Raw genomic sequence first — 56,575 nt, forward strand, 5'->3', positions numbered from 1 at the left:
GCATTTGGCATTGGCCCCTCGGTCATGACCGAGGCCATGGACGTGCTCAATCAGCATTTTGCCAATGCTGCCTGATCCCCAGACGGGGTGACGCTGCCCGGCCGTCACCAATGTTTGCAACAGAGCCCAACAAAGCTATGTAGGTGCCGCAAGTCCCTAAGAACGCCTTCTACCTTAATTTCATCCATAACTGGCAGAATGACCTTTGCGACACCGCTCCTACATATCCGCCAGCCCTACGCTAGCGCGGTCGGATTGTCATGTAGCAGCGCACTCATCCCGCTATAGGTCGGGTATCGTATATGACCAGGACAATTGGCCGGCCATGATCGCTTGGCAGTCGATGTAAATCCGCAAATTGGAGCATGCGTTCAACGGCCTTTAGCGCAGCTTTGATCGAAGATCCGGCAAATCGAGCATGACGGCAACTGACGTAGGCGAGCTCGTCCGAATTTGCCAACGGCCAAAAAGCAATGGCGGACAGGAGCAAGTCAGACGTTGCCGTTAATACGCTCTCGTTGGCATTGCCGCAGCGACTTAATCGCTATACCGAAGCCGCATGTTTCCGTTATGTCAGAATGGCTCACGGGACCAACATCTGAGAGAGAGAGGGACGAGCTGGCATATGAGGGAAATGGATACTCCAGACGTTGAAAAGAAGCCTGATCGTGTTACCGAAGCCCGTCTCCGAGGACTACAGGCAGCCCTCCAACTATCTGGTTCAAAGATAGAAACCCACAAAGCCCTGATTCTAGTCGACCTGCAAGGGATTTATTTTTCCCTTCATAAATGGCTTTCAGCTCACGACTTCGCCTTAGATGACGCTTTTATTATTAGTCGTTTCGCATATTTTCAGTTGCGAAGAACTTTTGATGAAATTTCGAGGCGGGTTTGCTCTCTCAAATCAGGTCCATGCGGCTATTTGAAAGATTTGTACGGAACAATTTCGGTTGAAGAACGGCAAGGTAAATACTTCCTATCGAAAGAAACAAATATTCTCAAAAATGGAACTTACCTTGATATTCATCCGAGCTTCGAAATTTTCTTCGCGCCTGCTCCGCTGCGAGAAATCAAGTGGTTACTACGCGGAAAGCGGCAGCGTGAATACGCAGCGTCTCATCGACATCTTACCAACGTTGAAGCAGGAATTATCGAAAGAGATGGCATCTTTCGGCGGGACTATTCTAAATATGATGCTTTTGTGGAAGAACTTCAGAGGATATCGGATCACAAAGAGACCCATGAAGGTTTTTTCAACTTCCGTGTCGACAAAGGCCAGATCAGATATTTCGATGAAAAGGAAGTAGACACAAGGATTGTGATGAGGGCGATGGACGCAATCCATAATTCGGAAGTTGATTCACTGTGCATCGTGTCTTCAGATCAAGATTTTCTCCCTCTCTGCGATCGCGCATTTAATGATGGCATATATTTTTTCCAAGCTGATTTAGCAAAATTCCTGAAAGACGATCATATCGGCCGAAAGCTTCAAGAACTGGGCGATCAGTTTATTCGAGGTGGTATCGAACCATCATGGCCGCTCGAAATCATTACAGAGGCTATGTCCTGTCAAGCGGTTGACCATAAGGCAAATTATGGCCTGGAGGACCATGAAATCAAGTCGCTTGTTAACTTGCACAACGAAATGAATGAAGTTCAGATAGAGATTGTCACCGAGGCAAGTGGCCGAGCCTCAATTAAAATGCACCGCCCGCTCTAACTGGCGATATCGATTTCGATTTGATGGGCAGAAACAGGTTCCGGCGGAATCTGGCATGCAACGCTTGCCAGATGAACGGCAAATTTTGGTCGGCAGCCGACTTCGTTTGAGCGTCAGCTATCCCTGCCATCCAGCTCCGAACCCGACCCGAGGCGGTCATTCCGCCCCGGGCGGAAAAGTTGGAGGTCCGTTTTGGACGAACGATCCTTTGCCGTTGCGAAAAGCGCCGACCACATCGCCAGCGTCCCAATGGCCTGACAGGATGCCCTTCCGGTTGATCCCGCCCACAGGTCGCCGCCGCGCCGCCAGCAATCTGGCTCGGCGCGTGTCACGGTCGATTAGCTTACCATGCAGGTCAATAGCTGACCGAAGTGGATACATGTTTAATATTCCTTCAGCTGTTTTAGATGCTATCTACCAATTCAAATACAAATATTGATCGGTAATTCGAAGTGGTTCGCTAATTCCTGAGCAAACGATTTTGCTTCGTACAACGTGTTTCGATCTGCAATACACATGGCACCGGCTAGGCCAGTTGGATCGCCGGGCCATTCTGGCGTGTAATGAAAATAAACGCTGTAAAATTGAGCATCTTTATTATCGACCCGCTCAACACAATCATCGAACTGAACGCACCCTGCGACTTCAATCGCATCCGCGAGTTTACCAAGATACGTTAATTCGGCGTCTGTTTCCGTCCAGTTTCTCATGATGAGAGATCCTTTTTCGCTAAGAGTTAAATGGAGCCGAAGGCGATGCATGGGCATCGGCTTCTGCCCGCTGGTCGAAGCCGGGGGATGGGAATGCGCAAATCAGAGCCGATCATGGGGGAGGGGAATCACCCGGCCTGCACAAGTGAGCCTGCGAACGCGGAAGGCCGGGGAAGCCCCCATGATCGCCAAGCGAGGCCGCAGGCCGAGACGGTCCAGCTCTTGCGCAGGGAAGGGGAGGCCGCCACTTCCCAAAAACGAGACAGAGACGTGCCGCCTCGGCGGCTCTATCGGAGTGTGGGTCTGCCTCGCACTCGGCGCGCCTGGTCGAAGCGCAGCGCATATAACGCGCGCTCGATCATGCCGCGCATCGCGCGCCTGATCGTTCAGACAAGGGAGCCGGAACTATCCGCTGTGCGGATCCTCCGTCCTTATTGCGATAGCCCCGGTTGTAACCGGATGAGATTGGACGATAGCCTGTTGCTTAATTTAAGCCATTCTCGATCAAGCTGGCCAAGCGCGTAACAGGCAAAGACTTGTACGCCATGTTTGGATCTGGGCGAGCATAGAACCTCCAAATTCATCGTTATTTTCGCGGGAGACCCCTTTCTTCAGGGATGGTGGGGCGGCTCGATACCGCCCAGTGCCAGCTCAGGCTGTCAGCCGTTCGCCCTCGGCTTCGCTGGCCTTCAGGATCAATTCGCTTGCGGCCTGCGCAGCGGTGGCCGCCTTGAAAATGGCTCGCTTGTCGTTTCGTAGAACTGTTAACCAGCTCGAAATATAGGCGGCATGATCTTCGCGTTCAGTAGGTTCCATGCCCAGTGCAGTGCAAACGAAAGCAGCTCCGATCTCGGCAATCAATTCTTCCTTCGCACGGGTGGCTTTGCTCTTGTGATAATCACGCAAAGTCTCGCGGTTTAAGCGCTTGCGATGGCCGGTTGAATGGATTGCTTCATGAGCAAGCGTTGCATAAAATGCGTTGGCGCTTGTGAAACTCGCAAAGCGAGGCATGGTAATGGAATCGTCCGTATCGCTGTAAAATGCTAGTCCGTCCCGCTCTCGAATAGGCACACCATAAGCTGTAAACACTGCGTCAAGGTGCGGCTCACGGTCTTCACGGTGAACAATAATTGGTTCCGGCATGGGGAATTTTCCATCGGGCAACCCTTCAATCTGCTCGACGTTAAACACCGTATAGCGCTTCAAGAACACACGGCGTCTTTCGTCTTCCTCAACGGGCTCGCCAGCTTCATTCTTCTTGGCAATTGATCCAGCATAGACAACCCGCGTTCCTTTCTCGCCCTTCATCACATTTCCACCAAGCTCCAACGCTTGTTTGAAGGTCATCCAGTATGGATTTGTATAACCTTTCATCATAGCGGTCGCCCACAGCAACAAGACATTGATTCCCTGATAGTTTTTACCACATGAACGACGGGGTAAACTGCCCGCACCGTGCGCCCACGACGGCGACCACGGCTTTGTGCCAGCCTCAAGCAAGCCAATGATGTGATTTGTCACATCCTCGTAAATATCCACGCGTCCAGCATTTGCTTTACGAGAGCGATTGGCGGTCTTGGTCATGTTAATCCCTTTCCTAAAAATGGAGCCGAAGGCGATGCATGGGCATCGGCTTCTGACCCCCGGGCGAAGGCGGGATGGGGATGGGGGAGTAAAATCGATGGGAGTGGTGCGGGCAGAGAGGCTAGGGCGGCCCCGTCGCGCGTGAGCGCGAAGGTTTGGCTGCCCTTGACGAACAACCCGGTCCTGTCGATTTTGCTTCAGGAAACGAAAGGGCAGAGCTCTTGGTGTTTCCCTGGTGCGGGCAAGCCCGCACAGACCAGACGCGCGGCCCTGGGCCGCTCTTTAAGATGGCGAGGGACAAGATCGATGTGCAACCGCTACGAATCTGTCGCACTCGACGATGTCGCGAACTGGTTTTGCGCGGAACCGGCAGGCCGGTTCAACGGTGGTGGTCGCACCATTCATCCGAAAGACCCTGGCCTTGTCGTTTTCGATCGCGACGGCAAAAGGGTAATTCGTCAAATGACGTGGGGCTTCCCTCTTGTGCTAAAAGGCAAGAAAGGTCAGCCATTGAGGCCACACCCGGTAAATAATGCGCGGTTCGACAAGCTTGACGGATATTGGAAACGATGGACCGCGCCAGCAAACCGGTGTTTGATTCCGGTCGCTCGTTATGCCGAAGCGCAAGGGCCGCGTAGCGCAAAAACCGAAACCTGGCTATCGATACCGGATATGCCGATCATGGCATGGGCTGGCCTCTGGTAGAGGGAATGGAAAGATTGACTCATCCGTCCAATTTAGACTGACTCACCGTTCTATCGAAGTGGCCGCAATAGCATTTGGTGATAAAAAAGCTGCCGTTCCGGATACGCCGACATTGCGGACGCCACACATGCCGAACTGCAACGTCCGCTTCGCGCCCTAATTGCTGTCACACACGGTTGGGACACTCCATGCTTAAAGCGGATGTTCACTCTCGACATAGACGAAGTGAATGGCATTATGCGAATTTGGTACGCCTATGTGGTTTTAGGAGAGGTTTTTGGCTGGACGCCGCCAGCATTATCTGCCCCTTCTGCTCCAGCGCGGCTTTCTCGACAAGGAATCGGGCGAAGCCGAACGGAGTTGGTTGCATCGGAAGGGTGGCCCACCGCGCCTTGTCGGGATCCGCGACGTCGGGGTTGGCGAATATTTCTATTCGCGGCCGGTGCCGGGTGAAGTCACCCTAGACGACATGATCACCGATCTCGAAGGCGATCTAAGCAAGGTCATCGATGGCTATCGCGCTATCGCCTTCGGCAAGTGTGTTGATGCGTGGGACGCGGCGCGAACTGTCCATCACCTGATCACTCGTACCGCGCATATCCGCTCGCTCCTTGACCAGGCGAGCACGCGCTTCTTCGAAGAGATCGAAGCCTTGCTCGACGCGCCCGATAAACTCGCGGCAATTATGGGGCTGGGCAGCACCGAGTTGTCGCCGCTGGTCATCGACAAGATCCGCGAGTCCGCTGGCATGCTCCTCCCGTTCGGCGTGCCCGAGGCGCTGAGCGAGCGTCTATTTACCTTCTATCTGCGTGAAAAGGCGCCCGGACATCTTGCTGAGGCCTCGGTTCCTATGCGTAAGGAACTCCAGAGCATTCAGCCCGAGATCGCTGGCATGGTGCGCGAGACCCACGATAAGATTCTTTCTCTGGACCCCGCGGAGCATCGCTGGATCGAACGGCTCGCTGCGTTCGAATGGCATGTGGCTGAAGCCGAGCAGCTGATCCTGCCCGATTGCGTCGGCCTCGCGAGCGATGGCGCGGGGCCGCTTGTACCCTTGCTACTCTGCGACGGCGAAAGCGCCGCCTCTGTCGCGCTGCCGGTCGCGTCGAACCGCATGCTCGTCGGCGTGGCTCCCGGCGCGGTGATGATTGACCTTGTCGACTTCAACGCTCGGGCAGCGGCGTGTTGCGATAATTTTTTCATCGCCGCGGCTCCCGTCGTTGATCTGGACCTCGTCCGGTCGATCGGGACGGAGGGGGCGCCTGCCATTGATGCGGCGATCTCCGCCGCGCTAATCGGCGCTGGCGCGATCGACACTTCGCTGCCGCGGGCTATTGCCGAGCTCGGCGCGACCGATACCGAGTTCGCCTACACTTTCCGGCTCGAGGGGGTCGGCGATCAGGCACTTGCCGAGCAGCTCAACGACGTTGTGCATCAAGTCATCGCGGTCCTTGCCCGTCACCTTCCGCTCGGATCGCTCGACGGCTTTACCGTCGCTGCCGACTATGTTGGTGCGCTGGCTTCGGTCGATCGTGGGACCGATCTGCCCCCGGTTGAAACCACTGCGCTGGCCTATGGCGCGGGAGTTGCGAACACCGTGCCGGTCGTTCGCGACGGCACCGCCAAGACCCATGTTGTCATCGCCGCCGGAGTGGCCATGTCCTGGCTCAACGACGATCCCGCGATCCGCGCTTGGGCACTCAACATTCTTGTCAAGATGCTCGCTTATATTGGCCACGACGCTGGCTATGGCGAGCAGCTTGCCACCGAGGCGTTCGAACCCGATTTGATCACCTCGATGTTACACCCCGCTGTCCGCGCAGCGCCGCGCGGTTGGTACAGCGCGCGAGAAGGCGCATTCGTCGCACCTGATATCGGCAAGTCTTATGCCGATCTGGTCCTTGAAGGGCTCGCTTTCGGCCGTGCCGCGATGGCGGATGCCCGCATCGTGTTCGAGGCGACCCAGGACATCGAGCCGCTGGTGGTGACCGCACTCGAATGCGCGTCGGCGATCCTCGCTCATGCCGCTGACTGGCTCGGTCATCGCGCGGGACTAGCCGAGGGTGCCGACTTTGCTGGCGCTGACTTGCCGTCGCTGCTCACCGCTTGGGACCTTGCCGACTGGATCGAGCTCTATGGGCGCGACCTTGCGGCGATCTACGAAACTGCCGACGGACGCATCGACGCCTCGCGCGCTATGAGCATTAGCCCGCATGTCGAGCGGCTGCTCTGGACAATCGGGCTGCTCGCCTGGCCCGAAGAGGACAGCGTGCGCTGGCTGCCCTTCGATCCCGGTCCGGCGCCGGTCATCAAAGGCATGGGCGCGGGGAACGAAGAGAGCGTGGATATAGGCGGTGCCGGTTAGGGAGAGGGGAGTTCAAGCAAAGGTGCGCCTTGAAAATCGTACACATGGCGTCCACTGTAACCAACGCTTCAGGAGTCGTCTGAACGGACGTAACTTCACTGACTTGCAAACCTGGACCTGACCGTCCGCAAGCGGCCCAATAGCAGACGTTTCGTTGCGTCATTTGCAACGTCCGTTCCCCCGACATTGCGGTCATCCCGCCATTACGATGAGTCACCTGCAACCGGACGGATGAATCAATCTGGCTGGAATCTGCACCTCTGGCGAAGCAGCGAGGAATGGAACGATTGCTATAGCGGTGTGATGACCGACGCGGCACCAGAACTCATGCATATCCATGATCGCGCGCCGATCTTTATTGGTCCGGAAGACTGGGAGGCATGGTTAAAAGCACCGATCGAGGAACTGCATCGGTTCAATCGGCCTTGGCCCGCGGCGTCGGTTAAAGTCGAAGTGACCGAGAGACGATGGTGGCGGCCTAAATAAATCCTCGCGTTCCTCCCCTCCCTGAAGAAAGGGGTCTCTCGCGAAAATAGCGATGAACAATAAAGTCTTGTACTCTTATCCTGACCAAATTATCTAATTTGAGCGATATCCGGACCAGACTCTTTTTCGGAGTTTGGTATGTTAAATAAAATCACATTTCTCAGCAGTCTGATCTTTTCGCTGGCTGGCGCAAGTTCTGTCGCTGAAGCAAGCAATGTACTTGTTTTTGATCGATCTCGGTCGGGCGAATTCCAGCTTCTTGTGCCAGGCGGGTCTCAGGCGCAGCAGGTCCAATCCGATCCCGAATTGCAGCAGGATTTTGAGGCTTTAGCTGCCCCGACCGACGCGGCATACCATACAATTGAAGTGCCTGTTTGGCTGAAGTCCAGATCTTCGCCCTTCACCCGATATGCAATAGGAAATGGTGCCGGTTGTGACCGGCCGCGTTATTATTTGCCCCACCCTTCGCTCTCTAGCGATGTCGAAAAACGAAGACAGTCTTTATACTGGTCGATGGTGGACGCTGCTTGTGAAGCTGGCGTGCCGGTTGAATTGTTCGATGCGCTTGTTGCGGCCGAAAGCGAATATAATGTTTCGGCAAAAAGCAGTGCCGGTGCCATCGGCCTTACGCAATTAATGCCGGGCACAGCACGTGAGCTGGGGGTTGTCGATCCCTATGACGCCGAACAGAATTTACGCGGTGGTGCCGAATATCTTGCAGAGCAGCTTGAAAGCTTTGGCGAATGGGATCTGGCACTCGGTGCCTATAATGCTGGTCCTGGACGTATCCGTGAATATGGCAAAGTTCCACCTTTCGCTGAAACTCAGAAATATGTGAATTCGATCTTGAAGCGGATCGTAGCCGCCAGAAAAGCCAGCTTCTCCGCTCGCAGGATTACGATTGCCAGCAGCGGCGCTGAACTAAGACGGCCATAATTTATCAAAGCCGATATCTGCCGCAAAATAGACTGCGATTGCGATAATCACGGGTGCGCCTTTGAAATAATTGATTTGCCAGCGTAACCAAAGGCGTGGAATAAGCAGGGCGAGGCCTGTCCATGATGATATGTCCGGTGCGAAATTACCGACATGCAAATCATAAATCGTGATTGTGAGAGCCAAAACGCTGCACAGCAAGGCTAACAGTCCTACTGCGATGTAGAGGGCTGTCCATGCCATGATGGTTTCTTGTGGCATTATCGACCTCTTTCAAAATTAACTGCTTTGCAGCGTGCATATAGGCTGTGCCCAAGATTGCACTCTCCCTGGGCCGAGCGCCTGACAAGGCTTTGCATATATTTATCCGGTGAAGAGTGAATAGTTCCTTGAGAGAGACGTTCTCCTGTAAGAAGGGCGCAAATGATAGCCGCCTCTGGACCAAGCAGCTTTGCAGCAAATATCGCTGTTTCTGTTGAAACTGCGCTCATTTTGCAAATGTCGTGGAGTAATCTGGCATTTGGGCCAGCGTGAGAATGAATGAAACCTCTTATGAATGGGAACACCTTTTCAATATCAGTCCATTTGAAGCCTGATCGTATGAGGCCGTAGCTATCCTCCTGGTTGTTGGCTGAAGTTTTGTCCCGGCCTCCCCTTTCTGAACCCTCTGATGAGCCATTGAACTTGTGTTCTTTATGAGTGGTAGTGTGGTACTGCACATTTTGGTTCACCCTACTGCACATTTCTGTCGCTGCCGGATTGTCTGTGAAAGCTTCGCCTGAGTTTTCGCTCAGTTGTTTTTCGGCTGCTTGGTGTAATGCAAGGGACTGCCTGTGCAGTATCTCAAGCTCCGAGATTGCTTTGGGTGTTATTCTGACCGCCAGGTTTCGTCGACGGGCGCATATGGTTTGCTGCGCTGACATCGTGTTTTCGGCCCATGCCAACTCATTTGCGATAGGCCGCATAAGCGACCTGATCGAGCTGGTGATGTTGGTGATTTCTGAACAAAGCAGCCTATGTTTCTCGATCAGATTGCGCTCTGTTTCGCGCAACTCGTCGAGACTGTCGAGCATTAAGACAATCGGAGCGAGCGACCAACCGGAGGTTTTGTTGTGACTCGCAGAGACCTTGTAACGCCGGTGGCCATTACCTCTGGCATTATGGGGGACAATGAGTCCCCAGGCTCTGAGCAACGCAAATTCACGTGATGGGCGTTGTACTCCAAAGGTGACGCGCATTGTGTCGTCGCTGGCGCCGATGACTGGACCGGTCTTGCTGGTCCAGTCGGCCGGATTGGCACACATGCGCACCAGCTGATAACACCGACGCCAGACGCGTTTCGGAATTTCCAGCGTCACCGGCGGGTAGTCAGTGAATTGTGCGAAGGCTTTGATAGCGCGCGAACGTAGTTTTTCACCATCAGCCTTACGTGTCGCCTCAGGATTGTTTCGCAGGCGCATGGCCTTAGCTACGGATGCTTCCCATTGGGCAACCCGTAGCGCATCACCGCGTAAAGCGAGACAATCATCAATAGAAAAACAGTCGTGCTTTATCAGCGACATGGACTCGATGAGGCCACCTATTGAACGGCTGTCATGGCGACGTGATGCGATCTGTTGATCCATTTACTCACTCCCTAGCAGGAGCAGCATTTCAGACAGCAGGCATCGCCGCGAAAATCGCGATGAGACTTGCAAATTATCGAAACTGGACTAGAAAGGATTTGGATTTTTTGGACTTTGTTTGCCTTTTGGCTTTCCTTTCGGTTTTCCTTTCGGTTTCCTTCAGGCTTTCCTTTCTAGTCCGGCTTCTCATAGGGCCCAGGCATTGCCTGGGTCTTTTTTTGTCTGAAGTGCTGATCTCCCTAAATCATAGTGCAGGCCGAAGCTCTGCGTTGCATGAACGCGCAAGCGGACACACGGCAACGCCGCGCAAAACGCTTGCGCGCGAAAAAAAGACTTGTTATAGGGAAGCGGAAATTGAAGTTTGTCTTGCGCGTCCTATGCAAGTACCGCTTCCCAAATTGAGAGAAAGGTCCGGCGGCAACCGGGCCTTTTTCGTTTTTTAACTCATTGATACCGCTCCTGCTTCCGGGCGTTGCTGCGAAAGCTGTTTGAGTTTCGAAGCGAGCAAGCGAGAAATCACGGCATCGCGCGATTCTTCCCCAAGTTTCAGGTCGTCGATTTGCTTGATAATGTCCTTTTCCAGCCAGACTTCGAGCGGCCGAAAGCCCGCATCTCTGCGCTTTTGGCGGAGTGTAGCGACATATTGCTGGCGTTGTGACATGATCGGTTTGACCTCTTGCGGGGACGGAATCGAGCTTACTAGGAAGCATAGTTTCAAACATATTGCATTAGAAATTTATGCGAAGCCTGGCAGATCATCGTTTTGGCGGCGCATATGGTGGTCAAGCAGGAGCTTTTTATTCTTGCCGGCCAGCGCTTTAGCCTGCCGGGTAGGCAAAGGCTCGATTCTGCCTTGCGTTGCTGAATGTAGATCGATGAGCATGGCCGCGAATTCAGCCGTAAGATTCGAAAGCGTTTCGCATGTAGCGTTGAAATAGCTTTGCGGGCAATCGAGAGTGCTTACTGCAAGAAATGCTCGGATTTTATCTATTCCCAAATAACTTTGAATTGCCTCCAATTCAGCAAGAGACAATGCTCCGGATGTTATTTTCTTTTCGAAAGATCTGAACACTCGTTCGGATATCACCCCATCGCGCCATAACTGCCTGCGCGAAACCTTCTTTTCCGTCATGACTTTGTCGATGATGTAAAAAAGCCCGCTTTCGACAGGAGAATTACTTCCTTGAATCGAATCATATTTGCGCGCTGCCATGGCGTATGCGCCTCCACCCTGCTAATACAAGCTAGGACATAATTTCTTATAGTGATAAAAGTCAATGGGCTTTTAATTATGCTCGCGGATGGTGAGCAACGCGGAATAAACTGCCAGCTCGCGCCATGAGCGGCTGTGAATGTGTGATTCCAATATCGCTCGGTTGGGTTCAATCGATGCCACGAGATCAGATGGAACTTTGATGAGCACGTAATTATCGCCATCGACGGGCATCATTGTTTTGAGCATGTCGATGCAATTAAGGTCTATCGGCAGGCCTCTTTGTAAAACATCCATGAGAACAGTATGAAACTTCTGAATGCGTTTGGTTTGGATGCTCGCTATTCGCGTAGCATCGAGAATGTGTAAGAAGGCTTCATCATTGAGATATATTCGATGGATGACGTGTCCGGATTTGGTCATTATTTTCGCATTCGTCCGATAACGATGAATTGACTGAGGGTCGCTATAGAGAAAGTTGTTGGGTGCAGCTTGCAACTGCGGTGGCCCAGAATCCCTTCCTAACCGGCTCGCATCTTATCCGGATTACCTCGTGAACGCCATGTATGTACGAAACGTACACACGGTATGGACAAATCGCACACACCGTATGTACGAAACGTCCACACAGTATGGACAAATCGTACACACGGTATGGACAAAACGTCCACACATTACTGTAAACAATCCGAAATAGATTATTTATTGACGGTATAGTGCGCGAAATGGCCGTATCGGTATTGTGATTTCGGCCAATACTTCATCTCATTATATGCGGCGGGCCAATAGGGGTGCGTCGTTGATTATTCAATGAGGTGAATATGCAACTTGCAAAAAAAATGCCCAGTGCATTGGCGTCTTTCGGCGCGAACAACGGGGCAATGAAGAACGCCGGAAAGAGTCTGGCGCTCGGCGCAGCGGTGGGTGCGGTAGCGCTTGCCATGGGTGTCGATGCCGCGATGGCGGGGGCAGACACGACCTTCGACACTGCTTTGACGCAGTTCACCAGCTTCCTGGAAGGTTCGGGCGGCAAAGTCATTACCGTGCTGTCGTTTGCCACTGGTGTGGTGGCTCTCGCCTCGGGTAAATTCTCGCTGAGCCAGGTGGCGGTTCCGGTCGGTGTTGGCGTCGCTGCCGGCACGGGTGTTCCGATCGTGACCTCCACGGTCACGGCGACGATTTGATCGCCGCAATCTAGCAGGCAGGGTGCGACTGATCCCCCTGGTCGCACCCTCACTTTCTGAGGCGGCTTATGAACGAATACACAATCCTAAAGCATTTGGATGATCCTGAACTAATCGGTCTTTGGACATTTGATGAATTCCTCGTCATGTCGGTTCCGTTTTTCGTGGGTATTATTTCGGGTCACGTCGTAATCGGTATTGGCATTTCAATGTTGTCTTGGTTCGGATATCGCAAAATCAGAGCCGGTCGTGAAATAAGATGGATCATACATTATGGCTACTGGAATCTTCCGGGTGGTTTCTTCGGATTGAAAATCGTTCCTCCCTCTCATTTTCGCGTGATGGCAGGATAGTATGGAATCGTCTTCTGCATATGAGCAAAGCCAAAGGTTTCTGCGTCAACGCAACCTGATGGTTATTGTTACCTTAGCCCTCGCGATAGTGTCGGTGATCCTGCTCGTTGTCGCGTTCAATCGTGACCGGGAGGTTATTCTTCAGCCGATAGCGCCACGAGAAATGTCGCTATCAAGCAAAGGTGTATCCCGCGATTACCTTGAAGCTGTAACGCGCGACACAGCCCAGCTAGCGCTTAATCGTTCACCGGAAACACTGAAATACTGGATGGAGAGCCTGCTCGCCATAACAGCGCCGTCAGCGCGCGGTGACTTGCAAACGAAGCTTTTGAAGATCTTCGAAGAGCAAAACGGCTCGCAGATCACCCAGTTTCTTACAATCGACTGGATCGACGTCGATCCGGAAACACTGACGAGCCAGGTCGGTGGTGTTCTGCACACAGTTGTCGCTGACAAGGAAGTGAGCCGAGATCACCGCGTTTTCGAATTTTCTTGGAAATACTCAGGCATGACTTTGAAACTCACCAGTTTTGGCGTGCTTGTCGATGATGAAGGCGACAAATCATGAACGTCCCTTTCAGGCTGACTATCGGGCTAATCGCCATGGTCGTTTCTTCTGCGTCTTATGCAGACCAGACCATAGATGCGGTTGATAATGGCGAGGTAAAATGCGTTGCATCAAAGGATGATTTAACGCGCTTTTCTCTTGAGGGAGATCAGTTTGCGGCTGTTTCCAAGGTGTCGGCCAATAATCCATCGCAGGATTTTGACGTCGTAAACGAACCGACGCGCGGTGATATCTATGTGTCGGTTCCGGCCAGCTATACGCGCCCGGCGATCAGTTTCTTCGGCACGACATCAAAGGGATACGTCTATAAGTTTGTTTGCGCGGTATCTGCTACAGGCGCAGAGCAGGTTTTCATCAAAAACAAGATGGAGGTCGCGCGGCCGAAAGAACATCTGGCCATTGCCCCGCAACTGCCGCTTAAAGATCAGGCAGCGGATTTGATTAAAGCGATGTTCGCGCAGCGTGTTGTTGATGGTTATGACATCGTCGATGAGCTGCGAGCCCCGGTTAATGTGGGGAATCTGAAAGTTCAGCTCGTATCGGAATATCGCGGCCTTGTGCTCGACGGCAAGGTTTTACGCGTCACCAATACAGGTGAAGACCCCGTCACGCTCGAAGACAGGCTTCTTGTGCCTGAAGGCGCAGTGGCCGTCGCAATCTCAAATAATCAACTGGCGAAGGGCCAAACCACGGGAGCCTATGTCGTAGTACCAGGCGGAGAATTCCAATGATGCTCTTCAAAAAGGGTAAAGGGAAAGAAGATAGAGCCCCGGCTCCTGAAGTTGACGGGGTTGGGCTGGACGGTTCGATCAAGAGAAATGTCGCTGAAGACAGGAAACAGCGGCTGCTGCTCTATGGTGGTGGCGGTGCTTTGCTTGTTGTGGCGATGCTCTGGGCTTTCAGCGGTAGCGATGAAGATGAGGGCATAGAGGAAGCTGAAGGCAAGGCGCAGGTATCAACAGATGCGATCATGAATCGCCAGGTGATGAACCAGAATTGGATGAGCCGCTATGACTCAGTCATTGGCGATCATGACAACCGTATCAAGAGTGTCGAGCATACCACTGGTGAAATCGATGAACTTCAAAACGAAATCGATGCACTTCGCCAGGAAAAGCAGGACATGGTTTCCGACGGCACGCGCGTTTTTGAAGCCTATGAGCGCGAAAACGCGAAGCTAAAGCAAGAGCTCGAAGCCGCAAAAACTTCCCCTCAGGGCGGCGCGCCCGGACCGGCGCAAGCTGCAGCCGCAGCAGGCATTGCACCGGGCGCCGTTGGTCAGCAGGCAGCGCCGATCCGAAAAGAGGTAAAGCTCGTAAAATTCAGTGGTTCGACCGGCACTGCAAACCGGATCGATGCAAAAGACGGCAGTACGAGTTTCACTGACAGCCCGAACTATTTGCCGCCGAATTCTATTGCGGCGGCCAAGGTTATCGTGGGTGTTGACGCTGCGACGAATGTCCGCAGTCAAACTGATCCATTGCCCGTTGTCCTGCGTATTACAGGCCCGGCGCGATCGGTATATGATGAAGGCAAGCTTCTTCGCACGCGCATTGATGGCTGCATGGTAAATGGGGCAGCGCAGGGCGATCTGTCATCGGAAAAAGTCTATGTCCGTTTGCAACGGATGACCTGCCGCCAAGCTGGCGGTCGGATTGCTGTCTCCGAGGTTAAAGGCTTTATTGCGTTTGGCGGTAAGGTTGGCGTTCGTGGCAAAGTTGTCAGCCGGGAAGGTGGCTTGATCGGGCAGGCATTTCTTGCCGGGCTCGCAGGCGGTTTTGGTCGAGGCTTCTCGGCGAACACAAACTCGGTTTTTAGCGGCACTAATGTCTCGGTCGATGGCAAGCGTGACAAGCTATCGACCAGTGACATTCTGGAAGGCGGTATCGGTGAGGGTATCGCCACCGCCGGGGACCAGGTTTCCGAATATTTGATCGAGCGCGCTGAACAATATCAGCCTGTCATTGAGATGCCCACCGGAGCCGATGTCGAGGTGGTGTTCCTCGATGGTGTCTTCATTCAAAATTGAGGTCTTCCGATGAAGAAAGATTTTCTCGTTTATTGCGCTATTGCAGGCGTTACGATCTCGATAGCGGCGGCAACAGCCTATGCTGCGCCATGGCAAAGTTCTGACCGGCAGAATGAAGCACTGAAAGAAGCTCTCGCTGAGCGGCTTCCCAAGACCGAAATATCGCGGATCGATTGCAGCCAGATTAATGGCGTGTGTGAGGTGCAGGCAAAGTCCAACCTTTTCTATACGGATGAATCTGGACGATATCTCATTATCGGCCGGATTTACGATCTGGAAACGCGGCAGGATCTCACTGCAGCACGGCTGTTGGAAATGGCACCGGAAACATTGGTTGATGGCGCGGCTAAAACGGCGCGCGCTGATACTGATGAGCATCGATCCATGGAGGCGGGGCAGGAAATTGCTGAGGCCAAAGTATCGCTAACAAAGCTGAATGAGAAAGGTGCGATTAACTGGGGCAAGGGTTCCCATACCGTCACCATATTCAGTGATTTTCGCTGTGGTTACTGCCAGCGGTTGCACCAGACGCTTTCAGATATGAATGTGAGAGTGGTTGAGCGGCCTATTTCGATCCTTGGATCGCGCGCCATTTCGGAAGCGGTCATTTGTGCTGAAGACCGTCAGACAGCGCTCAAAAAGGCGTATGCAGGCGCCGATCTGGCCGGTTCGAGAAAGTGCGATACTTCAGGACTTGACCAGAATGAAGGCTTTGCACGCGAAAACGGTTTCACCGGAACGCCCGTTATTGTCCGTGAGGATGGAGCGGTGCTTCGTGGTTATCGTCCTAAAGCCTTCCTGGAACAATGGCTGGAAGGGAAGGTGTCATGATGAGGGCCGCTTCCGTTCTGGTAATCCTCGCCGGTTGTCTTGGTGGGTGTACGACATTTGGGACGAATGTTGGGGGCTCTTTCGAGTGTAAGGGGCCGGAAGGTGTTTGCGCCCCATCCGTGGATATCGATGATACTGCTCTGGCGTCAATCAATGAGGGGAGGAGCCGAAACTTTCTCTCACCAACCGGTCCCTTCAAGGTCGATGATGGCGACGGGGTCAAAGACAACATAGCCAGGCGCGAAGCCGAGGACGGAGAGCGCTATGCGCTGAATGTCATTTTTCCGGCCTATGCCGACAGGACCGGCGCGCATCATCCAAGGCAGACGGAAACTGTTGAGGTGACAATGCCTGGTGGCGATTATGGTGCCGGCGAAATGGCCGGCCGCACCTTTGGGTATTCTTCAAGAGGTCTTTTGGGGGCGGCCGAAAGCGCGCCCAAAATCATGGCGCAGAGCGTTTTGCCAGGGGCTGCGGTTGAGGCGAAAGAGAGCGGGAACCCGATTGCGCGTATCCAGGAGCAGGTTGCCGCGAGTGTGGCGGCTGAGGGTGAGACCCGGCGTGCGGAATCCTTTCCGGGGGGCGTCGAATGATTATCATCACGCTCCTGGTCCTTATGCTCGGCGCGATTGCGGTTTTGGGTCTTGCCAGACGCAATGGTCAGAGCGTTCCCGCTTATATTAGCGAAGCGTTGTTCGGCGATAAGAGACAGCCCGATGAGACGCCAAGCGGTATGGATGCCGCAATGCTGTCGAAGTTCCTGCCTTACCAGAATTTCGATAGTGAAAAGAAGATCTTCGAAAATCGGAAGTCTCGCGGATTTGTCGTTGAGCTTGCGCCGCTCGTCGGGGCGGATGAACGTGTCGGTGAAATTCTCAATACGATTTTCACAGATGTTTTGATGCCGGGCGCCTGCTTTGCGATTCATAACTACGCATCGCCCCGCATATCCGAGAAGTTGCAGGGATGGGCTTTGCCGCGCGTTCAGCGTGGAGGTGTCTTTGCCAAGCTGTCCAAATACAGAATTGAGAAACTGACGCGGGGGGCATGGGACAGTCTTGCAAGCGACGGTCCTTTTAACCTGCGACGGTTCGAAGTCGTGATCGATGTCAGCATTGCCAATGATTCCAGTTTGAAGCTCGATGATCTTCTTACTATGCGGGAAAGCTTAATCGCGGCATTTGATGCGATTAACGTGCCGACACGTATCTGGACGCCTGTCGAGCTCATACGCTTCTTCGATGAGATTATGTGCCCATCAACAGGGGCCGGGGACGATGTAGTAAGTTATAATCGCTTCGACCCTATCCAGGCGCAATGCATCCGGCATGATGTTGTAACGCATGTTGATAAGCATCGTCTGGTTGTTGAGGCACCATCGCTTCGGGCAACAGGAGAACAGATCTCCGGCGTTCCCGATTTTCGCGATTATGTGCCTGATAAATTCGATATTCGGACTCTGGCCCCGCGAAATTTCCCGGATGTTTGGGCGCCGTGGGATGGGCAAAAAACAATTGGCGATATCTTCAATTCCAAACTGCGCCTGCCTTGCCCGACACTGCAATCCTTGTCCGGACAGGTTCAGAGCAGCGAAGAGAGCCAGGGCAAGGCCGGTTATAAGGGTATGCGCACCACGTCTCTTTCCGATGGGAAGAGCGCACGTTTTTTGCCGAACCTGAAGAAACAGTCGGCTGAATGGCAATATGCGTCTGAGCGTATCGAAACAGGTGAAAAGCTCGTCAGAGCTTATTATTCTGTATCGGTCATTTCTCCATATAACGCAGGGGAAAAGAATGCTCGCGCGGTAAAGGCGATGTTTAAAGCGTGTGGCTGGGATCTGATCGACCAGACATATATTCAGCTCGCGGGCTTTATGAACCATTTCCCGCTTCTAATGGCTGATGGATTTTCGAGCGACCTTGACAGGTTTTCGCGCAAAAAGACCTTCCTTTCTTCTTCAGTTGCAGCGCTCGCTCCGTTTCATGGCGAATATGTCGGCGGGGATGTCCCTCATGTTTTGCTGATTGGCAGACGGGGCCAACCGCAGTTCTTTTCGCCATTCCAGAACAATGCGGGCAACCATAATTGCTCGATTATCGGTAAATCCGGATCGGGTAAGTCTGTGTTGCTGCAAGATTTTGCTGCCAGCTTTGCGGGTGCTGGCGCGAAAACGATCATCATCGATGACGGCCGTTCATTCGAACATATGTGTAAAGCGGTCGGCGGCACATTCACTGAATTTAAATTGTCATCCGGGATTTCGGTCAATCCGTTTCGGATGATCGATGCCGAAATAGCTGAGCGAGACAGTGACTATCTGGTGGATTGTCTGGCCATGCTCAAATCGATCGTTGCACAAATGGCTCGCAATGAGAGTAAGCTTTCGGAAACGGAGCGTGGCCTGATTGACCGTGCTGTCGGCGCTGTGTGGGAACGGTGCCGGGTAAGTGGCACGATTGATGATATCATTCACGAGTTGAATGAGCTTGAGAATCCTGTTGCCAGTGATCTGGCGACGGCCATGTTGCCGTTTTCGTCGGATGGCACTTTCGGTCAGTTTTTCGTTGGTGAAAACAACCTCGATCTGGCGGCCGACCTTACTGTTTTTGAACTGTCTGATCTGGCAAGCCGCGAAGAACTGCGCTCAGTCGTTCTGACGTCTGTGATGTTTCACGCATCACAGATCATGCGCAGAATGGATCGCAGCATCCCCAAAATTCTTATGATCGATGAAGCCTGGCAGCTCCTGAAGGGCGGTGAAATGGCTCAGTTTATCGAGACCTATGCCCGTACCTGCCGGAAGTATGGCGGAGCGCTCGTGACGGCCACGCAATCGATCAATGATTTTTACAAATCAGAAGGGTCTCTCGCTGCGTTGGAGAACTCGGACTGGACGATCAATTTAATGCAGAAGCCGGAGACAATATCCGGTTTTAAAAAGTCCGATCGCTTCGAGATGGACCATTATACCGAGTCTTTACTGCGCTCTTTGAAAAGAAACGGCGTCGATTATTCTGACGTGCTCGTCACAGGTCCGGATACGCAGTTTGTCGGTCGGCTCGTTCTCGATCCGTTTTCTGCCACTCTTTATTCATCGAGCCCGGATGTTTTCGCCAAGATTGAAAGGCTGGTTCACACCGGGCTTGCCATGCCGGATGCCATTGAAGCTGTTGCATTCGGACAGGCCTCAATAGTGGAGGAGAAAGCAGCATGACAAAAGAAACGTTGCTCGAATTTTCTCAAACAGTGATGGCCTTAACCCTTCAGATATTGGGGTGGGTGATATCTAACACTCTGATTACAATCGGAACTGTTTCGTTTTTCTTCTTTTCTGTCGGGAATTTCACGATTGCCGGCACAATGCATCAACTTCTGAACCTGTCCGGGCGATATGTGGCTGCTGATATTTCTCGCCAGCTTCAGTTCAACGACCTCCTTGGTTGTTCGATCTTAATTGTTTTTTTGGCGACCGCATTTCTTCGCCGGTCGGTTCTCATCCGCATTTTTGATGAAACGGGGCGTAAATATGTCTGAAATAGTTTCCACTATTGACGATCGGCATGATCGAGACAGCGCGACAAATGCTGCGCAGAGCCTGAACAATTCGCAAACGCAGGAACCTGCAGATAATGCGAAGCGCCGCACTTCACAGGCTGCAAGGAAGGTTGGACAGGCATGGAGCGGGGGGCAGTTTTTTCTCGCCGTAGCGGCGTTGGTTGCCTCTGTAATTGTTGGCTGGAAGCTAATTGGTAATTCTGGGCCAGCGACGATTGAAACAGTTCAATTGAATGCAATTGTTGGCGAATATGTTCGTGCGCAGGCGCGCTCAGGGAACAGCGAACAGGATGCGGCGGCGCAAACTGCCGCATTCATGTCAGCGCTTGATAATGTGCTGCAAAAGAAGGCTGCGGATGGACGCTTGATCCTGGTGAGTGATGCCATTGTGGCCGGCGCCGCCCAGGATATCACAAACTCCATTCGTGATGAGGTCTATTCGCAGGTGGCGCTCCCCGCGCCGGTCACACAGTCGGCGGTTGCAGGCGATATGCGCAACTATCTTCAGAGCGGTGAAGGTGAGTGATGGCACGCAAAGTCAGCCTTGGCAGTCTTGCGAGAACACGCCTTTCTTTCCGGAAGAAAATGTTATCGCTCGGTGTAATCGCCGTTTTGGGTTTTACCGTGCATAGCATTTCCAGGTGGAGCGAAACGCATGGTTTTCTGATTAATGCGACGGAATCGTTACCCAACTGGGCGTTCTTTATTCAATCTGGCGTGTTTCCCACGCGCGGTGACTATGTGATTTTCGATCCCGGTGATGATCCGATTGTCACTGAGTATTTCGGTGAGCACCCGTCCTTATTCGCCAAGATCACTTATGGCGTGGCAGGTGATCTGGTGGAGAGGCGCGGTAATGAAGTTTATGTAAATGGTGATCCGGTTGCCAGGCTGAAGCCGTATACCCGAAAGGGTGACAAGCTGACGGCCGGGCCTGTTGGTGTCATTCCGAAGGGCTGTGTTTACGCAGGGTCGCATCACAAGGACGGGTTTGATAGCCGTTATGCGAATATCGGTTTTGTCTGCAAAGACAGGCTGGTGGGTGTGGGAACACCCATTCTATGAAAGCGCCTGTGATCCTCGGTGCCATAATTGGCGTTTTCACTGGCCCGTTACTGCCAGGTGCAGGGGCATTGTCAGCCAAAGATTTCGGTCAGTTTGGTGAAGCCTGGCCGATCATCGAACCTGACTTGTTCCAGACCATCAAGGCAAAACTGGTCGCGGCGGAAAAGAGCGGCAAGCTTGATGATTTGAACGCACGGTTTGCGCAGCGCGTTAAACAGAAGGTCATGCGGCCGTCGCCGGTATCGGGTATTCGGCCGGCCACGCAGAACAAGACGTGGACGTTTGATCCATCGGTTTCTGTGGACCGCAATATTTCCGATGACAAAGGCCATCTGATTGCGGTTGCCGGGCAACGAGTGAACCCGTTTGATTATGTGTCGCTGTCACAGGAACTGATTTTCATCGACGGTGACAGATCCTCCGAAGTGTCCTGGGCCATGGCACAGGGCAGTGATCGTGAGGTGAAGATAATCATGGTCAATGGATCGCCCTTTGAAGCGATGAAAGAACATAAGCGCCGCTTCTATTTCGATCAGCAGGGCACGCTCTCAGAGAAGTTTGGTATTCGTCACACTCCGGCGACGGTGCAGCAAACTCAAAATGTCCTGACCATTTCGGAGATATCGCTGGATGGGGGCATGCAATGATCGACCGGCTGAAAGAATGGCTGCCTGCGCCTATGGCGGCAAGGGAAAGCAATGTGCTCAAGGCGGCTCGTTATAGGGTCATTTTGTCTTTGGCGGTGATAGCGTTGCTCGTCTTGTTTTGGGGGCCGGTGACTGCACTGGTGGGCAGAGTTGCCCTTTATGTTTTGATTGGTCTTGTGGTTTTCTGTGCCGCGCAGGTGCCGATCTGGCTGGCGCTGAAGCGCGCGGCTGATGACGCCTGGCTTTATCGGGATCAGTCCGATGAGTAGGCTTTGGGTATTCATTGCGTCTTTACTGGCCGTGTTTTCGTTTGGATCGACTGCCAATGCGCAGACGCTACCCGATAGCGGAAGCTGCTCGGGCAGTTTCGTTAATCCTATCACTGATGTTTGCTGGGGATGCATGTTTCCGCTCTCGCTTGGTGGCCTCGATATCTGGCCATCCGGCCGGGCGGACACGAATAATCCGGATTTACCGATATGTGCGTGCGGTTCACCGATCCCGCGTATAGGCCTTGCAGTTGGTTTTTGGGAGCCTGTCAGGCTGATTGATGTCACCACCAAACCGTTCTGTTTTCCAAACATTGGCGGCGTAAAGTTAAATCCGGGTCTCGATGTCGGCCGCGGTTACGCCTCGGCGCAGTCTCAGATTGGGGGGAAAGGTCAGAACACCGCCAAATATCATGTGCATTACTATGTTTATCCATTGCTCTATTGGCTGGAGCTTCTGACAGACTTCGTGTGCTTCGAAAAAAGCACATTCGATATTGCTTATCTGACGGAAGTTGATCCGCTTTGGCAGGATGACTCGCTGACCACCATCCTGAACCCTGAGGCGGCACTCTTCACCAGCCCGATTGCACAGGCGGCCTGCGCGGCCGATTGCACCGCTGCGACCGCTCGCCTGCCGTTGAACGATCTGTTCTGGTGCTCAGGTTGTCAGGGAAGCATGTACCCCATGAACGGCAATATCGGCGCCAATATGAGTATGACGCAGTCTACGCGACTGGCAGCCGAACGGATGGTCTACAAGATGCATCGGACCGGGCTCGCTCTCGGCACGATGGGGTCCAAGGGGCTGTGCTCAAAATATTCGATGCCGATCATTAAGAAGAGCCAGTATCGGCTGCAGCAGGTGAATCCGACACCGATGGTTTCGGGCCGTGAAGCCTGCTCGCCGATCGGTGCGTCAACCACACTCCCGAAAGCTGCGAAGATGTATCCGGTGAAAGGAGAGGATGTTGGGTTTCTTCTTTGGCGCAAACGCAATTGCTGTGTTTTCTGAGGGAGGGGCATGGTGAAGAAATCAGTTCTCATGACGATTGGGCCTGTAATCCTTTTCGGAGGGATCAGTGCTGTTGTGGCGCAGAATGTGGAAGGGCTGAACCTTGATACCATAAGGGAGCGCGCCGCGGAGCAAACAGGTGATGCTCAGGCACTCTTCGATTACGTGACAAGGGAAGGCGGCACGCATGATGCTGAAGCCCAGGCGGTTGTCGATAATGGCGTTGAAGCAATTCAGCGCATCAAGGCCGGTGCTGGTGGCAATAGTGACGGGCCGGTTGATCTCGATGAAATGCTGGCAGGTGCAAAATCCAATCTGGCCGGTCCCAAGGACGCGCCTTTGTTTGTTGCTTTTGCCAGTTTCTCAATGCCGGAGGATTCGCTTAAGCGAATGATCCAGGATGTGACGCGGGCAGGTGGCGTTGTTGTTTTTCGGGGATTTGCAAAGGATGGGGCGCGAAGCTTTATTAAGCAAATGGCGAAAGTGGCGGATCGAGAAAGCGCCAACAACCTTGCTATCGATCCTCGATTATTCCGCGCCTTTGGTGTCGATCGCGCTCCGACCTATGTGGCGGTTTCGACCAATTTCGAGCTGTGCGACCAGCTCGACTGTGTGAGTTCCGTTCCCCCGCACGACAAGCTGGTCGGCAATGTAAGCACAACATATGCGCTTCGGGCTTTTGTGGATGCAGATGGCCCAGGCGCTGGCACAGCAAGCGCCGCTCTCGGCAGATTGGAGAGGGGTGATGCGGGGTAAGATTGTCTGCAGCATCATTGGCATTTGCTCTTTGGCCGGTGCAGCCGTGGGGCAGAATGCGCATGTCCAGCAATCGGCTGAAGAATGGATCAAGAATGTCAGAGATGGATCGGTTGAAGATAGTCTCGATGCAGGCGCAGTAAATCAGGTTCCAGGCTATGAAGGGACGAATACGGATCTTAATCGCTATGCGAATGATGCTACCGGACTAACGGATGCGGGTGAGAGGGAGAGAAGCGACCCCAACTATCGCCTTGTCACGGATGAGCCTTCCTCCGTTTTTGATCCATCGGAGATCGATCTTTCTTCAGCTCGCGCGGTATCGGCCGATCCGGACAGTTATCTTGGTGGATTCAGTGTTGGCGGTGAAACCGGCGATTGTGAAGCGCTGCCTCATTCTGACAGCGAGACCCATTATCTCGATAGCTGCAATGAAGGTCTTGATCCGAATGATGGTGCGGTTTGTGAACCTGTGCTGCGATTTGATGTCAAACCGAAATATGCAGCGACCTGCATGGAGTGGACTGTGCGAAATACGCGCGGTCAGGTCGTTGAAACTGTTTCTACCTGTGGATCGATCAATTCGAATGCAGCTTGTGAGCGTCGCACAACGAACACTTATGTCCGGGAAAATCTGACAACCGGATCGACGAATTATTCGTCACGGCTGACGGGCACGCGCAAGAACTACAGATATGATTGCACGGGGCAATTGAGGGTCGTGGGCGAGCGGTCGTCATCGAGATCGTATTATGTCGGGTGGAACCAGTATAACGAACCTGTATCCGGCACACCCTCACCGCTGGTTGCCGAAGCAAGTACGCAAACGCGCAATGGTTCTGAGCTTAATGAATGGCTCGATGAAAGCGATTGTGAAGACAAGCTGGATGGCAAGACCTGTGATAATTATGCGCAGGTTTGCATCGATGATACGCCTTCGAAGAATATCGGGGGGGTCAATGTGCGGCGCGACTGCTGGGCCTGGCAGCGGACCTATTTGTGCGACGCCAATTTCGTCAATGACTGTGATGAGCTGAAGGCGAAACCGCAATGCGCTCTCGATCATAGCGAATGCCTGAGTGAAAATTCCGATGGCTCATGCAATCTGTATGACCATTGGTATGACTGTACGATCGGTGAGGATACTGACGGCGAGGATAAGGGCTTTGTGTGTTCCGGAGACCTTTATTGTCTCGACGGTGAATGCACCCAGGTCGAACGCGAAGCGTCGACCGAATTTCAGGATGCCATGGTGGCTGTGCAGGCCATGGGGCAAATGCGCGATGACTTCGATCCGGATGCGATGGAGTTGTTCGCCGGTGAAGCGTTGAAATGCACCAAGAAGATCTTCGGGCTCTCTAATTGTTGTTCGGGCAAGGGTATTCCGCTGGTTACACCTTTTCTGTGCAACTCCGAAGATCGGCTCGTTGACGAAAAGGATGATGCGGGCCTGTGCCATTATGTTGGCACATACTGTTCAGACAAGGTGCTCGGAGTCTGTGTGACGAAGAAGCAATCCTACTGCTGTTTTGCGAGCAAACTGACCAGAATAATCCAGGAGCAGGGCCGCGATCAGCTCGGACTTGATTGGGGCGAGAAGAAAGAGCCGGAATGTAACGGTTTCACCCCTGAGCAATTCCAGCATCTCAATCTGGCGTTGATGGATTTTGCAGAAGTTTATGAAGAGTTCACCGATGCGGTGAGCCTGCCCGATGAAGTGGAAACAAGCCTGCAAATCCAGAACAAAATCGAACAATATTATGACGTTGCGAGCGGGGGTAATTAATGGGGTCCGTGTCCTATCTTAAAACCGGCATTGAGTTTGCGCACATCAGTATTTTCGAGCTGGTGGTGGGCTCTGCACTTTCGCGCGGGACAGTGAACAGTGAAGGTGAACTGATCGATGTGATATCCGAGTGGTTGCAGGTACCGGTGCCGCTTGGCGAGATTGAGCAAGCGGCGCAGAGACTGGCAGCGCGCGGTTATATTGCGGATGGGACCGCGCCTTTGGCTGAGCTGGCTCTCACTGAAAAAGGCACCGATGGGGTGACGCGATCATATCACGCCACGATCCGAATGCTTGATCGTGGCCTTAACCTTCTGCGCGCTTCGATGCTGGTCAACATTATCAATGGGAAGGGTGAAAGTGATGCGTAAAATCTCATTGTATTCGGTGATTTTTGCGGTGGTTTTGTCTGCCCCTGTGCCGGTCTTCGCAGAAGATCCGGTTGCTGAAGCAGATCCCTTTTATTGCGAGGAACGCAAGCTTGGGACCTGGTTCTATTGCGATGACCGGAAAGCGAAGAAGGAGGAGGAGCAACAAGCTGTTGCATCGCCAACTTCGCCCTCTGCCGCAAAGCGGTTGGAAGAAATTGGCGCGCAGCTCGATGAGTTGAAAGCGCAGGCCATTTTGAACCCGACTACGGAGAATGTGTCGGCATATATTGCTTATCAGCGCGAACAGCTCGATCGTGCCTCCACATTCGCTGACGTTTGGAACCGGGCCACCTGGCAAAATCCGGATTTGGATTACACGCTGGAAAGGCCAATCAATTCGCTTGGCAAAAAAGCGTGGATGGAAGAGCGGAAGGTAAGCCAGTCCACGACTATGGCGAATTTGTCTGAGCGCTATGGATTGTTTTTCTTCTATTCGTCGAATTGCGGTGCTTGCCATGTACAAAGCCCGGTCGTGCGGGCTTTGTCGGATCAATATGGTCTGGAAGTGCTGGCGGTGTCTATGGATGGCGGCCCGAACCCGCAGTTTCCAAGCTTCGTCGTGGATAGCGGGCAATATCAGAAAATGGGCCTGCAAGGCGGGAAAGTCCCGGCGCTGGTGCTGTTCGATACCGAGACCAAGCAGCCGATCCCGGTGGGATATGGCGTGATGGCAGCCGATGAGATCATGCACCGCATTTTTTATCTCACCGAAACAGAGCCGGGGAGCGATTACTGATGGTAAAGCGTAAATCAAAGCTCATTTCGACAATCGCCCGAAAAGCCGGTGTCGCTCTGTTCGCCTTGTCGGCTGCGCAAATGGCGTGTCTGCCTGCACAGGCCAATGTCGGTGGCGAGTTGAACGAATTTTTTGACGATCTTGGCGGCGCTGCAAACGCTTCCGGACCATCAGCATATAAGGGCCAATCGGCCGGCTATTATACGGGTGGCAATGTCTGGACGCGGTTTCCGCAAAAAACGGTTAACCCGGTCAATTTGCAACTGCCGAGTGCGACGGCAGGATGCGGGGGCATCGACTTGTTCGGCGGTAGCTTCTCCTTCATCAATTCGGATGAAATGGTGGCTATGCTGAAGAGCGTTGCCAATAACGCGTTGGGATTTGCCTTTCAGCTCGCGATAAAATCGATCAGCCCGATGATTTCATCGACGATTGAGGACTTTGCGCAAAAGGCGCAACAGATGAACCAGTTCAACATGAACTCATGTGAATTGGCGCAGGGCCTGGTCGGCGGTCTCTGGGGTAAAAGTGACAGCCGAAATTCGGAAGTTTGCAAAGCCATAGCCAATAGCCAGGGCTGGGCGACTGACTGGGCTAAATCCCGGCAGAACTGTAACGCCGGTGGCGAACGCAGCGATATCCTTGCGTCGAATACGGACGATTCTATTCCGTCGGACTCGTATAATTACACATGGTATATGCTCAATAAGAGCTATCCGGGATTTGATCGGCAGTTCAAAGAGTATTTAATGACGCTGGTCGGAACGGTGATTTATACCAAACCGGTCGATGGCAGCGGTAAACCTTCTTATGATTACATCGGGTCTGGTGATCGCGCGGCAATGACCGCGCTTCTCGATGGATCTTCAGATACAGAGATCCTTCGTTGTGATTCCACGGCGCAGTGCCTTAATCCGACTTATGCAAATCTAACGATTTCGGAAAATCAGGCTCTAAAGCCTCGGGTTCGGAAAATGATTACTTCGATGATGACCAAAGCCCATACGGACGAGGCTTTGTCAGCCGATGAAGTAGCGTTGCTCGGTGCAACCTCGATTCCATTGTATAAGATCATCACGGTCAATGCCGCCGCGCAATATGGAGGCCTGTCGGATGGACAGATTGACGAGCTGGCCGAGATTGTTGGCATTGATTTGCTTCAGACCGTGCTGAGAGAATTCACCAGCTATGTTTTGCGCGGCAAGGCAAGTTTTCATAACGCTGACGATGAAACGCTGGGTCAATGGCGGGAACAACTGACCAGAGCGGACGAAGTCATGCGTGACTATGGGAAAACTCTCAATGATCGGCTGACGCATACGATGGCGATTGTTGATCGCACAGTGTTTCTCGAACGCACTTTGCGAAACAGCGTTTCGCCGCAGATGTCAGCGGCGCTTGGGTTTCGCTCAGGCATGGTTTCGCAAGGTCTGAATTAAGGAAGTCGCCATGATGGAAGTGTTCACGATCGGCGGCGGTGAATATATCGTCAATGTCTTCAATGCCGTTGCGGCCTGGACGGGTGGAGGTGGTTTTGGCTCACTGATCCGTGTCGTGATGGTTATGGGGCTGGCTTACTCCTTAATAATTGTTGCTTTCACACAGGACTGGAAAGCATGGTTGAACTGGTTTCTCGGCGCGACCTTGATGTATTCGGCGCTGATTGTGCCGACCGTATCGGTAAAGGTTACAGACCGCATTAATCCGTCCCTTGCTCCGGCTACAGTGGCGAATGTGCCGGTCGGGCTGGCAGTCATGGCGTCATTTACATCGCGCGTCGGAGACTGGCTTACAAGGCAGTCAGAGACAGTATTTGTAATGCCCGATGCTTTGCAACTGAGCACCAATGGAATCATTTATGGTGCCCGTCTTTACGACAAGACACAGGACTTTAAATTCCGTGATCCGGTCGTTCGCGCCAATCTGAACGAGTATTTCAAGCAATGTTTGTTTTATGATTTTTTTCTTGGACATAAACCGGTCGATGACGTCACCAGCGCGCCGAACATTCTGGACGCCATAGGTCCTGGCTCCGAAGCGCGGGCCATGCGCTATTTTAGTGCAGACGGATCGTCGGACATTGTCACGTGCCGCACTGCGTATAACACTTTGAGTGGCGCCGGCGGTGTTCCTCAATGGGCCGATAATGAACTGACGAAGCTCGCGCCGTCGATTTTCCCGAACAAAACGGCCGCGGCGGCAAAGGCTAAGCTTATCGAAGATCTTCCAGTCGTGGCGCAGGCGTTCCACGGCAGCGCTGACAGCGCGGTGCATATCTTTGAGCAGCGGGCTTTGACCGATGCTTTTCTCGAAGCGCGTGCCAATCTGTCATCGGATGGGGGTGATACGTTCGCTATGCTTCGGGCTGAAGCGCAGGCGCGCAACACTTATACCTCGATCGCGCAACAGGCGATGACATGGGTTCCGTTGCTCAATATTGTGCTCACGGTCGTCTTTTATGCGATGTTCCCGGTAATTTTCCCTCTGTTCCTGATTCCGAAAACCGGGCCTCTGGCGCTGAGGGGTTATGTGACAGGCTTCTTCTATCTTGCGGCCTGGGGTCCGCTCTATGCCGTCCTGCACATGTTCATCATGGACAGGACCGCAAATTCGATGGCGGCTACGGCGCCCGATGGCTTCACTATGGCAACGGTTGAGGCGATTGACCATGTCAATGCTGACACAGCCACGATTGCCGGCTTTCTTATGATGTCCGTACCTTTTCTTGCAGCGGGACTGGCCAGAGGTGCCATGGCGGTGTCGAGCCAGGCGACCTCGATGCTTGCGCCGGCACAGGCTGCGGCCGAAGCGGCCGCGGTCGAACGGACCACGGGCAATTATGCGTATGGCAATCAGAGCTATCAGAACCTCTCGGCCAACATGGTGCAAAGAGATTCCTGGGACGTAGCTCCGAAATTTCAGGGCGGTTACGGGCAGATGGGGTTCACCCATGCCGATGGAACGAAATCGTCCTTTACGGCCGATGGTACGCGTGTGGAGGATTCGAGCGGTGGTATGAGCCGTTTTGGGTTTTCTGCCACCTCGATGTTCTCTCATTCGGCCGATGTTCAACAGGCCGCGTCTGAGCTGAAGACCCGCCGTGATGCTGTTATGGCGCAAAAGGCTGAGCAGGAATCCATTCTTCGCTCGGAACGCGCTATCGCGACACAAGGCAGCCGATCCTCGGCCGGATGGGAATCGAGCAAAGGCCATGCGACCGACACCAATCAGAGCCGTTTTGCCAAAGATCACAGGGCAGAATCGAATGCGCTTCGTCACTCCGAAGATCGGTCGAGTAAAAATACGCATGAAAACATAGATCAAAGTACAGATAACTATTCGCGAGGCTTGAGTGCTGGTTTAAATGTCAGTGGTGGTCTTGGGGCAGGTAGTAAGGGCGCTGGGGGTCACATCGGTGCTGACGCAAATGCTGGCGGTTCAATAAGCAGGACCTGGTCTGATCAGGATATTGAAAATCTAACAGACTCCGAAACAGCCGGGGTAAGTGATAGTGGGGAAGCGTCGTATACGACAGGTAGTGACACCGGCACCAACATCACGTCGAATGAAGGGACATATGCGAAAGATGGAACCTTCGCGCGTGGTGAATCCTATTCTGAACAGAGCCACACAAGCGAAGTGGCCAATCAAAAGCTTCAATCACTGACGCATCAATTAAATGAAATTGATGAGGCGGCCCGTTCTCTTGGCATTACATGGACCGATCGGGAAAGCAGTGGCTATTCGATTAACCAGGATATGTCTCAGATACTGGAAAGCCGTTATTATGATATGAAGAACAGTGGCGAGTTCGCTCAGCTCTCGGCTCCTGACTTGCGCAGAACGGATCTTAACCCTCAGGAAATGGCCGCGCGCAATGTGATTATTGACCGGGTAATTTCCGATTATGTCGATGAGCAAATGGCCCCGGTTCGTGACGAAATGATCGAGCCTGCCGATGCGATGGGTACGGTTGAAGGCCCAGGAAACTTTTCTGCGCGAGATTTACAGGCCCCGCGAGTGGCGTCGGGTCTGAGTTCCGGAGCCGGTAATCAGAGGATGAATACTGTTGATGGACAAACCGATGATATAGCCAAACGGCATATGGACGCTTTGGATCAACGAAACAGCTCCCTGCGTGACCGGGAGCAGTCATATCAAACGCGGTATAATGCCGCGCGCAATAAGCCGATAAAAAGCGAAGAATAACAAAGCACTAAATCATTAGTGATATTGGCTTTCTGATGTAAGTAAAATTACACCAGAAAGCCGATTACTAGAATCGTTGTGATTGTCGTCATCCAAATAGCAACAATGATGTTCAGCGTCTTATCACTGATATTCAATTTGCTGTAGGTGGAATTATTCTTGTGATATTTGCGGATACCAAGCTCATTTTCACCAACCAAATGGTGCGCGCCGTCAAATCCTGTTGGATTGTTGGGCCCAATAACACCGTCGCCATAAGTGCCGCGGCTTACATCGTCATAGTCCATAACATTGATCCTCCCGTGCTGTGTTGAGGAAAATAAATCGTCTGACATCGCAGATGACCAGGATGTCGATCCATAGTGGTCGTTGAAACTGTTAAAATCACTGCTCCGCCCAAAATCGTCACCAATGCTGTGGCCTGTAGGGTTATTCGGGCCATAAAAACCGTCGCCATAGGCGCCATGGTCTATACCGGTCTCGAAAGAGCCACCAAAACGATCATCGTTCAGCATAAAAGCCTCCTGATACGAGCGAAAATAAAGTCTCATTGTTAATTTAGCACAAACTGCACCGAAATGAAATGTTCCGGGTTTGTGCTAAATTAATGTGCGGACGACTAGAATCGGATCAGTTTTGTTGCGGGAAATATTGGGAGTGGCGCTATCAAAATGGAACCGAAGGGCGAATAATAGCAGGCTGAACGATAATGGCTTTTGAAACTGTGGCATATCGAGACAGTAAGGGCGGCCTCCATACCACTGCGGAAAGAGCGACGTTATACGATCTTGCACATGTGCTCGGCAGAGTTGGGGAAGAAGGCGGCATGACCGAAGGCGTTGCCAGATTGATTTTTGAAAAGCGCTCTGAAATTGAGCGCGTCTTCGCAGAACACGACGCTATGCTCGGGGCCGCAAAAAATGAAAAACTCTGAAGAACTTTATATGGAATTACGCCGTGCCATTATGGGCGGTGTCATTTCGGCCGGTGCGTTAAGCTCGCAGGAAATTGCTGACGATTATGGCGTTAGCCAGCGCCAGGCCCTTCAGGTGCTCAATACTCTGGCTTCAGACGGGTATTTGCGAAAGACAAGAACACAGTTTTTCGTGACAGAGTGGTCGGCCGGGCAGGTGACAGAGTGGCTGGACATGCTAACGCATATGGTCTCCATGGGAGCCATCAGGCATTCTCTCAATCTCAATGATGACATATCGCAGCTCGCTACCATCCGTGAAGCTATGATGGATCTCGATGTCAGTGATGAAGAGTATTACCTCAAGCTTATCAATTATATTTCTATCCTCCTCGGCGCCCCTCGCTCTCGTCTGGCAGAGCTTACCCGAAGACTTGTGCCATCTGCGTTTCTCAGACTTGTCTGGACGGCCGATATCATTCATTCGACGGGGCCTGTCTGGCTCCCATTTATGGAAGAGCTGGAAGAAGCCATTCGTAGCGCATCGCGCGTTGCAATTGATGAGACAATCAGAAGCCATATGCATGACCTGGCGCCAGGGATCGAGACCGCTCGTGCAAACAGGTTCAAGATCATTCCGGACAAAGGCTCACATATGAGCAAGAGCACCGTGCGCGAACATGATTTAAGTGACCAGCTTACACCCATGGGGGCGCCGCGGCGTTCGTTCTTCCTGCTGTGTGGCTTCGATGATCGTAAGAAAACAGCGGTAAGTCCGTCACTTTCTTAACGGTTCAAGCAGACGCTATCTGCGCACGGGCATGTAACTGGAATCTGATGAATGGCTTTATTGTTTCTTTTGGCGGTGTTCCTTGCCTGGCCAACTTTTGGTCTCTCAATCGTCGCTTTTTTTGTTTATGTTGCAATGAAAGACTATTATGAGAAAAAATCCCTAATAGATAACGCCAACAAGGAAAACACCGCGAAGGAAGTGTCATCAGGGGACAGTTATTATCCCTCTTGGGTGACATATCGGCCGGAGGTAGAACGTTTTTTTGAACTGGTGCTCCAAGTTGCACGAGATAGTGGTGTTCCGGAATTATACTTACGCGGAATTCTTTCAAATCAAGATGTTTTCAAAAGCTTTGTGATTTTGGCCGGGGCGATGGAGCGGCAAGGTGCTTCGTTCATTGAACAACAGATGACCGTGGCGTCAAAACTTGTCGAGTTGTGGGAGCGAGATACAGCTTCCTCCCGGCCGTGACCGTAAAGGCATGCCTGTTGGCGGTTCATCGTCATTCTCGCGGGAGATACCGTCCAGCACCCGGCAGTTATCAACTCGCGGAACGCCTCGCCGTTTGTTTGGCAGCAACGGAATAGGGGAAAGAATGAACGCAATTGATAAGATTATGCGACTAGACGTCGCCAAGTGGATCACCCATCAGATTGAGGATTTGCCTGATGCCGGAAAGTTTCGGGCATCAAGCGCGATTCGATCGCTTGATTGGGCTAGCAAGAACTATGCATCTGGGATGCCAATACCCGCTACATATTTTGCGCTTCACGCAACCGAGGAGGCTGTTGCCGCTTTTGTCTCCTGCGCCAAAAAACGTGGTTATGGTAATGACGCTAAAATTAATTTGAGAGATCATAAAGCAAAGGCTACCGTCTCTTTATTAGCCCAGAAAACGTGTGATTTCGTTAGCAGCTTCGATCCTGCGATCGCACTCAACCCCGACCTCAACCAAATCGTGGCCCGTTTCACGGTAGATGGTCAGGTCCACTATCAGCCAGCATCGACCAACTTGTTCCATTTCACACAAGGAAAAGATGGAGATCGTAAGGAGGATTTTTTTGATGAACTTGTTGAAGATTTTGGCAATATCGAGACCTTGAAGAAGACTGTGATTAAAGGCCAAGAAGCAAGGAACGAAATTCTCTATGCTACGGACAAGGGGTACCCGACTGGATTCATCCACCCGGAGGAATCACTTCGGCGGGAGTGCCTACTAACTCTAGGTTTGATTTGGGCTGCTCTCGATATAGTTCGGAGCGAAAGAGGGAGCATCGCATTGATCGTGCAGGCTCTCAGGACTGCAACTCTCGTGATCGAAAGTATGTCGTCGAAAAATCATTGCAAACGCTTGGAAGGACCAGTTTCCAATCGACCATAGCCCGTAATTTCAGTGCCATAATTGAACACGGCATTACGCCCTGGCGGGTTTCGGGCGTTTGCCGGCAAAGATCTCAACCATCCGCGATTGATGCTTGCTGATCCTGTATCGCAGTGTTGCAAAGCCATATTTCACCTGCCGGGACAATGGCTCGGTCGATCTCTGAGTTCAGGATTGCGTCAACGATTTTATTAGCAATATCAATCATATGAGCTGAATAAGTCTCATTAAAGTGATCGCTCCAATGATAAATAAAGGCGAGTTTCGTTTGATTGATATATTCGTTAAGCAAAACTGGACTGTTTACGGCCGCGATGATGGGAAGAAAGATTTTCTGGATAGCGAGTGCTATGCTTAGCCCATCGAGCCCTTTGGAGACACGGTGTAACTCCTTTTGACGATAGGTCAGGTCGTCAAAAACAGGGGTGTTCTTGAGCGCTTTCATTCGCACGAGCGCTGCGGTTAATAATGTCGAGATACTTTCTAAGTGTAACGACATCGATTGATCGGTGAAATTGCCCCACACAAATTCGGCATGGACGATTTCGATAAAGCCCTGCGAACGCAGCTCATGAAAAGCCAGATGACCCCACTCAACATCGCCCGCTCCGATCTGAGAAACGAGAAGCGGTGTGACCACTTCTCTCAAACCGGAATATTCACGAATGACTTTCCATCGGAGCGATTCAATGCGGGGATCGGCCGACGCGGCGAGACAATCGAGAGCTTTGAAAAAGTCGGTTGCGGTAGTCATGGTTTGCAATAGAGGGAACAACCGGATGGATCAACGTTGTTGATTTTCCTCCGGCCACCCGTCGGGACACGTTGGGTAAACAGGGCCACCGATCACACCGCGATATGCTGGGATGATATTATCGGGTGGAGATCCGTCCATGATCTGCCACCAGCGCCACATCATACTTTCGGTAGTCGATAATTCATTCACTCGCCGGCAGGCTTCTTCGACGGGCTCTATATCGTCCGGCAATATGCCGGTATTATCGTATTTATAGACGGCTTGAGCCAGAAGCTTCAGGTCGTCGTAAAATGTTGCAATGCTCAAGGCTTGCCCCCTGATAAACAAGAAAATTACACCGACCCGTTGCGTTATCAACGTAAGGATTAAGGCGAAAATTTGGTGTTTTCAAGAAGGCTGCAAATTAAAATATTGTGTGCGTTATTTATGCAAATTAGTACGTAATGCATACCATGATTAAAACATTCTTAACCACCGTATATACAGCAATTCACGCGATATAATGGTCATGAACCGAAAACGCTTTGTTCCATTTTCCTTTAATATAGAAATGGTGTAATTCTTCCAAAAATGGTAGAAGGTGGAATATGAGCCTTAACATTAAGAACCCGGAAGCCCATCGTCTTGCTGCAGCGATTGCCAGGGCGACCGGGCAGAGCATGACGCGCGTTGTCACAGATGCTCTTCGCGAACGATATGTGCGAACATTCCGCAGTGAAAAAAAGGCAAGTGTGGATGAGCTTATGACGATTGCAGAAAGGGCGTCCGCCCATCGTAAACGCCCATATGCGGATCATGCCGAGCTGCTTTACGATCAGCACGGCTTGCCAAAATGATTGTCGATACGTCCGCGGTGGTTGCAGTCCTATATGGCGAACCGGAATCGCGGGATTTTGTGCAGGTCGGCATTATGGCGCTGTGGAACCGGCTAAAGGTCGGCGATGTCAGGCGCAATGACAGAGCGTTCCGTCGGTCCTGCATTGTAGGATGGATTTTCCCCAGAACCAAAGACCAAGTTCTTGCAACAGGATAGGCGGTTCTGTCTATTTGACGGATGGGATACACGAATCTCCGGACGAACCTGGAAAGCAAATTTGCTGACTGGCTAGGCGAGCGTCAAACTATCGAAAAAGATATCGAAGATATTGAAGCCGCGTATGCGAAGCTCGACGAGAAACGTGAGCGTCTAGAGAAGGTCGAACTCCTTCTTGAGAGCGCAAAGGTAATCATGGGAGAGATCGCCCCGGGATGGAACCCGAAGTCGGTGCGGCCAAGCAGGAAGTTTGTTTCCAAGCTTCCTTTCGACTCCGGCGAAGTTACGCGAATGGCATTCGACGTCATGCGGGAAGAGAGTCGCGAAATGCGGACCGTTGAAATCGCGCGCCTCGTTGTGCAGCGAAAAGGACTGGATCCAAAGGAGCGCGACTTGGTTGCTCGAGTGAAGACTGCCATCGATGCAAGTCTACGCGCAAAGCAGGGCAAGTTTGTCGATTGCACCGAGGGTTACGGTAGGAAGTGGTTTATTCTCCCAGCCGGCGCCTCGAAGGCATCTAGCCTGTAAGGTAGGCTATAGCGTCATCCCCGTCCTGATCATTAGCCGGATAAGGACCAACCCTCTTTGACTTGCGACCTTGCCAATATCCGACGAGCGTCTTTGAGGGTGGCGTGCGACCAATGGTCGAGATCATTAGATGCAGATGCTCACCATTGGACCTGCGGCGGTATTGCTCCCTCCATCCCAGTTCCATCGCGTATCGATGAATATGGGCACCAGAGATATGCTTGTGAACGCCTCGCTCGGCACAGCGCATCCTCTCGAATAAACTCTCGGCCATATTGGTGCAGGCACCGTCCTTCGAGAAGTGCTCCGAGTGGTTGATCCGCTTTGTATCGAAGAGCATGTGCAGAGGCTCCCACTGGGGGCTCATATCCGCATGGACGACGGTATCCGGCAGTAGAGTATCTCGTGCGATTTCGATAGCGTCACCCTCCTTGCCAAGCAGGAAGGTGCGCAGACGTCCGATGACGCCCGCTTCGTGATCGTCACGCTCCCGCATGACGACGATGAGCTTTTGCTTCTTCTTCGCTGCCGCCTTGTGCTTCTTCTTGAACTCGGCCCACAGCTCTTTGGAATTGGGCAGGCGGGGAAGGCTGCCGCCGAACACGGCGCCATCAATCTCGACCACACCGCCAAGCTGCACCGCTTCGGCATCCTTGCCCATAGCGTCCCGAACTTTATGCAGCAGCACCCAGGCCGATTTGTAGCTGATATCGATTTCTCGCGAGAGCCGGCAAGCAGCCACACCCATCACCCCGTTGGCGAAGATCGCGCAGGCTGTGAGGATCTTTCGGAACGAGAGCTTGCGGTCCTTGAATATCGTATGGCTAGTCACGCTGAATTGCGCCCGGCACGCCTTGTCCGAGCATGTCCAGCGGCGGTTCTTGCGGATCACCCAAACATCGGTGCAGCCGCATTCCGGGCAGATCGGATTTCCGCCGTTGGCCTCCCAGATGATGCTCTTGAATTTCTCATGGGCAGAGTCCTCCGACATTTCGGCGACGGTGAGAAGACTCATCGACCGGCATTGTGGAGAAAGGAGGAAGTGCTGCGCCATAGGTTCTGGTAGTGAATACCAGCATATATGGTGGTATGACGGGCCTGTCGAGAGAAAATACCATCATTTTTGATAGCGTTCGCCTTCAGTATCATATGCATCGCCGGTTGGCGTAGCGCAATCTACGTCCTACAAGGCTCCCAAAGGAGGAACCGCGTCGATGGCAAATGACGAGAAAGTCTGGGAAGCTCTTGCTAAAAACACCCTTCGCGCAGCGATGATGCAGCGGGGTGTTTCCTATGCCGTCTTAGCCGAGCGGCTCGAGGAAATAGGCGTGCGCGACAACGAGGTAAACTTGCGGAATAAGGTTGCCCGCGGTCGTTTCACTGCGGTGTTTCTGATGCAGTGTCTGAAGGCTCTCGATGCGGAATGGATACACATTCCTGGATCCCTAGACGAGGCAACTGGCAAGCAGGGCGCTCAGCATCTCGCCAAGAAATCCAGAACACCTGACTAAAGCTCGAGTGTCCTGGATGCATCTGGAAGTGTGATTGCATCTTACGGTGCTAAACAAACCCTCCATCGACGCCTTCCTGCAGCGTCCGACCGACTATGGTTCGAGGTAAGTTCACCCCAGAGGCCGGACCGGCATGTGATCATAAAACACATATACTAATCATCGCATTTGCAGATAGCGCACATTCCATCCTATAATCCCCGCAACGTAGGAACCGCAGGCAACCGCCGGCCATTGTTCTGCCTACGTTCCGGGAGAATGATATGCTTGATGACCAGTCCCAGAATGGCTTCGACTTCGGCGAAGGGCCGGACGTTGGAAGCGTCAAGGATGAGGTTCGCAGGCAACCTACGGCAATCTCGCTCTTCTCGGGCGGCGGCGGTCTCGACGTTGGTTTCCACCAGGCCGGATATCGCACACTTGCGTGCATCGAAATCGATGATCAGGCCTGCTTAACCCTCGAAGCGAACCGGGACCGCTATTTCCCCGGAGCTGAGATCATCAACGCTGACGTCACCGAAGTCGACAAGGATGAGCTGATGGCTCGGCACGGATTAAAGCCGGGTGAGTTGGACGTCCTCTACGGGGGGCCGCCTTGCCAGTCCTTCAGCCAGATCGGCAAGAAGGACAATCTGAACGACTTGCGCGGCCGTCTCCTTTTCGCCATGGTCGACTATGCCCGTATTCTCCAGCCCAAGACCATTCTCATCGAGAACGTCAAAGCGCTGCAGTCCGCACCCGATCTCAATGGTGTTCGTGGCGGCGCGCTTCGGCAGTTGCGGAAAGCGCTAGAAGATCTGGGATACGCAGTCGCATGCCGCGTCATCAATTCCGCTGAATTTGGGGTGGCGCAACTTCGTCAGCGCATTTTCATCATCGCAACCAAAGGCGATGCCTTTTCTTTTCCTCCGCCCAAACACGAGCCCGATAGCTTCAGGACTGTGGGTGAAGCGATCTCCGGTCTCCCCAAGCCAGTCGCGAAGGGCAAGACGCCCAAGTTCGCGAATCACATCGATGTGACGCCTGATGGCGATAAGCATCGGATCAGCTTCGTCAGCGAAGGTAAGTTCCTGGCTAAGATGGAAGACGCGCCGATCGAGGTTAAGGGACGACTTGCCAAGAAGGACACTACCAAATTTCTGCGCCTCGGACGAAAGAAGCAAAGCAACACTCTGCGCTGTGGAGAAATCTTCTTCCATCCCACACAGGATCGCTATCTGACGCCCCGCGAATATATGCGACTGCACGGGTTCCCGGATGATTACATTCTACAAGGTCCGATCCGCGGTAGGTCGGGTTCGGTTAAGAACCTAGACCAGCATCGCCAGATCGCCAATTCGGTGCCGCCGCCTGTGGCACGGGCGCTGGCTGCAGCGCTGGCCGAGTTTCTCCAAGAAACGGCCGCCTGAAGGGGACGACAACGTGGACGAGCTCTATGACGCCGTGCGCGCTCTCTATGCGGATGAGGGCGCCGGCTACTGCTTTCCGCCAGACAAGCTTTGGGAGTATATCGATCCAAACGACCTGGATAGGACTCCCCACGCATTGATTAATATCCTTAAGAAGGAAGATTACATCGTCGGAACCGGCGGGAGCACAAAAGCAATCACTCCGGCGCGGAAGGGAGCCCCGGTCACTGAATATACCTTCGGCCCGTCGATTGACAGAAACTCGCTGGCGATCGTGCAGGCAAACCGGGCTGGAGCAACCCAGTCGACCACAAGTCCTTCCAGCCAATCTGCCGCCACGGTCACCGCGAACCCGAACGGAACATATCCGCTGGAACAGCCGCTGCAACGGATCGTATACGGATGCCCCGGGTCGGGGAAAAGTCATCTTGTCAATGAGGAGGCCAAGAAGGCCCATTTCACTGTCAGGACAGTATTTTTCCAGGAGACGAGCTATTACGACTTCGTAGGCGGTCTGAGGCCGCAGTCGATTTATCGGGTCACCGACGAGCCTTCATCATACATCGGCTCGACGATCGATGTCCCAGGTGAGCCGGTCATTCAATACGTTGTCCAGCCAGGCGCTTTCCTCAAGGCATACAGGCTCGCATGTGACTTCCCCGACAAGTCGGTGGTTCTGATTATCGAGGAACTCAGTCGCGCTGTGGCGGCCCACGTAATGGGGGACGTTCTACAGTTGCTCGACAGGATCGAGGACGGACCGGAAACCGGACTAAGCGTCTACGACGTAGACGCGAGGCCGGACATCGAATCCTGGCTTTTGCTCAACGAAGTCCAACATGCAAACGTCGACGCAGGAAAACTTCGCCTGCCAGCCAACCTATACATTTGGGCCACTATGAACAGGGCCGACCAGAACGCCCGTCAGCTGGACGCCGCCTTCCTCCGCCGCTGGTCGAAGACTTATGTTTCGTATCTCGAAGGAAGCAGCTTCGACGATATTCCCGTTCGCTACGGCGGTCAGGACGTCGCGTGGAGCGTCCTGCGGAACGCCGTCAACAAGCGGCTTCTCGACGCCGGGGGCATAGCTGAAGACAAGTTCGTCGGCGCCTACATGATCTCGGCGCGGAAGCTAACCGATCCGAACGCGGTATTCGAAGAGCTCTGGGGCTATCTCTGGAACGACGTTCTCAAGACAAGAGCCCCGCAGATATTCGTTGACTGCGCGACTCTCGCGGAGGTTCGGGAGAAATGGAAGGCCGGAGAGGGTTCCGTCATCGGGCCTCTCTCTAACTGATCTATGCCTGACGGCTTCGGCATATTATCGGAAGGCAGCGTCGCTTCGGAGGCCGACTGGATATCGAACTTCGATGGCGATCGGTCTGTATTCTCATCCTTGCTCTCTGACGGGATACTCAGAAATACTGGCACCGTGCGCGGAAAGCGCCAGTTCTCTCTCAATTTCGTGGGCGTGCTTGCGGCAGGACGTTCGGTCTGGTTCTCCTTCCCGAAGGCCAGTCGAGCGCACAGGATGGAAGACGCCGACCTCATCCTGCAAACAATAATCGACTATCGGCATCGCACCGATCGCACGCGCTCATCGGCCGACTTCTCGCAAGACGCTGATCGAATGAAGATCGGAACGATCGTGGACACATTCAAAGCGCTGACGACATGGACACTAGATCGCGGCTTCCATCACGAGGCGGTGGTTCAGAATAGAATGGTGCTCGAGGCGATCGATTGGGATCGAACGATCAGCTCGACGCCGGCAATGCATTCTAACGGCTCAGTCGTGTATCCCGCCCCCGTAACCCGGATCAATTCATCCGCGATAAGTTCACTAGCCGAGATCCAGGCAATCGCGCTCCTTGATTTACAGAAGCGGCTTGGCCCCTTCGCTGACTTGTTAGCACCAAGTTCGACAGACCTCTGGCACGAATGCCATAAGATCCTCGATCAAGGCGACGCTATCGCGATTCCGGACCTGATAGAAAGCAGCATCGACGATTACGCAGCGACGACAAACCGCGACGAGGATATAGAGCTCATCGCATTGCTACGCGACTGGACAACCGAAACTTGGTCCGCTGGCTCTTCGGTCATGGCATATGGCATTTCGTCCTTCCATACAGTCTGGGAAGACATCTGCGTCAGGACCATGGCGAACCTAGGCAGTCCGATATCGCATGCAGAAGTGGCTAGTCAGCCAGCTTACCTTATCAATGGGCACGAATTCAGCCTCACGCCGCAGCGTCCTGACATCCTTCTCGACCGGTCGGGACGGATCATACTCGCCGACGCAAAATGGTATTTGCTGGACGCGAACTCTCTTCCACAAACGCCTGACGCGATAAAGCAGTTCGCCTACGAACTTTCGATAAGAGAAGATCTGCATGTGGAAACGAACATGCTAATGCTGCCGACTGAAGACCACGATACTTGGGTCCTCGCCGGTATGCTGCATATGGCACAATCTGGAAGCCACGATCACAGGTTTAGGACCGTTTCCGTCATCGCGCTGAACTGGAAGCATCTGTCTCGCCTCTATGTGCGGCGGGAGGGGCTGGGGAACGACTTCATCGCGCAACTGACTGCGCTCGTTGCATCCAACCAGCAGATCCCCGTATTGAAAGCCTAGATGGCCGATACGGTGGACCCGGCCACGCGATCAGAAGTGATGCACCGTCTGCGATCGCGAGTGATCTCTCCCTGCTAGGCGCTAATTGGTTCCACAGCGCCATAATGCCGGTGCAGGTGATACACGATGCAGAGTATTGCCGCATCAGCGTTGCCAGCTATCTCGAACTTTCGATGGTAATAGAAATGCAATTGGGCCCACATGGTATGCGCCAGGCGGAAATGTTTCTTCGCCGCGCAGAGTTTCACATCGAGCCCGTGTCGGTCGAGCAGGGCGAGCTGGCGCGCCAGGCCTTTCTCGATTTCGGCAAAGGCCGGCATAAAGCCAGTTTGAATTTCGGAGACTGCTTCTCTTATGCTCTGGCGAAAGAGAAAAACGAACCGTTGCTTTTCAAAGGCAAGGATTTTGCTTTTACAGACGTACCGAGGGTAATGTGACGGAAAGATCAGAGAAAATGCCAGGCGAATATCTTAATGATGAAACGTCAGGACGGATTTTCCTTTTGTTCTGGCCCGCAGCTACGGCGTATTTTACCTATTTTCTCGACGCATCGCTGCCTCTCGTTTTGGCGGCGATGGGAATAGTCTTATTCCCGGTATTCAATACTTTCTTCACGGTCCATACTAAATGGCCGGCCACCATTTTAAGCCTGCTGGCAATATCTGTCTTTGTCGTTCTAGGGTTGAGAGAACAGCTTGTCTGGTATGGTTGGCTCGATCTTGGCGTTATTCTCTTAGGATATGGAGGCATCCTGGCACTCAACCTGCGCCGCGCAGATGCTCTTCCTTTTTTACCAGCTCTGTTGTGCGGAATAATACTGATCTTAAGCAATTTACCTGAACGCTTCCATGAGGGTCTATCGCCTATAGGTAATCTTGCTTAGCGGCTGCTGCGCCGAACAGATTGTTTAACCGTCAGAACAACGTCGCATTGTTGGAAAAAGGATTATTTGCCCGACGCAGCGCAATGAACATAGCATTGTCCTATTAAGTAATCAAAGAGATTGATGCCTATATTTTATGTAACCGTTATTTGACTGGCTGGCTGTTAAGATCGTAAATCCGTTAATTGCGAAAATCCCAGCGTAGCACTGTCCGCGTGTCGAGCATTGCCTGCGACAGATCTCGGCCATCCTTTAATTTGCAGCGTGCTACAATCCGGTCATAGCTCTGGCCAAGATTTTGGCATTGCATTGACGGATATCGTACTATGATGTGCCCAGTCTTCCACTTGCCTTTTGGGCCTCCAAGAAGATCGACTAATGCATCGCGCGCTTCTTCGGCCGATGCGGCCGGGCAGGGCTGTCCGGGCCGACAAGATCCATCCATTTCCCGCGCCGCAATCCCTTCCAGACGGATCTTTGGGCCTTCCCTGCACCACAGCGCACCATCTCCATCCCACACTGCCATAGGCGTACAGATAAATGTAAGAGCTGTTACGAGGGTCAAGGGTGTTCTCTCTTTTTGTTAGCTGAGGAACAGGCCGAGGCAGCCGACAAAGATTGCCATGCCGCCAAACACGACATTCAGGATGGAGAGCCGTCTCGCAACATGCCCATAACTCAGGCGCCTGCGTGATTTATACATTCCGCTTTCCAGACCGCATGTTCCGTTCCAGAAATCGGTAAGCCCATAAATTATGATTGCCCAGGCTACCCATATGACGAAGGTCTTTGCAGTGATAATATGGGCAAAGCCGGCAAAGAGCGTAAATGCTGTTACTGGAAACATGGCGAACCGGGTCAGATCTATTAGACTTAGCACCCTGACTTTATTGGATGTTTGCAGCCGAATGATCGGCCGTTTACATGTATCGCAGTCAGTTAAAAAAGCGCCTTTAGGCCATGTGGCAATGCTCGACAGGCAATAGGGGCATAAGTGGTTGTTGCCATAACGCCTTTTGCGCAGAACTGATGCAGAATCTATGGACGCGCTTGTTGAAGTTGATTTCTTTTGGTTTCTGAGCGCAAATCGCTTGAACGGTCCCATTATAGGCCTCGCTCTAGGTTTCGCTCAGGCAGATTGACTTCCTTTTCAGCAGGCTTCCCGTTCTGGCGCTCCTGGCCGGCCTCCTTGCCGTGTGTGAGCATCTTCATGGCTTTGCTGAGGTTGGCCTTATCTGCGGTGCTGAGTGTTTGTTCGTCGGCTTTGATTTTTCCTGTGGCTTCAAGGGAACTCGCCTTGTCCCCCGGATTCCGCTCGATCGAACCAATGAGCTTCTGTGTGTCGTCTGTATAAATATCGATATTTTCTCTGACGCGCGTCGCCATCACATGAAAAAGGCGTTGGTTTGAAAGATGTTTTTCAGCGGAGTGCATGACACCGATGCCCATCGTCGTTGTCATCCCTTGAGCCTGGTGCATGTTGATAGCGTAGGCAAGGCCAAGGCGTTCGAGCATCTTGTCTCCGGCCTTCAAGTCCAGTTGCTCGCCTTTGGCTCTCTGGACACGGATCATCTCGTCGGTAATCGACAGCACTTTAGCCTGTTCGGAGTTAAGCAAGCCTCTGTCTTTGTCATTGGAAGTCCAGACGATCTTATCGCCTTCGTGGAGTTGAATGTTCTCGCGATGCGACAATTTCATGGAATCTGTCCGATCCTCAGGATCGATCTTTCGGGGATCGAATTTAACCAGCTTTCCGGAGGCGCTGCGCAGCTCAACACTGTTGCGCTTGGCAGCAAGGACTTCGTATCGTCCCCTGTCGAGGCCTGCGGGCTTGGTATTGCGCACAACGTCGAGAACCTGGCCTGGACGATAGGTATGGGCGTAGCGATACTCTTCGCGAAGCGTGTTGGCCGCTACCAGAGTGGTAACGGGCATTGATTGTGATCCAATACCACCTTCCTGCTTCAATCCTTGCTGAACCAGCTCGTTCAATTCTTTGCGCGCTGAGCGTCCGGAAGCATATAAAGTGGTCTGGTCACGGTCTTCCGGCGCGAGTGAAAGCCATTTCTTCGCAGCAAGAGTCACATGGTTATCGCTGTTCTCCTTGGCCTGTGTCACCCTGTTTCCCAGCACGGAAAAAGCGGTTTTGATTTGGCCTTCGCGCGTCAACGCCGCAACCTGTTTCATATGTTCTGTCGTCTGCCGGTGGCTGGTAGCAATATTAGCCGCGCTTGGTTCGTGAGCCTGTATAATACTGAACGCTTTACCTGCTTCAATCGACTGCAACTGCTTTCTGTCACCGATGAGCACCAGCCTTTCTACATTGAGCTTGTTGGCGATGGTGACGACATCATTCATGGCTTTATTGGCCACGAGCGATGCTTCATCCAAAACAAGTATCTTGTTTTGGAGTGTGGCCTTCGATTGTTCGAACCTCTCACCTTCGCCCTGCCGGGCTGCGCGAATATGCTGGTGGACGAACGAGGAAACTGTCTGAGCCTCGACACCCGCCTCGTCTCGAAGCGTACCAACCATGGTATTGGCAAACGCAAGCCCCAGCACCTCGCGCCCCTCTTCCTGTGCGACGTTCTTCAGTGTTCGGATCAAGGTCGTTTTCCCGCCACCTGCCACACCTTGAACCACAGCTATTCGGTCCTGAATGGACAATGCCAGCGTCGCAGCGCCAAGTTGCTCTCCGTTAAGAGGTTTATCGCCGGCAGCGCTTTGCAAACGCTGAGCAGCTTCAGATGCGGGAATTATTGGCTGCGATGCATTTCGGCCTTTATCGATGCCATCGAGTAGCTTTTGTTCCTGGGAGATATGTTCGGGCGTGGTGACATAGGTATAGGCTCCATCCAGTCTCTTCGACACTTCGGGAACAAGCTCACCTTTTTGCAGCAACGTATCGATGCGTGTTGAAATACGATCAATGGTTACGCCTTTAAGGCCAAGATTGGCCGCGGTGGCGGCAAGCTTGCCTGTGTTGAACACGGCTTCGTTTTGTCCTTCAATTCTGACAGCGGAAGCTACCGCCAATTCTGTTCTCAGAGCGCTTGGGGTAAGTGACAGGCGTCTGATGCCATCGGTCGTGAGCGGATCTCGGGCGTGCATATAGTCGCCTATCAAATGGCGCGCTTCAGAGAGGATCGACCGTAAATTGTGTGGTGAACCGATGGGTTGCTGACTACCAACTCGATGACCGGGCGATGCTGTACTTTGCTCGGGCGTTTGCTTGACAGCGTTCGATTTGAGTTGTTCGATCTTGGCCAGATGGCTGGCCGATCGATCGGCCCATTCCTTTCTCAATGCCTCACGATCATCGAGATTGATTTTAGGATTGCGTGTGGCTTTCACGATCGGTTCTAGGGCAGCGTGATCCTTTGGATCGATCCCTTTTGCCTTCGCGGTGTCGAGCACTTGCTGGCGCCTTTGACTGAATTCTTCAATCAGCTCCTTTGGGACACCGGCGATTTCAAACTGACCATGTTTGCCGGTGAGATCGGTTTGATAACCAAGGGCTTCCAGCTTATCGCGAAATTCTGCGTGATATGCGGCTCCGAGGGTGGTGTTATTCTCCCATAATGCGCTGTTGCGGAGTGCTCGCCAGTCTCCATCCTTGTTTTGTGTAAGGTTGGCGATAATCACATGAATGTGCCCCTGCGGGTCCAGTTCACGGCTCGTATCGTGCTGAAACATGGCGTAGAGAAGATTGCCGGTTTTGACCGGCTCACCATTGCGCGACCTCGAATAATCTCGCGTTTCGGCAAAGTTCTTTTCCGCCCATTTCATCGTGGCTTTAACAGCTTCAAAATGAGCTGCGAGCACACGTTCATCTTTGGCTACATAGGCCATGATGCTGGCCGATTTGGGCATTGAAAAGGTGAAATCGTCACTGATGCGACGCTGGGTGTTTTCACTTCCGACTTTGGTACCATCTGGCAAAATACCGTTGAGGATATTTTCGAAATCAGCTTTGCTGACTTCGCCGGAAAGGTTCAGTTTCTTCGCCGCTTCGCCGCCCCAAAGACTTGCTTCAGAGGACTGCTCTTGTGTGTAGTAATTATCTTTGGCGAAATAAGATGCAGCGCCGCTAGACGATTTGACGGCAGACATGGAGATCATGGCTTACCTCTCAATCTCAGGATCGTTGTCTTTTTCAGTTCCGAAGCCGTGGCGCTCTTCCTTCAGGGCCTGGGATTCATGGTGAGATGTTTTGTTAATCGCGGGTCGGTCGCGGCGCAGAAATGTATTGCGTAAGGCCGCCGCTTCGCGTTCTGAACGGATCATACTTTCAGTACGCATTTCTGTTTGTGCTTCGTCATCATTATCGCCTGCACGGTGAGGTACTGAATGTAGCTCCGTTCTGTCTCCCTCAGTAATGATAGAAGAAGGTTCCGGCTCGGCATGATCGAACTCAGTCTGGCTCTCGATCTCTGTATCGGTGTTGATTTCGCCGCGCTCAAGATCCTCTGACGGCCTGTTGCCGGGCCCCTCTCCCTCACGGCCTTCGAAACCGCCTTCTTGGTCAATGTCTTCGGGCGGCTCATATTTTGCAGCACGGCGATTTTTTACGGGCACGAAGCCCTCTGCAACAATCGGATAATCCTGCACGCGCAATTTGATCCGTGCGGCCGGAAACCCATCCGGAAACTTCACATAACCGTGAAGTGAAGGAAGATTCATTATGTCGTCTGCAATAACCAGCGGCTCGACTTCTGTCCGTGGCGTGATGGTGGATGCATCACGGGTATCGTTAGCTCCATAGCTGTAGGCTTCGTCCATCTGACGAACTTCGCGATGACCAATGAAGTCAGATGCTTTCTCACCGGTTTCTTTATCGGCCGTAGCGAGGATGAGTTTCGTTCGTGCGAGGGACGTGAGGTTGGTGGCACCGTTCTCGCCATATGTCTCAGCAAGTTTACTGAAACTATGCATACCCAGGACGAAGGCACCGCCCACGGCACGGGCGGTTTGCAATCCATGTTCGATCGCAGGCAATCGGTGAAGTGAATGGACCTCGTCCAGCAGGAACCATGTCCGTAAACTTTGTGTTCTGCCCAGCCTGAACAGGGCATTCACTGCAAGGTCCATCCAGAGCGTCAGCAATGGACGATTCAAAACGAGATCCGGATGGGTTGACGTCATGAAAAGGATTGATCCTTCCTTGATGTCCGTTGTCATCCAGTCATTTATTGAAAAAGGCTTCTGAGCCCCCACAGGATCGGGCAGGAAGCGCAATGCGTTGGCGTTGGTATTGAACGTTGCCCGAATGCTCTCGGCCATCTTGGCGGCCTGTGTGGCGACGAGAGGCGCGGCTACGGTATTTTCAAGTGTCTTACTGATTGTATTAAGGTCAGCGTGCATCAGATGGTGGGCCAGCGCGCCGTTTGTCATCTGCCTGCGGTGCTTAAGCTTCATGCACATTTCGACGAATAATGTGCGTGCGGCTTTTTGCCAGAAATCATCTTCCGAAGGCCCGCTTGGAATAAGCGCGTCGGCTCCCGATAGAAACTCCGAATAGGTCTCACAATCGTTGAAGATGGTCCATGGCTCGCAGCGTTGATCCATCGGGTTCAAAATGACATCGGTTTCGGGATTATAGAAAGTTTCGACGAACGATCCGGTCAGATCGAAGATCACCAGTCGATGACCCCTTGCGCGTGCCTGAAGGACCAGCCTTCGAAGCTCGGTCGTCTTCCCTGTCCCGGTTGTCCCGATGAACATTGCATGGCTTTGTTCAAGGCCCCAGGGGACGGGAATGCCGGCGAGACGATATGGCATGTGATACCCTCGCCGGACGCGCTCTTCGAGAGGCAGCGCAAGGACCTCTTTCGGTTTGAGGTGCGGAATGATTTTGGCGCATTGCTCCTTGAATTTTTTGGTGTTGTATCGGCCCACTTCGGAGGCAAGTTCCTCGGCGGGTATAAGGAGCGCGCCGCGCTCATGACGTTCGGTCAGAATGTCTCGTCCGCGGCGGGTCGAAAAATTGAAAAACCAGAGCGTAAAAGGAATGCAAATGACACAGGCAGTGACGATAGAAGCGATGAGGATATTCTTCGCTTTCATCCATGCCATTTGCACAGCCGGATGATGAGCGACCCAGCTTATTTCACTCCGGACTTCACTTCCGTTCGGAATCGTTAAATTGACGACCTTGTGCGGGTCCAGATCCATGAAGGCCCAAAGCTCGGAATAGAGCTTCATAATGATGAGCTGAGTCTCGTGATTGGCGAGATAGAAATAGGTGAGGCCACAGAGCGAGATAATGAAAGTGGCACACCATATGTAAAAGGGCACTCGAAGGCCCGCCCAGGTCATGCGCATTTCGTGACTGAAGAGCTGTGATCCACGCGTAAAATTATTCGCGTTTCGCTTTACCTTTCCGCGTGCGGAACGATGCTGCAACGTAACGGCTTTGTTGCTGAACCGGATGTCCTTACGCATGGTGTTCATCCACATGCGACCGGGCCAGTTTATCGATGCGTGCGAAGAGCTCTGGCTCATCCTCCTGGAGATGCAAAGTCATGGCCAGATAGATCGTTTCGAGCAGCAGGAGTACCCGGCTCAAATCCACGCCAGTCTTGTTCTTATAAAATGGCAGGCCTGCGTTGATCAATGACCGACAAACATCGGAAACACTTTGCTCATTTTCACGGCAAAGCGCCTCAATCTCACGCATGGTTTGCGGATCAAGGCGCAGCGTAATTTGAATACGCTTTGTGTTTTTCATAAAACCAAACTCCATAAAAAGAGTCTGGTTCGGATATCGCGAGAGAGTGATTACCAGCTTCGGCTTTTCATGTCCATATAATAGCGGGTGATGCTATTTAACATCGTCGGCCAAGAGCGAGTGAGGGCATATCGCCTACACGTATACTACTGTAGTCGCGCCATAAAATACAACACGATGCTAAATAGCATCAAGTTTTATGTCGAGTGTATGCTGTAAAGCATCGCGAGGCGGTAAAGCCTCTTTCGTTTTAAATCAATATCTTAGCCCACGGGGCAGCCGTATAGGGTGTGCATTCTTCAGGGACTGGGACGCCTGCCTTTCCTCGGTCGATCGTAACTCTGGTTTCGATTGAACGAGCCCTTCAACAAAAGGGGCATGGCCGGCCGGATGGCCGGTCATTCAATCCATGAAAGGCAGTCATTTTGATCCTCGCAATCCAGGACTTCGACCAATCGACTGGTGTTGCCTGATCGTGAAGGGGCAAAGTTATCCATGGGGCGAAGCGCGCCCATCACGCTGGCGTAGCCCGGTGGGTAACTTTGATCCTTTTTTGCAATGTTCGTCGTTCATGACGGACTTGCAAAATGAATCTCGAAAGGCATGTTAAGACTATTCTAGGGGGAACAACATCAGTATGACTGGAAGTCCGTATGAGTTCGAAACTCGAACGCGAAGAGGAAGCCATTCGTAAGGCCGAACAGGAATTGCGAGATCGAAAGAAAAAGCTTCAGCAGAAACGCCGTGAAGAAGAGGAAAAGCAGCTCAGCAAGGCAGTCGGCAAGATCGGAATTGAGCGCGCGATTTTGATACTTGAAAAGGCGGCCGAGATATCACCTGATAAGGTGATATCGATGCTGGAAAAACCGGACAATGAGCATCAGCTCTTAACGGCTTAAACACAGATAGTAGTGCCTGTGATTTGTCAGGGTCTGGACCGCGAAGGAAGGGGGTCCAGGCCCTTCATTTTTCAGCCGCGCGAGCGTGCCCGGCAGGCGGCGGCGCAAGGCGATGCTCCGCAAGGCCGAAGGGCCGCGCGCGAGCGAGAGTTTGCCGCCGCCATGGCACACCCTTTCCACCCTCGCCCTGCCCCGTCTCGATCATGCGCGGCGCTGGCGAGATTGGCTATGCATCGGGACGGCGAAGGCCGTCCGGATGCGCACGCAAGCGAGCCCGGCAGCGGCGTTGCAAGGCGATGCTCCGCAAGGCCGAAGGGCCGCGCGAGAGCGAGAGCTTGCCGCCGCCATGGCACAGCCTTTCCACCTTCGCCCTGCCCCGTCACGATCATGCGCGACGCTGGCGAGATTGGCTATGCATCGGGACGGCGAAGGCCGTCCGGATGCGCACGCAAGCGAGCCCGGCAGGCGGCGTTGCAAGGTGATGCTCCGCAAGGCCGAAGGGCCGCGCGAGAGCGAGAGCTTGCCGCCGCCATGGCACAGCCTTTCCACCTTCGCCCTGCCCCGTCTCGATCATGCGCGACGCTGGCGAGATTGGCTATGCATCGGGACGGCGAAGGCCGTCCGGATGCGCACGCAAGCGAGCCCGGCAGCGGCGTTGCAAGGCGATGCTCCGCAAGGCCGAAGGGCCGCGCGAGAGCGAGAGCTTGCCGCCGCCATGGCACAGCCTTTCCACCTTCGCCCTGCCCCGTCACGATCATGCGCGACGCTGGCGAGATTGGCTATGCATCGGGACGGCGAAGGCCGTCCGGATGCGCACGCAAGCGAGCCCGGCAGGCGGCGTTGCAAGGTGATGCTCCGCAAGGCCGAAGGGCCGCGCGGGAGCGAGAGCTTGCCGCCGCCATGGCACACCCTTTCCACTCTCGCCCTGCCCCGTTTCGCTCCTTCAATAGTCCCTGAATATATATAGGGCGGCCGGAGCCGCCCTTCCCGGTTATTTCCGGGTGAGAACCCCGAAGCGAAAGGATGCCAATCGCTAACCTCCCGTTCCTCCCCTCCCTGAAGAAAGGGGTCTCCCGCGAAAATAGCGATGAGCGAATGTGCCAGAAGCAATAGCCTGCCTAATCTTCCATAATCCGCATAACGCCCCGGCCTGAGTGGAAGAATTTGACGACACCCTTACAACCAGGTGTGAACCTGCAAGGCGATTTCTTATTCCAGAGATCGAAGCTTTCGCCTCGATGCGCGGCAACAGCTTTTAGATCCACATCCCTTCCGCCCCGGCACGTATCGCATAGCGCCCGGCACGAAATGCCCTGATCGATCATAGCGCGGACGCTTTGAGTCCACGATGGCCGTAAATAGCGTGATTTTCCCATTCGGACAGAATAGAACGAATAGAGAACAAATGCTATTACATTAGCATTGATCTGTCCGCAAGCGTTCGGCCACCGCCGTATTCCTCTCCTGCTCGATGAGGTTTATTGACGCTTAGATTTAGTCTGCATATATTGGCCGTGCAGATTGTGATCTATCGATCATCTTCACGGGGTTGGATGTTCCAGCATCCAGCCCCAAGCTGTATTGGGGGCTGGTGTTCCAGCACCAGGCCCCCTCACCCGCTTATTTGCGGGAAACCTCGATGATTTTCACCACCAAGGCGGCGAAAGCGATGCATAGCATCGCAATCGCTATTGCAGATTGTTCGTCTATCGAAATCACCTCCGATCTACGGTCAGGATGACCGTGGCGTGCCTGTGCCACGGATGATGCATACTGGCCAGTTACTGACATTAAGAAAAAAGCCCCGCCTGAAAGACGGGGCCAAGTTTGATCCTCACCACAGGAAACTCGATGCGCGGCAACAGCCGGGGAAATGTAATGGTGGTGACGATCAGCCTGACTGCGCCAGCAAGGCAGGGCGCCATATGGCGCCCTGCCCGCGCTCAATTCAGTTCGTCGGGGAGCCAGCTATCGATACGCTCGGCTTGCTTGGCCGTTACAGCGTGCGCAGTTCTGGTATCGGCATCGCTGAATAGCTTTTCGAGCTTTTCGGCCTTCTGTTTCTTTTTCAGCTTTCCGAAAGCCCTCATAGCTTCGTCGCCGGGTTGCAAGTCGAGCAGGTCTTTCCAGAGGTTATCGAGATAATCGGCTTTGACCCGGTTAAAAAAGTTAGTGGCATTCGGCGTCCATATTGCGCGAATATTCGGTTTGGTTTCCTTGTCGATCAGGTCGATCATTTGCTTATCGCCGCCCCGATAGAGCCGCGCCAGATATTCGGTCAAAACGCGCTTAATATGCGCCTCGCCCTTTTTGCGGAAAGCCCTGAAAGATTTGGCGAGGTCTTTATCGTACATATCCGGCTTGTCTTGCTCATAGAGAGCAGGATTGAGCGCAAATCCGTTATCGCCTGTAGTTGGTGCGTTGGGAAATTCACTTGTTGTAATGGTGAAAGGTGATTTCCACGAGAGTTCGTGGCTGAGCTGGTAGGCGAGTAAGGCCGTCAGAAGGTCCGGGTCGTTCATGACCGCATGTTGACGCACACCGGCTGCCACAGCCCTAAGATCGTCTTGCAGCGCGCCGCTGATACCCGATTGTGGTGCATCATCGGCCGCATGTTTCGGAGCATTGATAACACCGGCTTCGATGGCAATGTGCTTGTCATCAGGATGAACCAAGCCGATCCTATCTCTGAGGTTGCCATCATAATCGACATAGAGGATCGCACCGGCGACGGCCTTTTGTGTGTCGGTAAATTCGCCATCGAGGATAGCTTGAAGATTGGCCAGCTCGGCCGCGCCGTCTTCGTCTATGGATTCAGCATGTGCCAGTTCTGCCAGTTCGTCGTATCGGTCTTCCTGTTCCTCGGTCAGTTCGCCGCAAACGGGCACGAGGATTTCATAACCCTGATTTTGCAGCTCGTAGAGGTAGACGCCTGAGTCGCTGGCGGGCCGGACCCAGTTCCATCCTTCCTGGGAGATACGTTCGGCTTCTGCGCTGAGCTTTTCATTGACGAGTTTATCGAGCAATTCGACATCATCGACATAGATATCATCCTCGAAAAGATCGCAGGAGATCGGCCCTCCGGCTTCTTTATACGCATCCAATCCGACAAATTTAACGCGGCGGTCAGTATCTGTGACGGACTGAGGTTTCAGGAGCTGACGGATATGATGCTCTGAAAGACGGCAATCAACAGCTTGTTGCAAGACCTCTGCCACGAGTTTGGAGGAATCGCAGATCGTAAAGCAGGATGCGACGCTTAGAGTGATATCACCTGATTTGAGTGCATTGAGCACGATATCTGGCAGGGAAGCCAGTTTCAGGCGACGATAGACGTGATTTTCGCTCACGCCGAAAGCCATGGCGATAGCGGGCACCGGAGTACCTTTGGTTGCGTATGCAGCATATTCGCGGATTTCATCTGCCGGATTGAGCTGTTCGCGCTGATTATTCTCGCTACTTGCCCAGATTCGCGCAATGTCGGGATTATCGGTAACTTTGACAGGCACGGTCTGGAAGCGTTCGTCGTCCTGCAACGTGCTTAATGCGCGAAAGCGTCGGCCACCTGCGACGATACCGATTTTGCCATCGTCCTGCCGCAAACCGGCAAGATTATGGATCAATCCCATTTCCTTCAAATTGGCTGCAAGTGCAGTGATGCTGCTGTCATCGATGACGGTACGAGGGTTGATCGGAGAAATAGCAAGGTCAGTAAAATTGACGTGTTCAATCATGAGATTGTTCCTTCGTGGTGAAGGCGGTTGGGTCTGATGCCCTATTTCCGCCGATGGGCTGCGCCTTGACACCTCTGAGTGCCGGAAACGCAGTTTTCGGCGGAACAGAGTGGCGAGGGCGAAGCCCGACCCACGGTGGGCATTGGCTCAGTCAACGCCCACATTCCCGAAGGTGAATGTCTGCCGGCAAATTCGCTGCCAATTTGTATCGCGAGGAATGGGCGCGCAGCGGCCAGGGGAAATTGGTTGCTAATTTGCCGGATGGGCAATGTTGACGGAGACGATGCGCTCTGTTGGGCGGACTACTGAACCAAAGGATGCGAGATCGGGCGTGAGCATGGGCGCAGCCCGTGTCGACCGGCCGGTCTCTCTGCTTGCAGAAGCAAGGGCCGTTATTGAGCGGCCCTTTCGATTCGTATGTTTCGCAATGCCCAAATCAATCGAGAGGTCGTTCACGATCGGGGATAAGTTTCCCTTTTGTACTTCATAGTAGACGCTAGGGTCAGGACCTATTAATTTGCATTGAAGACGAAGACGTGATTCAGAGTGGCAAAGGAGCTTGGAGGGATGGCCGTGAGGGCATCCCGCCTAGCGCAATAGAGCACAGTCCTGGCGTTGCCAGGATGCAGCCGTAATTAATCAGACTGTCCTGAATACCGGCTTATTTATTCTCGGAACGGAATTTTCTGGCGGCGAGTTGTGCCGGACCGTCCTCACGAGCGATAGTTTTCAGTCGATCTATCTGCAAGGTTTGGATGAGATTTTCGGGAATATCGCAAAAGGTTTGAAGGTATTGAAGGGCTTGTTTTGGTGTTTTTAATTCGCTGTAATCTGTGCCGATCCAGAGCATTGGTTTTTCGGCTTTAGTATCGGGATTTTCGATAACCTGCAGGAAGAATGTCTGGAGCGGTCTGTCCCACCCGACGCACGCTTTAAGGTGGGAATATTCGGGCTTCATAGGTACTTCATACCGGCTCATCACTTGCCCTGCCCTTCGATCATATTTTTGAGGTCTTCGATAGATTTCCAGTAAGCTGAATGGTTTTGAGTATTGGTGTATTCGACGAACCAGTCGATGATTTCCTCTGGCCCTTTGACGTATAGGCTTTTCTGTCTTTTGGCTGGTTTTCTGCGTCTTGTGGTGCCCTGCCCTCGTGAAATAAAGCCGAGATCATCGCCGCGCTGGACGGCATGTTTTTCCTCAGCATCAGAGATTGAGACGGGATTTTTCGGTAAGGAGGAAAAGTCCATTGTCCGGCTATCATCGGAAGCGGAATCGGGATTTGGCTTGCGGGCTTTCTGAAAATCATAGTTTGCCATCAGTTCACTTCCTTGAATGCGTCGAGAACGGCGCTGGCGACGGCTTTTGCGTTGTCCATGGCTTTTTCGATGCCGGACGTTGTGGAGCTGTCCAGTTCATCGAGGGTTGCGTTGAAGTCAAACATGTCCCTGTATGCGGCGCGTTCGACCAGACCGACATTAAGCATTGGCATATCGGCTTCTTTGATAGCGCTGAGTATGCGCTGAGAGCTTTTGGTGGCGATGGCGGCATTATCGCGTGACCGTATAAGTCTGAAAGGGATGTCGCGTTGCACGGCTTCGCTTTCTTCGGCGACGAGGGCGACAGCGTTAGCAGCGAGTTCGGCATCGATCGGGGACTGATTGAAAGGGATCAGGACCAGGTGAGAGCGCAATAAGGCACGGGAAGTCATGCGCGAGGCGGTGCCTTCGAGGTCGATGATGATAATATCGGTCGTTTCGCTGAGCTGGTCGATGGTTGAAATCATTTTGGCTTCATCAGGTCTTGGGATGATCTGGAATCTGGTGTTTTTGCCCTCCCCGTCCCTTCTGTGTGCCCATTTAGCGATAACGGCGTTTGGATCTGCATCGATGACGGCGACGCTGGCACCGTTGCGAGCGAATTCATCGGCCAGAACGAGGGCTAGAGTTGTTTTTCCTGCCCCGCCTTTTGGGTTCGCGATGGAAATTACTGCCATTTGCTTATCTCCGCAAGATCGAGCGATATTCTATACATATTCATATGTCTGTTGCCAGCCATATAGCTAGCCATATAGCTAGCCATATAGCTAGCCATATCGACAGCTATATACATTGCACAATACATATGGCGTTACATAGCGATATATCTAGCGACATACCTAGGCTATAGCAATGGCTTTTTATAGGGATATCCCCATGGCTATGTATATTCATATTTAGAGGATATCCTATGAAATATTCACAGAATATATATAGGGCGGCCGGAGCCGCCCTTCCCGGTTATTTCCGGGAGAGAACCCCGAAGCGAAAGACCTTCAGGTTGGTGACGAAGACGCGATCGTTGTCTTTCGTGTAGCTGGTGCGCTCGATCTCGCCTTCAGCGTATATTTGATCGCCGGTGTTGAGTTTTTCTGCGCGCTCCCGTTGCTTTCCGAAAACTGACACTCGGTTCCAGATTGTCTTCTCGACCCATTCGCCATTGTCGTCGCGATAGGCTGTGTTGGTGGCGATATCGATAAAGGTGACTTTATCAAGGCTTTCAATTTTGCCGACGTTGCCGATGATTTCGAATTTTGCGAACTGCA

The 56,575-nt window shown here is 52.9% G+C and carries 60 protein-coding genes (1 of these 60 cut by a window edge); 39 read left to right on the forward strand and 21 right to left on the reverse strand.

Annotated features, from left to right (window positions below; all coding sequences use genetic code 11):
• Positions 1-634: 634 nt before the first annotated feature.
• The gene (locus D6851_RS15600; protein WP_183030135.1) at positions 635-1,720 is read left to right on the forward strand and encodes an NYN domain-containing protein; all 1,086 of its coding nucleotides are present in this window, start codon (positions 635-637) and stop codon (positions 1,718-1,720) included.
• A 156-nt stretch (positions 1,721-1,876) separates the two neighbouring features.
• Here the strand turns inward: D6851_RS15600 and D6851_RS15605 are convergent, their stop codons facing one another.
• The 3 genes from D6851_RS15605 to D6851_RS15615 all read right to left on the reverse strand — a co-directional run bounded on the left by D6851_RS15605 (position 1,877) and on the right by D6851_RS15615 (position 4,014).
• Entirely contained in the window at positions 1,877-2,101 is a 225-nt protein-coding gene (locus D6851_RS15605) for a hypothetical protein (protein ID WP_120325839.1), read from the reverse strand.
• A gap of 41 nt (positions 2,102-2,142) precedes the next feature.
• Entirely contained in the window at positions 2,143-2,430 is a 288-nt protein-coding gene (locus D6851_RS15610) for a hypothetical protein (protein ID WP_147395499.1), read from the reverse strand.
• Between the two features lie 651 nt (positions 2,431-3,081).
• The gene (locus D6851_RS15615; protein ID WP_120325841.1) at positions 3,082-4,014 is read right to left on the reverse strand and encodes an ArdC family protein; all 933 of its coding nucleotides are present in this window, start codon (positions 4,012-4,014) and stop codon (positions 3,082-3,084) included.
• Between the two features lie 141 nt (positions 4,015-4,155).
• On the opposite strand from D6851_RS15615, the gene D6851_RS15620 reads away from it, so the two are divergent.
• From D6851_RS15620 to D6851_RS15635, 4 genes are all read left to right on the forward strand, one after another.
• Positions 4,156-4,719, forward strand: coding sequence for an SOS response-associated peptidase family protein (locus tag D6851_RS15620; protein WP_238474154.1), 564 nt, complete (start codon positions 4,156-4,158; stop codon positions 4,717-4,719).
• A 277-nt stretch (positions 4,720-4,996) separates the two neighbouring features.
• Complete coding sequence (locus D6851_RS15625; RefSeq protein WP_120325843.1) at positions 4,997-7,084, forward strand: hypothetical protein; 2,088 nt, start codon at positions 4,997-4,999, stop codon at positions 7,082-7,084.
• Positions 7,085-7,315: 231 nt separating this feature from the next.
• Entirely contained in the window at positions 7,316-7,570 is a 255-nt protein-coding gene (locus D6851_RS15630; RefSeq protein ID WP_120325844.1) for an SOS response-associated peptidase family protein, read from the forward strand.
• 138 nt (positions 7,571-7,708) lie between these two features.
• Complete coding sequence (locus D6851_RS15635; protein ID WP_120325845.1) at positions 7,709-8,506, forward strand: lytic transglycosylase domain-containing protein; 798 nt, start codon at positions 7,709-7,711, stop codon at positions 8,504-8,506.
• Here D6851_RS15635 and D6851_RS15640 read toward each other — a convergent pair.
• The 5 genes from D6851_RS15640 to D6851_RS15660 form a co-directional block, all read right to left on the reverse strand.
• On the reverse strand, positions 8,492-8,767 hold the full coding sequence (locus D6851_RS15640; RefSeq protein WP_120325846.1) for a hypothetical protein: 276 nt from the start codon (positions 8,765-8,767) through the stop codon (positions 8,492-8,494). The two genes, D6851_RS15635 and D6851_RS15640, sit on opposite strands and share 15 nt — an antisense overlap.
• Positions 8,767-10,131 (reverse strand): hypothetical protein, encoded by a 1,365-nt coding sequence (locus D6851_RS15645; protein ID WP_120325847.1) that lies wholly within the window; start codon positions 10,129-10,131, stop codon positions 8,767-8,769. The genes D6851_RS15640 and D6851_RS15645 overlap by 1 nt, the downstream gene beginning before the upstream one ends.
• A 439-nt stretch (positions 10,132-10,570) precedes the next feature.
• Complete coding sequence (locus D6851_RS15650; RefSeq protein ID WP_120325848.1) at positions 10,571-10,792, reverse strand: hypothetical protein; 222 nt, start codon at positions 10,790-10,792, stop codon at positions 10,571-10,573.
• Positions 10,793-10,867: 75 nt separating this feature from the next.
• A complete protein-coding gene (locus D6851_RS15655) occupies positions 10,868-11,344 on the reverse strand; it encodes a helix-turn-helix domain-containing protein (protein WP_120325849.1) in 477 nt (158 codons plus the stop codon).
• 72 nt (positions 11,345-11,416) lie between these two features.
• On the reverse strand, positions 11,417-11,767 hold the full coding sequence (locus tag D6851_RS15660; protein WP_120325850.1) for a hypothetical protein: 351 nt from the start codon (positions 11,765-11,767) through the stop codon (positions 11,417-11,419).
• Between the two features lie 458 nt (positions 11,768-12,225).
• Here D6851_RS15660 and D6851_RS15665 point away from each other — a divergent pair, with 458 nt between their 5' ends.
• The 20 genes from D6851_RS15665 (at position 12,226) to D6851_RS15760 (ending at position 30,778) form a co-directional block, all read left to right on the forward strand.
• Positions 12,226-12,528, forward strand: coding sequence for a hypothetical protein (locus D6851_RS15665; RefSeq protein ID WP_120325904.1), 303 nt, complete (start codon positions 12,226-12,228; stop codon positions 12,526-12,528).
• A gap of 68 nt (positions 12,529-12,596) precedes the next feature.
• Positions 12,597-12,881, forward strand: coding sequence for a type IV conjugative transfer system protein TraL (traL, locus tag D6851_RS15670; RefSeq protein ID WP_120325851.1), 285 nt, complete (start codon positions 12,597-12,599; stop codon positions 12,879-12,881).
• Between the two features lies 1 nt (position 12,882).
• Positions 12,883-13,449 carry a type IV conjugative transfer system protein TraE gene (locus D6851_RS15675; RefSeq protein WP_120325852.1) on the forward strand — a complete coding sequence of 189 codons (567 nt, stop codon included), beginning with the start codon at positions 12,883-12,885 and terminating at the stop codon, positions 13,447-13,449.
• Complete coding sequence (locus D6851_RS15680) at positions 13,446-14,180, forward strand: type-F conjugative transfer system secretin TraK (protein WP_120325853.1); 735 nt, start codon at positions 13,446-13,448, stop codon at positions 14,178-14,180. Before D6851_RS15675 ends, D6851_RS15680 begins: the two co-directional genes overlap by 4 nt.
• Positions 14,181-14,320: 140 nt before the next feature.
• Positions 14,321-15,478, forward strand: a complete 1,158-nt coding sequence (locus D6851_RS15685; protein ID WP_420797113.1) for a TraB/VirB10 family protein — start codon at positions 14,321-14,323, stop codon at positions 15,476-15,478.
• 9 nt (positions 15,479-15,487) lie between these two features.
• Positions 15,488-16,309, forward strand: a complete 822-nt coding sequence (locus D6851_RS15690) for a DsbC family protein (RefSeq protein ID WP_120325855.1) — start codon at positions 15,488-15,490, stop codon at positions 16,307-16,309.
• Positions 16,310-16,428: 119 nt separating this feature from the next.
• Positions 16,429-16,902, forward strand: a complete 474-nt coding sequence (locus tag D6851_RS15695) for a hypothetical protein (RefSeq protein ID WP_120325856.1) — start codon at positions 16,429-16,431, stop codon at positions 16,900-16,902.
• Between the two features lie 23 nt (positions 16,903-16,925).
• Positions 16,926-19,523 carry a type IV secretion system protein TraC gene (gene traC / locus D6851_RS15700; protein WP_183030141.1) on the forward strand — a complete coding sequence of 866 codons (2,598 nt, stop codon included), beginning with the start codon at positions 16,926-16,928 and terminating at the stop codon, positions 19,521-19,523.
• Positions 19,520-19,843: a hypothetical protein gene (locus D6851_RS15705; RefSeq protein ID WP_120325857.1), complete on the forward strand. Its 324-nt coding sequence runs from the start codon at positions 19,520-19,522 to the stop codon at positions 19,841-19,843. Before traC ends, D6851_RS15705 begins: the two co-directional genes overlap by 4 nt.
• Positions 19,818-20,390 carry a TrbI F-type domain-containing protein gene (locus tag D6851_RS15710; RefSeq protein ID WP_120325858.1) on the forward strand — a complete coding sequence of 191 codons (573 nt, stop codon included), beginning with the start codon at positions 19,818-19,820 and terminating at the stop codon, positions 20,388-20,390. Before D6851_RS15705 ends, D6851_RS15710 begins: the two co-directional genes overlap by 26 nt.
• A complete protein-coding gene (locus D6851_RS15715; protein WP_120325859.1) occupies positions 20,390-20,929 on the forward strand; it encodes a S26 family signal peptidase in 540 nt (179 codons plus the stop codon). The genes D6851_RS15710 and D6851_RS15715 overlap by 1 nt, the downstream gene beginning before the upstream one ends.
• Positions 20,926-21,576, forward strand: a complete 651-nt coding sequence (gene traW, locus D6851_RS15720) for a type-F conjugative transfer system protein TraW (protein ID WP_120325860.1) — start codon at positions 20,926-20,928, stop codon at positions 21,574-21,576. Before D6851_RS15715 ends, traW begins: the two co-directional genes overlap by 4 nt.
• Positions 21,573-21,845, forward strand: coding sequence for a hypothetical protein (locus D6851_RS15725; protein WP_120325861.1), 273 nt, complete (start codon positions 21,573-21,575; stop codon positions 21,843-21,845). Before traW ends, D6851_RS15725 begins: the two co-directional genes overlap by 4 nt.
• On the forward strand, positions 21,838-22,860 hold the full coding sequence (gene traU / locus D6851_RS15730; RefSeq protein WP_120325862.1) for a conjugal transfer pilus assembly protein TraU: 1,023 nt from the start codon (positions 21,838-21,840) through the stop codon (positions 22,858-22,860). Before D6851_RS15725 ends, traU begins: the two co-directional genes overlap by 8 nt.
• A 9-nt stretch (positions 22,861-22,869) precedes the next feature.
• The gene (gene trbC, locus D6851_RS15735) at positions 22,870-23,616 is read left to right on the forward strand and encodes a type-F conjugative transfer system pilin assembly protein TrbC (protein ID WP_120325863.1); all 747 of its coding nucleotides are present in this window, start codon (positions 22,870-22,872) and stop codon (positions 23,614-23,616) included.
• Positions 23,606-25,402: a conjugal transfer protein TraN gene (locus tag D6851_RS15740; RefSeq protein ID WP_238474156.1), complete on the forward strand. Its 1,797-nt coding sequence runs from the start codon at positions 23,606-23,608 to the stop codon at positions 25,400-25,402. Before trbC ends, D6851_RS15740 begins: the two co-directional genes overlap by 11 nt.
• Positions 25,403-25,410: 8 nt before the next feature.
• Entirely contained in the window at positions 25,411-25,773 is a 363-nt protein-coding gene (locus tag D6851_RS15745) for a hypothetical protein (protein WP_147395501.1), read from the forward strand.
• A complete protein-coding gene (gene traF / locus D6851_RS15750) occupies positions 25,766-26,569 on the forward strand; it encodes a conjugal transfer protein TraF (RefSeq protein WP_120325865.1) in 804 nt (267 codons plus the stop codon). The genes D6851_RS15745 and traF overlap by 8 nt, the downstream gene beginning before the upstream one ends.
• 80 nt (positions 26,570-26,649) lie before the next feature.
• On the forward strand, positions 26,650-28,008 hold the full coding sequence (locus D6851_RS15755; RefSeq protein ID WP_238474157.1) for a conjugal transfer protein TraH: 1,359 nt from the start codon (positions 26,650-26,652) through the stop codon (positions 28,006-28,008).
• Between the two features lie 10 nt (positions 28,009-28,018).
• A complete protein-coding gene (locus tag D6851_RS15760; protein ID WP_120325867.1) occupies positions 28,019-30,778 on the forward strand; it encodes a conjugal transfer protein TraG N-terminal domain-containing protein in 2,760 nt (919 codons plus the stop codon).
• Positions 30,779-30,825: 47 nt separating this feature from the next.
• Here D6851_RS15760 and D6851_RS15765 read toward each other — a convergent pair whose 3' ends face one another.
• Positions 30,826-31,293, reverse strand: a complete 468-nt coding sequence (locus tag D6851_RS15765; RefSeq protein ID WP_147395502.1) for a hypothetical protein — start codon at positions 31,291-31,293, stop codon at positions 30,826-30,828.
• A gap of 194 nt (positions 31,294-31,487) precedes the next feature.
• Between D6851_RS15765 and D6851_RS15770 the strand changes: the two genes are divergently transcribed.
• From D6851_RS15770 to D6851_RS15785, 4 genes are all read left to right on the forward strand, one after another.
• A complete protein-coding gene (locus D6851_RS15770) occupies positions 31,488-31,712 on the forward strand; it encodes a hypothetical protein (RefSeq protein ID WP_120325869.1) in 225 nt (74 codons plus the stop codon).
• Entirely contained in the window at positions 31,699-32,481 is a 783-nt protein-coding gene (locus D6851_RS15775) for a GntR family transcriptional regulator (RefSeq protein WP_120325870.1), read from the forward strand. The genes D6851_RS15770 and D6851_RS15775 overlap by 14 nt, the downstream gene beginning before the upstream one ends.
• A gap of 51 nt (positions 32,482-32,532) precedes the next feature.
• Positions 32,533-32,955 (forward strand): hypothetical protein, encoded by a 423-nt coding sequence (locus tag D6851_RS17585; RefSeq protein WP_147395503.1) that lies wholly within the window; start codon positions 32,533-32,535, stop codon positions 32,953-32,955.
• Between the two features lie 124 nt (positions 32,956-33,079).
• Complete coding sequence (locus tag D6851_RS15785) at positions 33,080-33,865, forward strand: hypothetical protein (RefSeq protein ID WP_183030142.1); 786 nt, start codon at positions 33,080-33,082, stop codon at positions 33,863-33,865.
• A gap of 73 nt (positions 33,866-33,938) precedes the next feature.
• On the opposite strand, the gene D6851_RS15790 is transcribed toward D6851_RS15785, so the two are convergent.
• Both D6851_RS15790 and D6851_RS15795 read right to left on the reverse strand, forming a co-directional pair.
• Positions 33,939-34,619 (reverse strand): hypothetical protein, encoded by a 681-nt coding sequence (locus D6851_RS15790; RefSeq protein ID WP_120325873.1) that lies wholly within the window; start codon positions 34,617-34,619, stop codon positions 33,939-33,941.
• A 30-nt stretch (positions 34,620-34,649) separates the two neighbouring features.
• Positions 34,650-34,928 carry a hypothetical protein gene (locus D6851_RS15795; RefSeq protein WP_120325874.1) on the reverse strand — a complete coding sequence of 93 codons (279 nt, stop codon included), beginning with the start codon at positions 34,926-34,928 and terminating at the stop codon, positions 34,650-34,652.
• Between the two features lie 281 nt (positions 34,929-35,209).
• On the opposite strand from D6851_RS15795, the gene D6851_RS15800 reads away from it, so the two are divergent.
• Entirely contained in the window at positions 35,210-35,458 is a 249-nt protein-coding gene (locus D6851_RS15800; protein WP_120325875.1) for a type II toxin-antitoxin system VapB family antitoxin, read from the forward strand.
• A 218-nt stretch (positions 35,459-35,676) separates the two neighbouring features.
• The gene (locus D6851_RS15810) at positions 35,677-36,183 is read left to right on the forward strand and encodes a hypothetical protein (RefSeq protein ID WP_120325877.1); all 507 of its coding nucleotides are present in this window, start codon (positions 35,677-35,679) and stop codon (positions 36,181-36,183) included.
• Here the strand turns inward: D6851_RS15810 and D6851_RS15815 are convergent.
• Positions 36,173-37,198, reverse strand: coding sequence for an IS1595 family transposase (locus tag D6851_RS15815; RefSeq protein ID WP_183030136.1), 1,026 nt, complete (start codon positions 37,196-37,198; stop codon positions 36,173-36,175). The two genes, D6851_RS15810 and D6851_RS15815, sit on opposite strands and share 11 nt — an antisense overlap.
• Before the next feature lie 199 nt (positions 37,199-37,397).
• Between D6851_RS15815 and D6851_RS15820 the strand changes: the two genes are divergently transcribed.
• From D6851_RS15820 to D6851_RS15845, 6 genes are all read left to right on the forward strand, one after another.
• Positions 37,398-37,694 carry a DUF6471 domain-containing protein gene (locus tag D6851_RS15820; protein ID WP_183030137.1) on the forward strand — a complete coding sequence of 99 codons (297 nt, stop codon included), beginning with the start codon at positions 37,398-37,400 and terminating at the stop codon, positions 37,692-37,694.
• Positions 37,695-37,957: 263 nt separating this feature from the next.
• The gene (locus D6851_RS15825; RefSeq protein WP_120325879.1) at positions 37,958-39,103 is read left to right on the forward strand and encodes a DNA cytosine methyltransferase; all 1,146 of its coding nucleotides are present in this window, start codon (positions 37,958-37,960) and stop codon (positions 39,101-39,103) included.
• Between the two features lie 13 nt (positions 39,104-39,116).
• On the forward strand, positions 39,117-40,400 hold the full coding sequence (locus tag D6851_RS17830; RefSeq protein ID WP_183030138.1) for an AAA family ATPase: 1,284 nt from the start codon (positions 39,117-39,119) through the stop codon (positions 40,398-40,400).
• A 3-nt stretch (positions 40,401-40,403) separates the two neighbouring features.
• On the forward strand, positions 40,404-41,744 hold the full coding sequence (locus D6851_RS15835; protein ID WP_120325881.1) for an LlaJI family restriction endonuclease: 1,341 nt from the start codon (positions 40,404-40,406) through the stop codon (positions 41,742-41,744).
• Positions 41,745-41,848: 104 nt separating this feature from the next.
• Positions 41,849-42,181 (forward strand): type II toxin-antitoxin system VapC family toxin, encoded by a 333-nt coding sequence (locus tag D6851_RS15840; protein WP_120325882.1) that lies wholly within the window; start codon positions 41,849-41,851, stop codon positions 42,179-42,181.
• A gap of 17 nt (positions 42,182-42,198) precedes the next feature.
• Positions 42,199-42,627 (forward strand): hypothetical protein, encoded by a 429-nt coding sequence (locus D6851_RS15845; RefSeq protein ID WP_120325883.1) that lies wholly within the window; start codon positions 42,199-42,201, stop codon positions 42,625-42,627.
• Between the two features lie 583 nt (positions 42,628-43,210).
• Here D6851_RS15845 and D6851_RS17590 read toward each other — a convergent pair.
• The 4 genes from D6851_RS17590 to D6851_RS15870 are packed head-to-tail and all read right to left on the reverse strand — an operon-like array spanning position 43,211 to position 49,357.
• Positions 43,211-43,732 carry a hypothetical protein gene (locus tag D6851_RS17590; protein ID WP_147395504.1) on the reverse strand — a complete coding sequence of 174 codons (522 nt, stop codon included), beginning with the start codon at positions 43,730-43,732 and terminating at the stop codon, positions 43,211-43,213.
• Positions 43,732-46,749, reverse strand: a complete 3,018-nt coding sequence (gene mobF, locus D6851_RS15860) for a MobF family relaxase (protein ID WP_120325886.1) — start codon at positions 46,747-46,749, stop codon at positions 43,732-43,734. Before mobF ends, D6851_RS17590 begins: the two co-directional genes overlap by 1 nt.
• Before the next feature lie 3 nt (positions 46,750-46,752).
• Positions 46,753-49,086, reverse strand: a complete 2,334-nt coding sequence (locus D6851_RS15865; RefSeq protein WP_238474158.1) for a type IV secretion system DNA-binding domain-containing protein — start codon at positions 49,084-49,086, stop codon at positions 46,753-46,755.
• Positions 49,064-49,357 (reverse strand): ribbon-helix-helix protein, CopG family, encoded by a 294-nt coding sequence (locus D6851_RS15870; protein WP_183030139.1) that lies wholly within the window; start codon positions 49,355-49,357, stop codon positions 49,064-49,066. The genes D6851_RS15865 and D6851_RS15870 overlap by 23 nt, the downstream gene beginning before the upstream one ends.
• 653 nt (positions 49,358-50,010) lie before the next feature.
• On the opposite strand from D6851_RS15870, the gene D6851_RS15875 reads away from it, so the two are divergent.
• On the forward strand, positions 50,011-50,256 hold the full coding sequence (locus D6851_RS15875; RefSeq protein WP_120325889.1) for a hypothetical protein: 246 nt from the start codon (positions 50,011-50,013) through the stop codon (positions 50,254-50,256).
• A gap of 112 nt (positions 50,257-50,368) precedes the next feature.
• Positions 50,369-51,223, forward strand: coding sequence for a hypothetical protein (locus D6851_RS17595; RefSeq protein ID WP_183030140.1), 855 nt, complete (start codon positions 50,369-50,371; stop codon positions 51,221-51,223).
• A 976-nt stretch (positions 51,224-52,199) separates the two neighbouring features.
• Here the strand turns inward: D6851_RS17595 and D6851_RS15885 are convergent.
• The 5 genes from D6851_RS15885 to D6851_RS15905 all read right to left on the reverse strand — a co-directional run.
• Complete coding sequence (locus D6851_RS15885; RefSeq protein WP_120325891.1) at positions 52,200-53,990, reverse strand: ParB/RepB/Spo0J family partition protein; 1,791 nt, start codon at positions 53,988-53,990, stop codon at positions 52,200-52,202.
• Positions 53,991-54,651: 661 nt separating this feature from the next.
• Positions 54,652-54,969 (reverse strand): hypothetical protein, encoded by a 318-nt coding sequence (locus D6851_RS15890; protein ID WP_120325892.1) that lies wholly within the window; start codon positions 54,967-54,969, stop codon positions 54,652-54,654.
• Positions 54,969-55,310, reverse strand: a complete 342-nt coding sequence (locus tag D6851_RS15895; RefSeq protein ID WP_120325893.1) for a hypothetical protein — start codon at positions 55,308-55,310, stop codon at positions 54,969-54,971. The genes D6851_RS15890 and D6851_RS15895 overlap by 1 nt, the downstream gene beginning before the upstream one ends.
• Positions 55,310-55,987: a ParA family protein gene (locus tag D6851_RS15900; protein WP_120325894.1), complete on the reverse strand. Its 678-nt coding sequence runs from the start codon at positions 55,985-55,987 to the stop codon at positions 55,310-55,312. The genes D6851_RS15895 and D6851_RS15900 overlap by 1 nt, the downstream gene beginning before the upstream one ends.
• Positions 55,988-56,270: 283 nt before the next feature.
• Positions 56,271-56,575, reverse strand: the 3' portion of a protein-coding gene (locus tag D6851_RS15905; RefSeq protein ID WP_120325895.1) for a single-stranded DNA-binding protein. Its footprint extends 244 nt past the window's final position; 305 of the gene's 549 nt are visible here — the last part of the coding sequence; its start codon lies beyond the right edge, outside the window; its stop codon occupies positions 56,271-56,273.

The sequence above is a fragment of the Altericroceibacterium spongiae genome (genome assembly GCF_003610805.1).
Taxonomy (GTDB): domain Bacteria; phylum Pseudomonadota; class Alphaproteobacteria; order Sphingomonadales; family Sphingomonadaceae; genus Altericroceibacterium; species Altericroceibacterium spongiae.

Coding starts and splice junctions, on each gene's coding strand:
- D6851_RS15655 (WP_120325849.1), bottom strand. CDS start 11,344: ATGGCAGCGCGCAAATATGATTCGATTCAAGGAAGTAATTCTCCTGTC.
- D6851_RS15770 (WP_120325869.1), top strand. CDS start 31,488: ATGGCTTTTGAAACTGTGGCATATCGAGACAGTAAGGGCGGCCTCCAT.
- D6851_RS15665 (WP_120325904.1), top strand. CDS start 12,226: ATGAAGAACGCCGGAAAGAGTCTGGCGCTCGGCGCAGCGGTGGGTGCG.
- trbC (WP_120325863.1), top strand. CDS start 22,870: ATGGTGAAGAAATCAGTTCTCATGACGATTGGGCCTGTAATCCTTTTC.
- D6851_RS17595 (WP_183030140.1), top strand. CDS start 50,369: ATGCTCCGCAAGGCCGAAGGGCCGCGCGCGAGCGAGAGTTTGCCGCCG.
- D6851_RS15845 (WP_120325883.1), top strand. CDS start 42,199: ATGCCAGGCGAATATCTTAATGATGAAACGTCAGGACGGATTTTCCTT.
- D6851_RS15675 (WP_120325852.1), top strand. CDS start 12,883: ATGGAATCGTCTTCTGCATATGAGCAAAGCCAAAGGTTTCTGCGTCAA.
- D6851_RS15790 (WP_120325873.1), bottom strand. CDS start 34,619: ATGACTACCGCAACCGACTTTTTCAAAGCTCTCGATTGTCTCGCCGCG.
- D6851_RS15895 (WP_120325893.1), bottom strand. CDS start 55,310: ATGGCAAACTATGATTTTCAGAAAGCCCGCAAGCCAAATCCCGATTCC.
- D6851_RS15800 (WP_120325875.1), top strand. CDS start 35,210: ATGAGCCTTAACATTAAGAACCCGGAAGCCCATCGTCTTGCTGCAGCG.
- D6851_RS15680 (WP_120325853.1), top strand. CDS start 13,446: ATGAACGTCCCTTTCAGGCTGACTATCGGGCTAATCGCCATGGTCGTT.
- D6851_RS15755 (WP_238474157.1), top strand. CDS start 26,650: ATGGCGTGTCTGCCTGCACAGGCCAATGTCGGTGGCGAGTTGAACGAA.
- D6851_RS15875 (WP_120325889.1), top strand. CDS start 50,011: ATGAGTTCGAAACTCGAACGCGAAGAGGAAGCCATTCGTAAGGCCGAA.
- D6851_RS15640 (WP_120325846.1), bottom strand. CDS start 8,767: ATGCCACAAGAAACCATCATGGCATGGACAGCCCTCTACATCGCAGTA.
- traC (WP_183030141.1), top strand. CDS start 16,926: ATGCTCGGCGCGATTGCGGTTTTGGGTCTTGCCAGACGCAATGGTCAG.
- D6851_RS15785 (WP_183030142.1), top strand. CDS start 33,080: ATGAACGCAATTGATAAGATTATGCGACTAGACGTCGCCAAGTGGATC.
- D6851_RS15820 (WP_183030137.1), top strand. CDS start 37,398: ATGGCAAATGACGAGAAAGTCTGGGAAGCTCTTGCTAAAAACACCCTT.
- D6851_RS15645 (WP_120325847.1), bottom strand. CDS start 10,131: ATGGATCAACAGATCGCATCACGTCGCCATGACAGCCGTTCAATAGGT.
- D6851_RS15630 (WP_120325844.1), top strand. CDS start 7,316: ATGAATCAATCTGGCTGGAATCTGCACCTCTGGCGAAGCAGCGAGGAA.
- D6851_RS17590 (WP_147395504.1), bottom strand. CDS start 43,732: ATGGGACCGTTCAAGCGATTTGCGCTCAGAAACCAAAAGAAATCAACT.
- D6851_RS15715 (WP_120325859.1), top strand. CDS start 20,390: ATGGCACGCAAAGTCAGCCTTGGCAGTCTTGCGAGAACACGCCTTTCT.
- D6851_RS15740 (WP_238474156.1), top strand. CDS start 23,606: ATGCGGGGTAAGATTGTCTGCAGCATCATTGGCATTTGCTCTTTGGCC.
- D6851_RS15825 (WP_120325879.1), top strand. CDS start 37,958: ATGCTTGATGACCAGTCCCAGAATGGCTTCGACTTCGGCGAAGGGCCG.
- D6851_RS15690 (WP_120325855.1), top strand. CDS start 15,488: ATGAAGAAAGATTTTCTCGTTTATTGCGCTATTGCAGGCGTTACGATC.
- D6851_RS15870 (WP_183030139.1), bottom strand. CDS start 49,357: ATGAAAAACACAAAGCGTATTCAAATTACGCTGCGCCTTGATCCGCAA.
- D6851_RS15710 (WP_120325858.1), top strand. CDS start 19,818: ATGAAACGGGGCGTAAATATGTCTGAAATAGTTTCCACTATTGACGAT.
- D6851_RS15605 (WP_120325839.1), bottom strand. CDS start 2,101: ATGTATCCACTTCGGTCAGCTATTGACCTGCATGGTAAGCTAATCGAC.
- D6851_RS15835 (WP_120325881.1), top strand. CDS start 40,404: ATGCCTGACGGCTTCGGCATATTATCGGAAGGCAGCGTCGCTTCGGAG.
- traL (WP_120325851.1), top strand. CDS start 12,597: ATGAACGAATACACAATCCTAAAGCATTTGGATGATCCTGAACTAATC.
- D6851_RS15610 (WP_147395499.1), bottom strand. CDS start 2,430: ATGAGAAACTGGACGGAAACAGACGCCGAATTAACGTATCTTGGTAAA.
- D6851_RS15705 (WP_120325857.1), top strand. CDS start 19,520: ATGACAAAAGAAACGTTGCTCGAATTTTCTCAAACAGTGATGGCCTTA.
- D6851_RS15890 (WP_120325892.1), bottom strand. CDS start 54,969: ATGAGCCGGTATGAAGTACCTATGAAGCCCGAATATTCCCACCTTAAA.
- D6851_RS15650 (WP_120325848.1), bottom strand. CDS start 10,792: ATGTCACAACGCCAGCAATATGTCGCTACACTCCGCCAAAAGCGCAGA.
- D6851_RS15885 (WP_120325891.1), bottom strand. CDS start 53,990: ATGATTGAACACGTCAATTTTACTGACCTTGCTATTTCTCCGATCAAC.
- D6851_RS15810 (WP_120325877.1), top strand. CDS start 35,677: ATGGGATACACGAATCTCCGGACGAACCTGGAAAGCAAATTTGCTGAC.
- traU (WP_120325862.1), top strand. CDS start 21,838: ATGAGTAGGCTTTGGGTATTCATTGCGTCTTTACTGGCCGTGTTTTCG.
- D6851_RS15775 (WP_120325870.1), top strand. CDS start 31,699: ATGAAAAACTCTGAAGAACTTTATATGGAATTACGCCGTGCCATTATG.
- D6851_RS15660 (WP_120325850.1), bottom strand. CDS start 11,767: ATGACCAAATCCGGACACGTCATCCATCGAATATATCTCAATGATGAA.
- D6851_RS15900 (WP_120325894.1), bottom strand. CDS start 55,987: ATGGCAGTAATTTCCATCGCGAACCCAAAAGGCGGGGCAGGAAAAACA.
- D6851_RS15865 (WP_238474158.1), bottom strand. CDS start 49,086: ATGTGGATGAACACCATGCGTAAGGACATCCGGTTCAGCAACAAAGCC.
- mobF (WP_120325886.1), bottom strand. CDS start 46,749: ATGATCTCCATGTCTGCCGTCAAATCGTCTAGCGGCGCTGCATCTTAT.
- D6851_RS15615 (WP_120325841.1), bottom strand. CDS start 4,014: ATGACCAAGACCGCCAATCGCTCTCGTAAAGCAAATGCTGGACGCGTG.
- traW (WP_120325860.1), top strand. CDS start 20,926: ATGAAAGCGCCTGTGATCCTCGGTGCCATAATTGGCGTTTTCACTGGC.
- D6851_RS15840 (WP_120325882.1), top strand. CDS start 41,849: ATGCCGGTGCAGGTGATACACGATGCAGAGTATTGCCGCATCAGCGTT.
- D6851_RS15765 (WP_147395502.1), bottom strand. CDS start 31,293: ATGCTGAACGATGATCGTTTTGGTGGCTCTTTCGAGACCGGTATAGAC.
- D6851_RS15635 (WP_120325845.1), top strand. CDS start 7,709: ATGTTAAATAAAATCACATTTCTCAGCAGTCTGATCTTTTCGCTGGCT.
- traF (WP_120325865.1), top strand. CDS start 25,766: ATGCGTAAAATCTCATTGTATTCGGTGATTTTTGCGGTGGTTTTGTCT.
- D6851_RS17585 (WP_147395503.1), top strand. CDS start 32,533: ATGGCTTTATTGTTTCTTTTGGCGGTGTTCCTTGCCTGGCCAACTTTT.
- D6851_RS15760 (WP_120325867.1), top strand. CDS start 28,019: ATGATGGAAGTGTTCACGATCGGCGGCGGTGAATATATCGTCAATGTC.
- D6851_RS15600 (WP_183030135.1), top strand. CDS start 635: ATGGATACTCCAGACGTTGAAAAGAAGCCTGATCGTGTTACCGAAGCC.
- D6851_RS15725 (WP_120325861.1), top strand. CDS start 21,573: ATGATCGACCGGCTGAAAGAATGGCTGCCTGCGCCTATGGCGGCAAGG.
- D6851_RS15815 (WP_183030136.1), bottom strand. CDS start 37,198: ATGAGTCTTCTCACCGTCGCCGAAATGTCGGAGGACTCTGCCCATGAG.